Below are 57,671 nucleotides of genomic sequence, written 5' to 3' on the forward strand. Positions count from 1 at the left end.
GAATTTAGAGTGTACAGATTGCACTTAAAACCGAATCTTTATAATTGTGTGTGAAGATGTTGTCAAAAAGACGACTCAAGTTAGGGATTAACTTGGCTTGAGTTGCTTTTTATTTTAACCGCCACGCAGTTAGATGAACGAAGTTTTCATCAATGAATTTAGAGTGTAAAGATTGCACTTAAAACCGAATCTTTATAATTGTGTGTGAAGATGTTGTCAAAGGCGGCTCAAGTTTTTAAAACTTGGGCTGTTTTTATATCTGCTGTATATATTCCTCCCCTAAATATTACTTACTACTAAATGCAATAACCTAAATATTTTTCTTATTATTTTTTCCTTGTAGCGTATGTTTATTTTGTTATACTTCTGAACGAATTTTCAGTACTTACTGAAAGTTTATTGATTTAGATCATCCATACATAATTAAAAATATAGTATGCGAACAACATTTTTTAGTAAGGCTTTATTCGTTTGAGTTTAAATACATGTCCGCCATCATGCACATTAACGACGTTAGGTCGTTGGCAATTGGCTGCGCGTGCAACACTCGCTGGACGAGAGTTCTTATCAGTATTTGTAATCTTACTGCTTAATTTATCTATGATTGCCAGCGGTGCAATTGAAGATGCTATAGAGTTTAAAAGCTTATTAACCGAAGGGGCTGTTTATGAGTCATCTTTAGTTAATGTGTTTAGTTTTTTAGCTTACCCTGTAATATCGTCTCAGTTACTTATTGGGTTATGTTGGTTACTATTTCATTATATTCCATCACGTCGTGCAGGTATTATTTTACGTAAAACGACCTTTTCATTTGTCCAGACACTAAAGTCTCAAATTACAAGCCATGCTCATGGCTGTCGCGCTCCCCCTCGCTTTAACGGTTGAATGCTATCTAATTTAGCTGAGTCAATAACAAGTTTTATTCTCAAAATAGATAGCAGCAGTGTGTCTGTTATTCAACCATCCCTAATTAACTCATTCAAGCTTTTGGTTTTGCTGTAAAGCTGTTTGAGAAATATAAAGTGTTGTTTATGTAAAAACTAAGCAACTCACATCAAATTATATAACCATTTTACGTCAAACTTTATTGCTTGAACGCATCGCAACGTATTTTGGCTGTAAGTTGTAGGGTAGTCATTTGTTAAATCGAAACCTATGTAATATTGCTCTAGGCACACTTTTGCTGGCACTGACCGGCTGTAAAGGTGGAGTGCTTGATCCCAAAGGGCAAATCGGAATAGATGAAAAAAATCTAATTATCATTGCCACTGTATTAATGCTCATAGTGGTAATTCCAGTAATAGTTATGACGTTGTACTTTGCGTGGAAATATCGTGATGGGCAAGATCATGAAGTATATGCTCCTAAATGGGCGCATTCTACAAAAATTGAAGCGGCGGTATGGGCTATTCCTATTGTGATAGTCATTATATTAGGCGTTATTACTTGGCAGTCCACTCAGGAGCTTGACCCATATAAACCGTTAGAAGGTAAAGGTGAGCACTTAACGGTAGAAGTGGTTTCGCTCAATTGGAAATGGTTGTTTATTTACCCAGATCAAGGCATCGCCTCTGTTAATGAACTCGTGTTTCCTGCCAATGTTCCTGTGGAATATAAAATAACTTCGCAAAGCACCATGAATTCTTTTTTCATTCCGCAACTGGGTAGCCAAATTTACTCTATGGCTGGTATGGAAACCAAACTGCATTTAATCGCTAATGAACCAGGCACGTTTAAAGGTTTTTCTGCTAACTATAGTGGCGCGGGTTTTACTGGCATGAAATTCAATGCCATTGCGACACCAACGCAAGCTGACTTCGATACTTGGGTAAACAAAGTTAAAAGCCAAAAAAATACACTTTATAAAGCGGATTACGATGCATTGGCACAACCTAGCGAAAATGATCCTGTTAGCTATTTTAGTGATGTTGAAGAGGGCTTGTTTCATACCATCGTTATGAAATATATGCAGGCGCATGGTGATATGAACAAGAAGCATAAAGCAATGCCTGAGCATAGCGTCCATGCAAATCACACAATGCACAGTGAGGGTGAGGAATAATTATGTCGTTACTTGGAAAATTAACATTAGATGCTATTCCGTTTCATGAACCCATCTTGATGGTGACAATGGCGGTAGTCGTGATTGCAGCAGCATTAATTGCTGCATTGGTTACAAAATATAAAAAATGGAGTGTGCTTTGGCACGATTGGATCACCTCGATTGATCATAAACGCTTAGGTGTAATGTATATCATTCTTGCGCTTATTATGCTGTTTCGTGGTTTTTCTGATGCCATTATGATGCGAGCACAGTTGGCGCTCGCGACAAGTGGTGCACCGGGTTATTTACCACCAGAACATTACGATCAAATATTTACAGCTCACGGCGTGATCATGATCATTTTTATGGCGATGCCATTTATGATTGGTTTAATGAATATTATTTTGCCCTTGCAAATTGGTGCGCGTGATGTGGCCTTTCCATTTTTAAATAACTTAAGTTTTTGGTTAACCGCAGGTGGAGCAATATTAATTAATATTTCTCTATTTTGTGGAGAGTTTGCAAGAACTGGTTGGGTGGCTTATCCGCCATTATCGGAGATGTCCTTTAGCCCGGGGGTCGGTGTCGATTATTATATTTGGGCATTACAAATATCGGGTATTGGCACGCTGCTAACAGCAGTAAATTTCTTAGTCACAGTATTTAAAATGCGCGCGCCAGGTATGCGTTTAATGCAAATGCCAATTTTTACTTGGACATGTACTTGGGCAAATATCTTAATCGCTGCGTCATTCCCAATATTAACGGCGGTGTTGACTATGCTAACACTGGATCGCTATTTAGATTTTCATTTTTTTACTAATGAAGCGGGCGGTAACGCCATGATGTATATCAACCTGTTCTGGGCTTGGGGTCACCCTGAGGTATATATATTGATTTTACCTGCTTTTGGTATTTTTTCCGAAGTCATCTCTACCTTTACTGGTAAGCGTTTATTTGGGTATAAATCCATGGTTTATGCCAGTGGTGCTATCTCAATCTTGGGATTCATCGTGTGGCTACATCACTTTTTCACGATGGGATCGAGCGCTAATGTAAATGCCTTCTTTGGGGTAATGACTATGGTGATTGCGGTGCCCACTGGTGTGAAGTTATTTAATTGGCTATTTACTATTTACCGTGGCCGATTACGGTTTACCGTGCCAGTACTATGGACGCTAGGTTTTATGGTCACCTTTACAGTAGGTGGTATGACAGGTGTATTACTTGCCATTCCTGGCGCTGACTATGTCTTACACAATAGTTTGTTTCTAATTGCACATTTCCATAACACGATTATAGGTGGGGCGGTATTTGGTTACTTAGCAGGTTTTGCTTTTTGGTTTCCTAAAGCTATGGGCTTTAAACTTCATGAAGGATGGGGTAGAGCGTCATTCTGGTGCTGGTTAGTCGGTTTCTTTGTTGCATTTATGCCTTTATATGTACTTGGCTTTTTAGGAATGACACGACGTTTAAATCACTCTGACAACCCTGATTGGAATATCTGGTTATATATCGCCTTTGTTGGAGCGGTGATCATTATGTTCGGCATCGTATTTCAAGTGGTGCAGCTGTTTGTTAGTTTTAAAAACCGCGAAGCATTAGAAGATACAACAGGCGACCCGTGGAATGGTCATACGCTTGAGTGGTCTACTTCATCACCACCACAGTACTATAACTTTGCAACAATCCCACATGTTCACGACATAGATACGTGGACAGACATGAAAGAGAAAGGCCAAGCGTATCAGCAAAAGTCGAGCTACGCGCCAATCCACATGCCAAAAAATACCTCTGCAGGGGTCATGATGAGTGCCTGTTTTACAACGTTTTGTTTTGCCATGATTTGGCATATTTGGTGGTTGGCAATTGTCGGTGTTCTTGCCGGAGCTGCGGTATTTTTTAAACGCTGTTATACCAGTGATGTTGATTACTATGTGCAGCCAGACGAAATTCTAGACATTGAAAATGCGCACAATAAAAGTGCAACTACGTTTAACCAAAGTAAGGAGTTCAGTGCATGAGTGTTATTCCTACAGATATGAATATCATTAGCAATGCAGCTCATACACATGAGCACCATGATGCAGGTGGCGATACGGTATTTGGTTTTTGGCTCTATCTAATGACGGACTGCTTATTATTTGCCTCATTTTTTGCCACTTATGCTGTTCTTTATATGAATACCGCTGGTGGTGTGTCAGGCAAAGACATTTTTGAATTGGATTTTGTAGCACTTGAAACCGCAGCATTACTTTTAAGTAGTATCACCTTTGGCTTTGCTATGATCTCTGCACATGCACAGAAAAAGGCTATCACTTTAATGTGGTTAGCGGTCACATTTGTTCTCGGTGCTGTATTTATTGGTATGGAAATTTATGAGTTTAATCATTTAATTTCTCATGGTAATGGCCCACAACAGAGTGCTTTTTTATCTGCGTTCTTCTCATTAGTTGGCTTACACGGCTTGCATGTAACGGCAGGTTTAATTTGGATGGCAACGATGATGATTGAAATATCACGGCGGGGTCTAAAGTCTGCCACCGTTACCCGTTTAAGTTGCCTCAGCTTGTTTTGGCATTTTCTAGATGTGGTATGGATTTGTGTTTTCACCGTTGTATATCTAATGGGGGTAATGTAATGAGCCATAGTGAATCTCATGCTTTAAACGAGCTACAAACACAAAGCGACAATGCAGCTACACATGGCAGCGTTAAAGATTATTTAATTGGCTTTGTCTTATCAATAATACTCACGATTATTCCATTTTGGGCGGTGCTTAGCGGTAGTTTATCAAAGCCAACCACCTTTGCATGTATCGTGATGATGGCAATTGTGCAAATTTGGGTGCATTTAAAATATTTTTTACACCTTAATTTTAAAACGGAAGACGGCAAAGCGAGTTCATTGTCATTTATTTTTAGTGCTTTGATCATCGTTATGGTGGTGGGTTTGTCGGTGTGGATCATCTATGAATCAAACGCCATGATGATGTACTAAGTCAACACCCAAAGTAACTAAGAGGAATTTAGCTGATGTTTCGTCGTTATTTAAAGGTCACTAAGCCTGGGATTATTATGGGGAATGTGATCTCCGTTGCTGGTGGTTTTTTACTTGCTTCGCAAGGGAGTATTGATGGCTGGTTAATGCTTACTACATTAGTAGGCTTATCTTTAGTCGTAGCTTCAGGCTGTGCGATTAATAATGTGATTGATCGTGATATTGATAGTCGTATGGCGCGTACAAAAACAAGAGTGACTGTAACAGGCGAAATGTCAGTTAAAGCAGCTTTACTGCATGCTACTGTGCTTGGTGTATTTGGTTTTGCTCTACTCGTGATTTTTACTAACTGGATTGCCGTTTTTTTTGCTGTATTTGGTTATGTGATTTATGTGGGGGTCTATAGCTTATACATGAAGCGTCGCTCAGTGTATGGCACATTTGTAGGGAGTTTATCTGGCGCTGTCCCACCTGTTGTGGGCTATTGCGCCGTAACGGCACAATTTGATGTTGGCGCATTAATTTTACTGGTGATGTTTAGCTTATGGCAAATGCCTCATTCTTATGCGATTGCTATTTTTCGCTTTAAAGATTACCAAGCTGCTGGCATTCCAGTGTTACCTGTGGCGCAAGGGATTGATAAAGCTAAACATCATATTGTGTTGTATATAGCGATATATGCGTTAGTGGTGATGCTCTTAACCATTGGCGGTTATACCGGCATGGCTTTTTTAGCGGTTGCTTGCACAACTAGTTTTTGGTGGCTATTAATGGCACTTAGAGGTTATCGACGCAATATTGATATTAGCGGTTGGGCACGCCAAGTGTTTGCTTTTTCAGTCCTTAATATTACTGCACTGAGCATTGCTATGGCGGTTGACTACCAAAGTGCACCATCTCAATTATTTGTACTTAATTAAAACCAATTTTATTCCAAAGTTAACAAAGGCTCTGAGTGATCGAGGAGCCTTTTTTCTACTCTTTATGTGTTAGTTTTCTGTCTTTAAATCTTCATTATCAAAATACAATGGCTTTAAGGTGCCGCAATTGATAAATTTATAGGTTAACTCGCTCTCTTTTGGTACAGGCTTAGAAGTGCGAAACTTCTGCAAGCATGCGTTGGCAAGATCAACAAAAATAAGGTGATTATAGCTTGGAGCCTTACTTATTTTATGAATATAAATGCGCTCATTTTCTTTTAAAGTTATTAAATCATATTCTTGCCATTGTGATGACTCTGCTAAATCATTCAGTTTGCGGGCATAGAGTAGTTCACTCATTTCAATGGTGCGATTTTCATATACTAAAGTGCCATCGCGGCGGTAATCACCGTTATACACATCAGCGGTTATTGTAATTTCTTCACCGCGCATTAAACGTTGAATGTTAAATGGCTTAGGCTTGATTGTTATTAGCTCAGCGCCTCTTACAACATTTAAAAAAGCAACGTCAGGGTTATCAATTTTATAAACTACCTGTACGTCATGAGGCTGTTTGTATGTGGGGAGATTAACGGCAAAAATACGCGATCCTTGATTCACCAGTGCCATTGCATGCTCTGCATTATAAGCTGGGTTTATAGGCGGTAACTCTTTTGCCTCTTCCTCGCAATACGCTACAGCTGTTAGTCCTAGCAGCAATATAAAAAATAAAAATCGCATAATAACCTCAATTAATTTATAGATTTAAAGTGTAGCTTAAATTTGTACTAACATGATTAGAAACGTGCTGCTTGCTCTACAACAATGGCATGGCGCTGAGCGAGACGCAAATGATCTCGGTCATAGCCGCCACCAATCACGGTTGCGACAGGTGTATTATGCTCAATACAGCGTTTTAAAACCAAGTTATCTCGTTTTTCAATGCCTTGCCAGGTTATGTCGAGTTTACCTAAACCGTCTTCTTGCCAGATATCAACACCGGCATCATAAAGTACTAAATCGGGGTTGAGCTGCTTAAGCAAAAATTGCAATGTGTCATCTACTACACCAAGGTATTCGTCGTCTTGCATGTTATTTGCCAGACCAATATCTAAATCGCTGGGGGATTTTCTAAATGGGAAGTTCTTTTCGCAGTGAATTGAGCAAGTATAGGCATAAGGCTGGTGTGTAAGCATTGCCGCGGTGCCATCACCTTGGTGTACGTCGAGATCAAAAATAAGCACGTTGGTCACTTCACGGTTTTGTATAAGGGTTTGTGCTGTAAAAGCAAGGTCGTTCACCATACAAAACCCTGAACCAAAGTCTGTATGTGCATGATGAGTGCCGCCAGCTAAGTGGCAGGCGAGGCCATTTTTAAGCGCAAGGCGTGCTGTTTCTAAAGTACCAAGTGGTGCAGTGAAAGTACGGGCTATAAGTGGCTCTGACCAAGGTAGGCCAATGCGTCTAAGGGCTTTTTCTTCGAGGTTATTATGCCATAAGTCGTCTAAATAATTTGCGCAGTGGACGAGTTCAAGATCATCTGGGTTACCGAGCCTTGGTTGAGTTAAATTGTTATTAACGAGCCCTAGCTGTTTTACGTGCTGATATAAATTAGCAAATTTACTCATCACAAAGCGGTGTTTAGGATCAAAGTTAAATGAGTAATTTGGATGATAAACCAGAGGCAAGTGTGGGTTTAAAGTCATAACAGCGCATTTTTAATAATTTACGCCATGGTAATCAAGTTACAGCAGATAGTCTATTTTTGTGGAGTGTGGATAAGCATTGCGAGTTCACGGTGTAATAGCGCGTCATCACCTAAATTAAGCTCTACCAAACGTTTTAAGTGGGTAATGCTGTCAATATCTATATGGGTACAATGCAAACCAAAATGTAAGGGCTCAATATGGCTAATCTCAACCGCCATAGCAATGCTTACTTGGCTATCAGGCAAGGTAAAGGCAAGTTCAGCCGATTGATGTTTGTCAGCTTTTAAGCCATTGGGGTGGCTAATCAATACACCATTGAGTGATACATCGAGTAATTCACAGCTAAAGCTTTGCTCGTTTATTAAAAGTGTTGCGGGAGTAGAAAACAACACGCGAGTATATTGACGACGATTAACCATAATTAACCATAATTAACCATAATTAACCTCAGTGATTATATTTATGTAAATTATAGTCACGATTTTACAAGTTTGGCGGCATTCGCTTTAAGTTTTTCGTTGTTAGGGTTTGATGTTGTGGTTAGCCACACAACTTGACCATGCATATTAATAAATAGCGTTGTAGGGGTGCCGCGAATTCCTAACCGTTGAGCGATTAAGTCAGCTTTTATTGCGGTTTTAAAATGATGACCACGACTGATGAGAGATTGCTGAGGATCTGCTCCCTCATCTTCACGAAAACTCACGCCTATAACTTGTAAGCCGTACTGTTGATATTGTTGGTGGATTTGATCGAGCGCTGGTTGTAGCTTTTTGCAGTATGGGCACCAGGTTGCCCAAAAGTGTAAAATATATGGCTTTCCTAAAAGATCTTTTGTGTTAAGTGAACTCCCGTCTGCCATTTTTAAGGTGAGCGCGGGTAGTTTAGGAAGCTGTTTTTGCTCAAGCTCAGCTGCGTAGCCAAATAAGCTTATGCTTAATAAAAAAAGTGCGAATAAGTATTTCATAGCGGTTAATTTTTAGTATGAAGATACTTAACTAGAAAGGGGGGCGGGTATATTTCTTTCAAAAAATAAAAAGCCCCGCATAAATGCAGGGCTATAAATATGGTTACTATAGAACTTTAACCAATTTTCTTGTATTTAATACGCTTGGGCTGCGCTGCAGCTGCACCGAGGGTTTTCTTTAACCATTCTTCGTATTCGGTGTAGTTACCATCGAAGAAGTTAATTTGGCCTTCATCACGGTAATCAAGAATGTGTGTAGCAATACGGTCTAAGAACCAACGGTCATGCGAGATACACATTACATTACCCGGGAACTCTAAAATTGCATTCTCAAGGGCACGTAATGTTTCCACGTCCAAGTCATTGGTTGGCTCATCCAGTAAGATAACATTGCCGCCAGCTTTTAATAACTTAGCTAAATGTAAACGGTTACGCTCACCACCAGATAGGTCTTTAACAAACTTTTGCTGGTCATTACCTTTAAAGTTAAAGCGGCCTACGTAAGCACGGCTTGGGAATTCAAAGTTACCAATTTTAAGCACATCTTGGCCATCAGCAATTTCTTGGAAAACCGTATTGCTGTCGTCCATGTTGCCACGGAACTGATCAACCGTTGCAAGCTCAACAGTTTCACCAATGGTGATATCGCCGCTATCTGGTTTTTCTTCACCACTTAGCATTTTAAATAGAGTTGATTTACCCGCACCATTGGCACCGATAATACCCACAATAGCGCCCTTAGGCATTGTGAAGTTTAAGTCATCAATGAGTACGCGGTCGCCAAAGCTCTTCTTCAAGTTTTTAACTTCAATTACTTGGTCGCCTAAACGCGGGCCAGGTGGAATAAATAGCTCGTTGGTTTCGTTACGTTTTTGGTAATCAGAGTGCTGTAACTCACTAAACTGTGCCATACGTGCTTTAGACTTAGCTTGACGGCCCTTCGGGTTTGAACGTACCCATTCAAGTTCTTGCGCAATTGACTTTTGACGGGCTTTTTCAGATTTCTGCTCTTGTTGCAAACGCGCGTCTTTTTGTTCAAGCCAAGAAGAGTAGTTACCTTCCCATGGGATACCTTCACCACGGTCAAGCTCTAGAATCCAACCCGCTACGTTATCTAGGAAGTAACGGTCATGGGTTACTGCCACAACGGTGCCTTCGTAATCATGTAAGAAGCGCTCAAGCCATGCAACAGATTCAGCATCTAAGTGGTTAGTAGGCTCATCAAGAATAAGCATATCTGGTTTTTCTAATAATAAACGACAAATCGCGATACGACGACGTTCACCACCAGATAAAACCTCAACTTTAGCATCCCAAGGCGGCAGGCGAAGTGCATCAGCAGCACGTTCTAATACATTATCAATGTTGTGGCCGTCATGGGCTTGAATGATCGCTTCAAGTTGACCTTGCTCTTTAGCTAGTGCGTCAAAATCAGCGTCTTCCATAGCGTATTCGTTATAAACTTCATCAAGACGACTTAATGCGTTTTTAACTTCACTGACCGCTTCTTCAACGGTTTCGCGCACGGTTTTGCTTTCATCGAGTACCGGCTCTTGCGGTAAGTAACCAATTTTAATACCCGGTTGAGGATGTGCTTCACCTTCAAACTCTTGATCAACGCCAGCCATAATACGTAGTAAGCTTGATTTACCCGAGCCGTTTAAGCCAAGTACACCAATTTTTGCGCCAGGGAAAAAATGCAATGAGATATCTTTTAAAATAGTGCGCTTAGGTGGCACTACTTTCGATACTCGACTCATCGAGAAAATAAACTTATCTGGTAAAACCATGGAAAAAGCCTTCGAATTATAAATAAAATTATGATGCTTATTGTAGAGTCTCATAGCCCAAACAGTCAACGAATCAGCAAAGTGAGCCCTGTGTTTTTAAGTAAATAGGCGATATACCAAATTCATTTAGACATCTATACATCTAGAGGTTGAAATTTACTGCTAACCGTTCATAATTAGCTATTGGTTAAAATGATGCTTGGAGTGAATGAATGCCTATTACAGTGAAAGATGAATTGCCTGCAATTGCAAAGCTACGTCAAGAAAATGTCTTTGTAATGCCAAAAACCCGTGCGAAAACGCAAGAAATTCGCCCGATGCGGCTGGCCATCTTAAACTTAATGCCGAATAAAGTAGAAACCGAAGTACAGTTTATTCGCTTATTGGCAAACTCACCACTGCAAGTAAATGTGGAGCTTTTACGCTTAGATACTCACCGTAGCAGCAGTAATTCTGAAGAGCATCTAGACACCTTTTACCGTTATTTCTCAGAAGTAAAAGACAACAACTACGATGCTATGTTAGTTACCGGCGCACCGCTTGCGCATTTAGAATACGACGAGGTCGCTTATTGGGATGAGCTCAAAGTGATACTCGATTGGGCTGAGCAACATGTAACATCAACTTTGTTTTCGTGTTGGGCGGCTCATGCTGGTTTATTTCATCACTACGGGTTAAAGCGCGAATTAAAACCGAAGAAGCTCAGTGGTGTATTTACTCATCATTGTTACTTTGAACATGCCGCGCTTACACGTGGTTTTGATGACACCTTTGTAGTGCCGCATTCTCGTTTTGGTCATATTGATATTGAAAAAATTAACGCCTGTGAAGATATAGTTGTATTGGCAGGTTCTAAGCGAGTAGGTGCTTACTTGCTTAAAAATAAATCAGGCAGTCAGGTGTATATTACAGGTCATCCCGAGTACGATGCTGACACATTAAAAGGTGAATACCAACGCGACCTTGCAAAAAAGCCTGACGCCGCTATGCCTGAAAATTACTTTCCTGATAACAACCCAGATAACGAGCCGTCGAAAACCTGGCAAAGCCATGCCTTTTTGTTATTTTCGAATTGGTTAAATTACTATGTGTATCAAACCACACCTTATGATATTAATCTCGTTAGCCAAGCAGTAAGGACTAACAACTATGCCGAGTAATACAGTGAATAAACATGCAGAACTAACCGAGGCGCTAAAACAGCGAATTTTAATCCTCGACGGCGCTATGGGCACCATGATCCAAGAGCATAAATTAGAAGAAGAAGACTACCGTGGTGAGCGCTTTAAAGACTGGCATGTATTAATTAAAGGCAATAACGACTTGCTAAGCCTGACTCAGCCTAAAATAATTGCTGATATTCATCGAGGCTTTTTAAATGCAGGTGCCGATATTATTGAAACAAACACCTTTAACTCGACCACTGTCTCAATGGAAGATTACGACATGGCGAGTATCAGTCGTGAGGTAAACTTAGAGTCGGCCAAGTTAGCACGCAGTATCTGTGATGAATTTACCGCTAAAAACCCTGAAAAGCCACGTTATGTGGCAGGTGTACTTGGGCCAACGTCAAAAACGTGCTCAATCTCGCCTGATGTAAATGACCCAGGTTATCGTAATATCACCTTTGATAAATTAGTCACGGCCTATGTTGAATCTACCCTTGCTTTAATGGAAGGCGGCGCTGATTTAATTTTGATTGAAACGATTTTTGATACCTTAAACGCCAAAGCGGCCTCGTTCGCTGTTGAAGAAGCATTTGAACAAGCAGGGCGTACATTACCAGTGATGATCTCAGGCACTATTACTGATGCATCAGGGCGTACGCTTTCAGGCCAAACTACCGAAGCGTTTTATAATTCAATTCGCCATATTAAGCCTATTTCTATCGGCTTAAACTGCGCACTTGGCCCTGATTTATTACGCCAATACGTTGAAGAGTTGTCTCGAGTTTGCGAAACTTTTGTATCTGTTCATCCTAACGCGGGTTTACCGAATGAGTTTGGTGAATACGACTTAGAAGCGCCTGAAATGGCTGTTGAGATCATTGATTGGGGCAAATCGGGTTTTATTAATATTGTTGGCGGTTGCTGTGGTACAACGCCTGCTCATATTAAAGCGTTTGCTAAAGGCCTTGAAGAGGTTAAACCTCGTGTATTACCTGAGCTTGAAGTGCGGATGCGCTTATCTGGCCTTGAAGCGTGTAACTTAAATTAGGAAACCGACATGACACAACAAATTGCAGTATTTACTAACGTCGGTGAGCGTACCAATGTAACCGGCTCAGCCATGTTCAAACGATTGATCATGGAAGAAGACTATGAAACCGCCCTTAATGTTGCCCGCGAACAAGTTGAAAATGGCGCACAGGTAATTGATATCAACATGGACGAAGCCATGCTGGACTCAAAAGCCGCGATGGTGAAGTTTTTAAACTTAATTGCCTCAGAGCCTGATATTTCTAAAGTACCTATCATGGTTGATTCCTCTAAATGGGAAGTGATCGAAGCGGGCTTAAAATGTATTCAAGGCAAGGCGATTGTTAACTCAATCTCATTAAAAGAAGGCGAAGAGCCGTTTAAACGCCAAGCTAAAATTATTAAACGCTTTGGCGCTGCAGCTGTTGTTATGGCATTTGATACCGATGGTCAAGCCGACACCGCAGATCGTAAGTTTGAAATATGTGAGCGCAGCTACCGTATTTTAGTTGATGAAATAGGCTTCCCACCGGAAGATATTATTTTCGACCCAAATATATTTGCTGTTGCGACAGGTATTGAAGAGCACGATAACTACGCTGTTGAATTTATTGAAGGCACTCGGCGTATCAAACAAAACCTACCGTACTGTAAGGTATCGGGTGGGGTGTCTAATGTATCATTTTCGTTCCGAGGTAATAACCCTGTTCGTGAAGCGATTCACTCGGTGTTTTTATACCATGCTATAAAAGCGGGCATGGATATGGGTATAGTCAACGCAGGGCAACTTGCCGTTTATGATGATATACCAGATGAGCTACGTAAAGCCGTTGAAGATGTTATTTTAAATACTGACTCTGGTGCCGGTGAGCGTTTAGTAGAACTTGCGCCTAAGTTCTCAGGTATGGCACAAGCTGAACGTGTTGAAGATTTAGAATGGCGTACTTGGCCTGTTGAAAAACGCCTTGAGCATGCGCTTGTAAAAGGTATTACAGAATACATCGACGAAGACACCGAAGAGTGCCGCGCGGCTGCCGATAAACCCATTCACGTTATTGAAGGGCCATTAATGGATGGCATGAACGTGGTAGGTGATTTATTTGGCGCAGGTAAAATGTTTTTACCGCAAGTAGTAAAATCAGCGCGAGTAATGAAGCGTGCTGTGGCGTACCTTGACCCATTCATTGAAGCTGAAAAAGAAGAAGGCGCTACCAATGGTAAAATAGTCATGGCAACGGTAAAAGGTGACGTACACGACATTGGTAAAAACATTGTGGGCGTTGTTCTGCAGTGTAATAACTACGAAGTAATTGATTTAGGTGTAATGGTACCGGCAGAAAAAATACTGCAAACAGCCATTGATGAAAAAGCCGATGTGATTGGGCTTTCTGGCCTTATTACGCCGTCACTTGATGAAATGGTACACGTTGCTAAAGAGATGACACGCCGTGGTTTTGAACTGCCGTTATTAATTGGTGGTGCGACAACATCCAAAGCGCATACAGCTGTAAAAATTGAGCCACAATATGACAAAGGTGTGGTATACGTAAATAACGCTAGCCGTGCCGTAGGCGTGGTTTCAAACTTGTTATCAAAAGAGCTAAAACCCGCCTTTTTAGAAAAAACCAAAGCTGAATATGTAAAAGTACGAGAGCAGCAAGCACGTAAAAAGCCGCGCTCAAAACCGGTGACTATTCAACGTGCTCGTGATAACGCAGCCCAACTTGATTGGGATAACTACACACCGCCGGTGCCAAAAAAGCTGGGTGTGACTGAGTTTAAAAATGTATCGATTGCGACATTACGTAAATACATCGACTGGACGCCTTATTTCATGACCTGGTCAATCGCGGGGAAATACCCGCGTATAATGACTGATGAAGTCGTTGGCGAGCAGGCTCAAAGCTTATTTAAAGACGCAAACGACATGCTCGACGAGCTTGAACAATCAGGCAGCTTGCAACCGCTTGGAGTCATTGGTTTATTCCCTGCTAACCGCGTAGGCGATGACATTGAAATCTACACCGACGAAAGCCGCTCTGAGGTTTTAACCACGTCGTGCCATTTACGTCAGCAAACCGAAAAAACCGACTTTGCAAACTACTGTTTAGCCGATTACATCGCGCCAAAAGGCACACCTGATTACTTCGGTGCGTTTGCGGTTACTGGTGGCCTTGAAGAAGACGACCTAGCGGATGCCTTTGACGCTAAACAAGATGACTATAATAAAATTATGGTCAAAGCGGTGGCCGATAGACTCGCTGAAGCATTTGCTGAGTACTTACATGAACAAGTTCGTAAAGAATATTGGGGCTTTGCACCCGATGAAAACTTATCAAACGATGAGCTTATTCGTGAAAACTACCAAGGCATTCGTCCAGCCCCAGGTTACCCAGCTTGCCCTGAGCACACCGAGAAAAAGAAAATCTGGCAGCTACTTGATACCGAAAAACGCATTGGTATGCAGCTCACTAGCTCTTATGCCATGTGGCCAGGCGCGGCGGTATCAGGTTGGTACTTCTCTCACCCAGAAGCGAAGTACTACGCAGTAGCGGCAGTGCAAAAGGATCAGGTGGAAGATTACGCCAAGCGTACCAATATGACTTTAGAAGAAGCCGAGCGTTGGTTATCGCCCAACTTGGGGTATGAGCCACAATAGAGCTAATTAACAGTTTTTAATCTATAATAAAAAGCTACTAGTACGATTCGTTTTGGTGGCTTTTTTGTTTTTAAGGTATCGTTTATGAGGTGTTTTCTATGTTTGTTACTCTTGTGTTCTAATGGGGTAAAAGCTGAATCAGCATTCGTAATTGATGTTGTAGATAGTGAAAATTTTGATGAGCGTTATCTCTCTTTTTTAAATGGGCGTGGGGTAATGGAAGTCGATAGTTTTTATCCTACAACTAACGGAACTCACCTAGAAATTATTGAAAGAATATTATTACAGCAAGCACTTTACTTAGGCGGAGAAACTCGACCTATAACATTTCGCTCTAAGCCCCAAGCGAGTGCGTCTGAATTTGATGCAATAATTGATGGTAAAAGTGTAATACTAGCAAGAACTGTTTGGCATGATGAATTACTTGATTTTAAAGGCTCACTTTATATTAGCGAACCAATAATCAATCTTGGAGAATATCAAGCGGGTTTATTTGTTTCAGTTAATAATAAAAAAGAAACAGAGACCGATAATTTAAAATTGAGTGACTTAACGGTTGTTGTGAATCCGCGGTGGCGAGTGGACTGGTTAGCATTAAGTAATTCACCGATCACAATGATAAGCCATATTGGTAAGTGGGAAGATATGCTTGCTATGGTTGATGCGCATATAGTAGACGCAATGATGATTAATTTTAGCGTGGGTGAAGGGCTTGAATTAAATTATAAAGGTGAACATTTTACTCCTATTAAAAATGTTAAAGTTGTCTTGCCAGATACACGCCATTTTATAGTCAGTAAAACTCACCCAGAAGGTAAAAAAGTAATTGCTGCATTGGAGAAAGGGTTGAAAATATTAAGACACCGAGGAGTAATTACTAAAGCTTTGAAGCAATCAGGCTTTATTAATGAAGCGACAAGTGATTGGCAAATAATTAACCAGCAAATGATAGCTCCTAAAATTAATGATTAACGTTTATTTATTCCTCATCATCGCAATGTCTTTCTTTAGTGGCTCTGTTTATTCACAAACTGAGCAAGAGTTAGAGGATGGCTCACAAGAAAAGCTGGAGTTTTATTATAAGAAACTCAAACAGGATATTGCAGCTGATGATAACTTCTCTATCATGCAATATTTACTGCAGTTAAGAGCTTTAGCTGTTTCACAGAAATCCAATGATATAGAAATTGAAACTTACTTATTAGAAGCTAAAATAAAACGTCGCTATGGATCTTACGAACAAGGTTTGAAGTTAAATTACCAAGCTTTATCTTTAGCGAAATCATATAATAATGAAATTTATATAGCTTGGGCTTATCTCCATCTGGCGAATTTAGAGCTAGAATTAGATAAATTTAGTTCCGCTTTAGAATACCTTCAAAACGCTATTGATTTCTATGAGAAAGAACAAAGTGACTACACTGCGCTTATGTATCTTTGGCAAAGTAAAATATATTTAGCTATGGGAAGCTATTATCAAGCATTAGAGTCGAGTGAAAATGCATTAAAGCTCGTTAATAGTAATGCTAAAATACATTTTGATGTTTCAGTTAATCATGCAACTATTTTATTAAAGTTAGGAAAAGACGTTGCAGCAGATACAGCATTGAAAAATGTAGATTCGTCTTATATTGATAGCGCTCCTGGGCAGATGAAACTTCAATATTACCTAGCGCTTGCAAATTTAAATCTGCAAAAAGGTAATTTTTTGCAGGCTACCAAAATAGCGGTAAAACAATTAAATCAACACCCTAATACCCGTTTTTTAGAAGAGCGGGCACAATTACAATATTTGGTTGCAATGGCCTATAGGCAACTAAAACAGTATAAACTTGCTTATGAATATCTAGCTCTTCATACCTTTAGCAAAAAAACATTTAATCTTCAGCGCCGAAATAATAAGTTATTGCAACTTGAAGCCCATTATAAATTTGATATTCAAAACCAAAAATTAAAAGTGCTGAGTAAAGATAATGCGTTAAAAGAGCAGCGTTTGTTACAGCAACAGCAGTTGTTTGAAAACCATAAACTAGAGCAACAAAAGTGGATTTTAGCTGCTGTTTTATTTTTTGGAGCAATGGGCTTTATCTATTGGCGTTGGCAGAATCAACGATACTTGGTGAAATTACAGAAACGAGTTGATGAACGAACGGCTGAGCTTGCTAAAAGTAATGAACGTCTAAAAGCATTAAGTTTCACAGATAGCCTTACCGGATTAAATAACAGGCATTACCTATACAATGCTATAAATAACGTGCTAGAAAAGCAATCTAATCTAGTTTTTGCTCTTATTGATATCGATCACTTTAAAAAAATTAATGATACCTATGGGCATAATGTGGGAGATCAGGTATTAGAACAGTTTTCGTCGATCTTAAAAAAGTATCGTACTAGCGAAGACTTGTTAATACGTTGGGGTGGTGAAGAGTTTTTATTTATTAGCTCAAATAAATACCATGATTCGGCGAAAATGTTTGAACAAATTAGACAAGAAGTGTCTGCACATCCATTTGTTTCATTATCCGGCGAAAAACTTACCATAACCTGCTCGATAGGGTTTGCAAATTATCCGTTTGTTAAAAATTCACCGCAAGGGTTTTCGTGGGAGCAAGTTGTTGAGCTAGCGGATGGTGGGTTGTATTTAGCTAAAGAAAATCAACGCAACGCTTGGGTTGGATTATCAGCCAATGAACACGTTTTAACGTGGGACAAAAACGTGATTAATAACTATCGAGAGTATATACAAAAGGGACATTTGATAGTGAAAACAAATATTAAAACTAATATTTCGATATTGTAATTTTTTATTTAATTTTTATATAAGTTTTCAGAACCGCGGTGGTAAGCACTGTTATACATTTAAAAATGGCTGTTACAGTTACGTATTGAAAGTAACTGTGATTGGCTGTGCATCTCATCCCTAGACTAGCTTGAGGTATATGATGATTAGTGGTTATTATTTGAAGACGTTGTGAGCACTAAATAAAAGTTATATGTAACAATAAAAAAACCGCCAAACGGCGGTTTTTTGCTAAGCGGTTATATATTAATGACTTTTTTCAAAGTCGTTAACTTCGCGCTCGGCTTCTTCTTTAGATTTACCGTATTTCTGTTGGATTTTACCAACCAGTTCAGTACGGCTACCTTCGATTTTGTCTAAGTCGTCATTGGTTAAGTCGCCCCATTTTTGTTGCGCTTTACCTTTAAGTTCTTTCCAATTACCTTCGATACGATCACTGTTCATAATTAGCTCCTTATAGTGGTTAATGAATTTACTTTCACTTTTAAAGGAGCAAGGCTTATACCAACCCTAAATAAAAATATTTAATCCATAATTATCAGTTTATTATGAATTCTTGTTACGGCTGAGTAGGTTTGGGAGTTATAAATATTTTAAAAAATATACCTCATTTTTGTAATTTTTTCTGACTTGTAATTCACAGTAGAAACCGTTTGCTGTAGTTTTTGCTACAATGGCGCAAAGTCATTTAGAGAAAATTGTCGTGCTGCCGGTTCAAGATATATATCAACAACTCACTGCAACATTAAAAGCTAATCCAATTACCTTACTGCAAGCACCTCCTGGTGCGGGTAAGTCAACGTGGTTGCCACTAAATTTAATGCGTGACGGTCACTTTAAACGCATTGTTATGCTTGAACCACGGCGTTTAGCTGCGCGCAATATTGCTCGTTACCTTGCAAGTTGCCAAAGCGAGTCGGTAGGGCAGAGTGTTGGTTTACGAGTGCGCGGCGAAAGTAAAGTGAGTGCTAATACCCGCCTTGAGATCGTGACCGAGGGCATGCTTACGCGCATGCTACAAAATGACCCAGAGCTAAGTGATGTTGATTTACTGATATTTGATGAGTTTCATGAGCGTTCAATAGCCGCCGATACTTCCTTGGCGTTCGCACTTGAAACACAAGCAACACTGCGTGACGATTTAACAATTTTACTTATGTCGGCAACACTTGATACGCAGCGGTATGTGGATTTTTTTGATTGCCCTGTTGTGCAATCGCAAGGACGAAGCTTCCCAATTGATGAAGTGTACACTCCAATAAAAGATGAAAGCCGCTGGCTTGAAGAAATTCCCAGCATAATTAAACAAGCACTCAATGAGCAAACCGGCAGCGCACTGGTGTTTTTACCAGGGCAACGTGAAATAGTGCGTGTGCAACAAGCGCTTAATGATTTACCGGCAGATTGTGAGGTGTTTACACTGTTTGGTGAGCAAGATAAAAATCAGCAACAAGCAGCCATAGCACCTGCAGATAAAGGGAAGCGTAAAGTCGTGCTAACCACTAATGTTGCTGAAACCAGCTTGACCATTGAAGGCATTCGCATTGTTGTTGATAGTGGCAAACGCCGTGCTGCCAGCTTTAATTTAAAAACTGGGGTAACAGAGCTCACCACACAAAGTATCTCTCGCTCATCTGCGGTGCAACGGGCAGGGCGTGCTGGGCGTATTGAGCCCGGCGTGGTTTACAGGTTGGGTTCAAAACAAACCTTTGAGCGACGTAATAGCCACGATAACCCAGAGATTCTAACCTCAGATATCAGTCAGCTCATGCTCGAGGCCAAACTGTGGGGCGCTGATATAAACGAGTTAACCTTGCTTGATAAGCCAACTGAGCAGCAATGCAGCCAAGCGCTAAGTTTACTGCAAATGTTAGAAGCGGTTGATAATAAGGGAAAGCTGAGTGCTTTAGGCAGTAAAATGCTGACGTTTGGTGCTGATATTCGCTTGGCACACATGTTATTAAAAGCGCAGCAGCTTGAAACACAAAATGCGGGGATTTATCGTTTAGCCATTTATTTGGTCGCCTTATTAGAAAGCCGCGTTAATTGCGCTGCTGAGCTTAATGTTGCTTTGCACAGTATGCAACAACGACCCCATCCCGTATTTAAACAGCAGCTTAAATATTGGCAAAACCGTTTAAAGGTGAGCGATGATAAAAGCGAACTAAAGAGTGAGTACCTCAGCGTGCTGGTGGCGCTGGCTTATCCTGATCGCATTGCAAAAAAAAGAGGAAATGGTTACTTACTCGCTAATGGCGCTGGCGCTGAACTAAATAGCGATTATTGGCACAACGATGAATATCTAGCAATAGCAACGATGGGCGGCCATAAAGGTGGGCGGATATTTGCAGCAACAGCGTTGAGCCCATTTGCGCTTGAGGAATATTTACCGCATTTATTTACTGAGCTAACTCGCTGTGAGTTTGACGAAAAAGCAGCACGTTTTATTCATCAAGATGAAGTTAAGCTCGGTGCTATAACCCTTAGCTGTCAACCAAGTAAGCAAAAGCTTGATAAAAATGAGCGTGCCAAAGCATGGCTAAGCTTATTTAAAAAGCAAGGTTTTGCATTGTTTAATGAGCAACCCGATGCCCAGCAGTTACTTATTCGCATGAGTTTGGCTTATAGACTGTTACCTGAGCAATTCCCACTTATAACAGAGCAGTCACTTATTGACCAAGCCGATACTTGGCTTGGCGTATACCTTCAAGATATTAAAACGCTTGAGCAGCTTAAAAAGTTTAACTACTTTGAAGCCCTGCAAAATTGCTTTGATTGGCAACAAAAAACGGCTTTGAAGTCACTATTACCACTGCGCTTAACTGTTCCAAGCGGTTCAAATATTCGTATTGCATATCAACTCGATGGCCCTGCAAAACTCAGTGTGCGGATGCAAGAAGTATATGGTATGACAAGCTCTCCGGTACTTGCTCAAGGTAAGCTCCCGTTACTGATGGAATTATTATCGCCGGGTAAACGTTCGTTGCAGTTGACCCAAGATTTAGCTCACTTTTGGGCAACCAGTTACCGCGAAGTGCAAAAAGAAATGAAAGGCCGATATCCCAAGCACTTCTGGCCAGAGAACCCTGCAACCAGTGTTGCCACCAATAAAGTAAAAAGTAGGATGTGAGTAGAGTTAGCAAGAGCAAAGTTCATAAATTATGCTTTTATAATTAACAGCTCTTTAGTAGGCTGGAGCTGCTAATTTTTAACAAGGAGTTATGATGAAAAAGCACTGTATTTTATTTTGTTTTATGGTTTTTGCTACATTTAACCTACAAGCCAGTGAAGAACAACCGGTCGCTAAACAGTGGTTAGCTGTTGTAGATAGTGGCGATTACTCATTGAGTTGGCAGCAAAGTGATGCATTCTTTAAAGAAAATGTAAGCCAAGATCTTTGGGTATCAAAATTAGCTGAAGTTCGAACACCGCTAGGTGATGTAAAGTCCCGTGAGCAAGTAAATCGCAAAACGTTTGACTCGTTGCCTCAGTTACCAAAAGGTGAGTATGTGTTACTGCAATTTAATACTGATTTTGTAAACAGGCCTGAGTCGACTGAAACAATTACTTTAAAAAAGTCAGCCGAGCAATGGCAAGTGATTGGCTATTTTATTCAATAGCTGACGTGCTACCTAATCAACCCAGGAGTCTATATGTCTAATCATATTACGCTAACTCAATATGTAAAAAAGCGTACTGGCGTACCTTTAGGTGCTAATGGCTCAATGAGTAACATGCTTAAACGTTCTTTTGGTGCGCCATCTTTTTATTTATTTTGGCGCTATTGGAACCCCATTTGGAGCTACTATTTGTCACGCTATGTGATGAAGCCTACATCATCATTTTTGCCTCATTGGTGTGCTGTGATCGTCACGTTTGCAATCAGTGGGGCATTACATGACTTAGCCGTAATGCTAATAAAGTGGAAACTATTGTTCTTCTTCACGCCTTGGTTTGGCTTGATGGGAGTGTTTGTGGTGTTAAGCCTCAAGCTAAGGTTATCGTTTTCGCACTTTCCAATGCTTGTTAGAGCCTTCATTAATTTTCTTTATATTGGCGGTAGTTTTTACCTCACTGAATTGATTTTATAAATACAGCATTAAAATATAAAGCTATACATTTCATTTGTTTGTTGTTTATATAGCGTAGGTAGTTTAAACAATGGAATACCTAATGAAAAAAATAACGGCTATATTTTCAGTGGTTTTAATGTGTATGTCACTCAGTGTTACGGCTGCCAATAAAGAACTCGAAACGCTCGCACAACAATATTTCTCAACGATGGTCGCTACGCAATCGCCAAACGCAACGCATAAAGAATTAGAAGCTTTTTTGGCGTTATTAAGTGATGATGTAGGTAACCAACATATTCCCTTCCAACCTGATGATACCCGCGCACCTGACGGTAAAGAAAATATGCGCAAAGGCATGACGTTTTATTTAGCTGCCCACACTGAGTATGAAGCCAAATTGCTCGACACATTTATTTTTAATAATTCAGGTTTTGCAATTCGTTATAGTCATCATGCTAAAGGCATTCATCCGCAAAACCAGCAGCCTATAGAATATAGCCAGACTATTATGGATGTTATTGAAGTCGAAGATGGAAAAATAGTGATGATACGTAAGTACCACCAGTAGCTTTATTTTAAACAACCAAAAAGGAGCTTTTAATGCCACACTTTGTTATTGATTGCGCTAGTTCTATTTTAGATGTTCATGATGAAATGACTATTAATAAAGCAATACACAAAGTTGCTCATAGTACAGGTTTATTTGTTGAAGGTGACATAAAAGTAAGAGTTAACCCCTTTGATAGTTACCTAGTCGGAAATAAGCAAGAGCCATTTATTCATGTCTTCACCCATATTATGCAAGGGCGAACTACAGAGCAAAAAGCGGCATTGTCCAAAGCCGTGGTTACCATGCTTAATGATAAGTTCCCAGAGGTTGCAAATATTGCCATGAACATAAATGACTTTGAAAAAGCAACCTATTGTAATAAAGCCCAGCTTTAAGTTTTTCACCCAATATAAAGAATACAATGTTACGTTTAAGAAATTTCAAACAAGAAGATAAAACTTTACTCGTCAACTACTTAAATAACCCCGATGTAAAACGGTTTTTATCCCCTAAAATACCATCCCCTTACACTATTAATGATGCCCGCTGGTGGGTTGAAGAGGGTAGTAAAGTAGGTATAACCCGTGCTATTGAGGTGGATGGCCAATTAGCTGGCTCTATTGGCGCTCTACCTGGACAGTTTGAATACGCTAAATCAGCAGAAATTGGTTATTGGCTAGCAAAAGAATTTTGGGGGAAAGGGATAGCCGTTAAGGCACTAAGCGCACTGTTTAATGAGGTGCAGCTAAATACTGATATAGTTAGGTTACATGCTGTTGTGTTTGCTGGGAATACGCAATCAATCAAGGTACTTGAAAAATCAGGCTTTGAGCATGAAGGTCTGCTTAAAAAAGCTATTTATAAACAAGGTACATTTTGTGATGCAGGTGTATACGGAAAAATTATAAATTAATGTAATGATTTTATAATTAAATAAAAAGCGTTAAAAATCCCGAATGTGATTATAACTAGCTAGAGTAAAGAAAGTGTTCCCCAAGTATGCGGTACTCGGTATTAGTCCTGAAACCATAAGGTCTCAGGGCGGGGATCTGCGGTTTACCGTAGGCTTCTCGGTACATGCCGAGCTTGCACAATAGTAGACGAACAGAAACCCTAACATAAAATTTATCGGCTCAGGGACTTAACCAAGCTCCAACAACCTAGGGAACGCCTTTAGTATATAAGACATAAACCAAACCTTACACCCCAAATTGAAAAAACTTCTATCGCTTGCTTGGTTTTTCGACGCTGGTAACTGGCTATTTACTTTTCGGATTGCTTTTTGACCTCAATCATACAATTAATTGGAGTTGCTATTTATCGAGTGGTAGCATTGAGTTAAATCCCACAGTGAAGATATTATCATGAGCGAATTACCAGATTACCAACAAGCCCAACTCCTATTGGAAAAAAACCAAATTTTTGTTTCCCCAGCAGAAGCCCACGGCGTGATCAGTGGTTTACTCGCATGTGGTTTGAACATTGAAGCCAAAGATTACTTAGCGTTATTAAGCGATGTGTTTAATGATGGCCAAGCATTCAGTAATGATCTAAAAACCTTTTTTGCCACTATTTATAAGCAGGTTGTTGAAAGCTTTAGTGGTGAAGAGTTTCAGTTTGACTTATTTTTACCAAGCGATGATGAAACTTTAATAGATCAAGCGAATGGTTTGGTGTCTTGGGTTGCCGGTTTTATGCTTGGTTTTGGTTTAAAACAAAAAGATTACGGTAAACTGTCGGCTGATGTGAAAGAAGTGATCAGTGATTTTAGTGAAATTACGCGTCTAGACACCATGTTTGATGAAACTGAAGAGGACGCTCAAGCGCTTCATGAAGTAATTGAGTACGTGCGAGTTTCTGCATTGTTATGTTTTGCTGAGCTTGGCAAAGAGCAAACCACTGACACGAAAAAAACACTTCACTAAAAACAGCAAAGCAGGGTTAACTATGCCAACAGTGTGTATTGAAAAAGCTGAATTTAAAGCTCGTCGTGAGCGTTTGCTCGCGATGATGGAGCCAAACAGTGTAGCGATTATTCCAGCAGCGAGTGAGGTTACACGAAGCCGAGATACTGACTATGCTTTTCGCCAAGATAGCGACTTTTTCTATTTAACAGGGTTTAACGAACCTGATGCTGTATTAGTTCTCAGCCCTAGCAGTGAAACGCCCTGTACACTGTTTTGTTTAAACAAAGACAAGCTTGCTGAGATATGGCATGGTCGCCGTATAGGTTTTGAAAAAGCGAAAACAGAATATTTATTCGACCAAACATGTGCACTCAGTGAACTAACTGAACAATTATTGAATTTGGTGAACGGCCAGCAGATTTTATTTTATGCACAAGGTAGTTATCCAAAGTTTGATGACAAAGTGTGGTCATTACTGGGCACTTTACGTAGTAACCGCGCTTATAAAGCCCCTAATACTATTAAAGACATTCGTGGTTTAATCCACGAAATGCGCTTGTTTAAATCTCCCGCTGAAATCAATATTATGCGCAGTGCATGTGAAATTAGTGCTGCCGGTCATATTCGCGCTATGCAGTTTGCTAAACCGGGCGCGACGGAGTATCAATTAGAGGCTGAGCTACATCATCACTATGCGATGAACGGTGCACGCCACCCAGCCTATGGCACCATCGTTGGTAGCGGCGATAACGCCAATATTTTACATTACACAGATAATAGCGATGTAATAAATGATGGTGACTTAGTGCTTATCGATTCGGGTTGTGAGCTACAAGGCTACGCCGCTGATATAACGCGTACGTTTCCTGTAAATGGTCAATTTAGTGAGCCTCAGGCTCAGCTATATAATATTGTATTAGCTGCCCAAGAAGCTGCATTCACTGAAGTTAAGCCTGGTAGCTGCCTTTCAAAAGCAAATAAACGCGCAATGACCGTACTTACTCAAGGCTTAATTGATTTAGGTATTCTGCAAGGTGAATTACACGAGCTTTTGGCTAGCCAAGCGTGCAAGGCATTTTATATGCACGGCCTTGGTCATTGGCTTGGTTTAGATGTTCACGATGTTGGTGACTACAAACAAGATGAAAAAGAACGCTCATTTGAAGTTGGTATGGTGCTTACCATTGAACCAGGGCTTTATATTAGCCTTGACGCTAAAGCACCAGAGCAATTCAAAGGCATTGGTATTCGTATAGAAGATAACCTGTTAGTTACAGCGCAAGGCTATGAAAACTTAACCGCCAGTGTGCCTAAGACTATCAGTGAAATTGAAACGCTTATGAACCCAAAGGCTAACTAAACGCTAGGAGTAGAGCGTGGCAGAACAGTTTGATGTTGTAATTATCGGTGGCGGTTTAGCAGGGGCAAGTTGTGCGTTAAGTCTTGCCAGTAGCGCACCTGATTTATCTATCGCGGTTATTGAAGCCAATCAACCCAGTAGTGATTATCACCCGAGTTTTGATGATCGCAGTATTGCACTAGCCCAGCAGTCGGTGCAATTTTTACAAACGGCCAATATATTTGACCCACAAGCTTCGTTTGCAGCTGTTATTAAACAAGTTAGCGTGTCAGATCGCGGTCATTTTGGTAAAACACATATTGATTGCAATGAATTTGCGCAAAGCGCTTTGGGTTATGTAGTTGAGGTTAATCCATTTGGGCGTTCTTTACATAACCAACTAATGAATACTGTGGTTAAAGTGTTTTGCCCTGATACTGTAGCGAGTTTGAATTACCAAGCAGACTCAGCACAGCTAACGCTTAAGTCGTCGGGGGCTGAGCTAAACGCAAAACTTGTGGTTATTGCTGATGGTGCACAATCACCAACACGTCAGTTAGCGAATATCAACTTTAACACTGAAGCCTATTCACAAGGTGCAATCATTGCGAACATTGAAGTGGCTGGTGGTCACCATAATCATGCGTTTGAACGTTTTACTGAGCACGGGCCTATGGCATTACTGCCAATGAGTAACAACCGTTATTCGTTAGTTTGGTGTATGGAACCTGAGCAAATCAAGCAGCATATGGCACTTGATGATGATGCATTTATTATGGCGTTGCAATGTGCCTTTGGCTATCGCGCAGGGCAATTTACTAAAGTTGGTGTGCGTGCAAGTTACCCGCTAGTTTATGGCCGTGCAGATTCTCTTTTTAGCCATCGCACAGTATTAATTGGCAATGCAGGGCATGCTATTCACCCCATTGCTGGGCAAGGCTTTAATTTAGGTTTGCGTGATGTGCAAGTGCTATGTGACTTAGTTAAAGGTGAGTATGACGTTGGTAGTTATGCATTTGTACGCCAATATGCTCAGCTACGTAGCCAAGATATAAATACTGTTATGACGCTGACCGATAGTCTGGTTCGATTGTTTTCAAACACTTCTCGTGTTTTAGCATTTGGCCGCAGCTGCGGTTTATTTACAATGGATTTATGTTCTTCATTTAAAGCCCCTTTGGCAAAGCAATTAATGGGGCAAGTAAAACAAGGTAAACGACTATGAAGCAAGCACAAGTATGCGTTGTTGGTGGCGGGTGTGTGGGGCTAACACTTGCACTGGGTTTAGCAAAAGCTAACGTTAGTGTCGTTGTCATTGATGCCGCTGCGAAACAGCAATTACCAGGTGATGATTATGGCTTGCGCGTTAGTGCCTTAAGCCTTGCTAGCCAAGCGTTATTTGAATCACTTAACGTGTGGCCACAAATTACTGCTCTGCGAGCGCGAGCGTATACACATATGGATGTTCGCGACCAAGATAGCTTTGGTAAAATAGCATTTAATAGCGATGAGCTTGATTTACCTCAGCTAGGTCACATTGTAGAAAATGACATTATTCGCTATGCATTGATAAATGAGCTTGAAAAGCACAGTCAAGCGACCCTGATGTTTGAAACGCGGTATCAACAAATCCACCAAAGTGAAAATGATGTATTTGTTACTCTTGAATCAGGTGAACCAATTATTGCTAAGCTTTTGGTGGCTGCGGACGGTGCTAACTCTTCAATTCGAAAACAGTTTAACTTACCTATCACGTTTAAAGATTATGATCATAATGCCGTTGTCGCAACGGTAAAAACCGCCGAGCCACATAATAATACTGCACGCCAGGTATTCTTACCTACAGGGCCATTAGCATTTTTACCGCTGACAGATAAACACGCGCATTCAATTGTTTGGTCAACGAGCCCTGAGCATTGTCAGTCGCTATTAGCGATGGATGATGCTGATTTTAATAAAGCGGTTATGGCTGCACTGGATGGTCAATGTGGTTTATGCGAGATACAAAGTCAACGAGCCGCATTCCCACTTAAAATGCGCTATGCCCAGCAATGGGTTGCAGGTAAAGTTGTGCTCATCGGCGATGCTGCACATACAATTCACCCACTCGCAGGGCTTGGGATGAATTTAGGTCTTAAAGATGCCAGCTATTTGATTGAATTACTCAGTGAGCAACAAGACGATTTTGCCAGTGCTCGCACTTTGCGTGATTACGAACGCACTCGCAAGCTTGATGCACAAAAACACATTGCAATGATGCAAGGGTTAAAAGAGTTATTTGCAGGCACTCATCCAGTTAAAAAGTTAATACGCGGTGTTGGTTTGAGCATGGTTGATAACCTAGGACCGATAAAGCAGCTTTTTGCAAAACAAGCCTTGGGTAAATAAAAGCAGTGGCGTGTATAAAAAAAGAGCGCCAATGGCGCTCAACAAGGGGAGTGTAATGCTTTAAAATCGGTATTTATTCTTCTAGCTCAACGAGCATTTTATTTTCTATGATCTCTATACCTTGAGTGTTTTCTATAAATTTTTGCGCAAGGGCACGTTCAAAACCGTTTCTCGCGATACCATTTAATTCAATTTTGTTACCTATCACGGTTAAGTTTAGCTGTGAGAGGTTTAGATTCGGATTTGTGAGCAGCTTATTAACTGTAAGCTGTTGTAAAGTAGGTTGAGTTGAAGCGCTACTGACCATAATACTACTCGGCGCTGCACTCACTTGCGTTGCACAGGCAAGTAAAAAAACACAACAAAGCGATATAAGTGATACGGTTAATTTGAAGCGGTTCATGATTTCCCTCAAGCTTGCTTAGTTAATGATGTATTCTTAGTTACAAATACCATTCCAATATTCAACATGTTGAAAATTAAAAGGAATAAGTTAGGTGTTTGTTGTTTTACTCGTTAGCTAGGTATTTTTTACATCTAAATAAGTAAAAAATTCTTTATTAATGAGAACTTTTTATAGTGCTGCTTACTGATAAAAAGTGAAAAGTAATACAGATCTAACTTTGAGCTAGGTTTTTTCGAGATGATTAGGGTAGAGTTCGGGGCACGCTGGGAGTGATAAAAAAGCCGAGGCTCATTGAGGCTCGGCTTATCGTTTTATAAAAAGCTACTTCTTTTTCTTCACTTTTGCTTTAGCCTTTTTACGGGCTTTAATTTTAGCTGGATCTTTTAGTTTCTTGACCGGCATTTTGGCTTCTTTATGTTGTGGCTCAATGCCTTTTATTACACGACGTTTAAGCTTTTGCTCAGTGTAACGCTCAACTTTAGCTAAAACGGCCACATCGTGCGCTTCAACTAATGAAATTGCGATGCCTTTTTTACCTGCGCGACCAGTACGACCAATACGGTGCACATATACGTCAGCGGTACGTGGCATGTCAAAGTTAATAACATGGCTAATATCAGCAACATCAATACCGCGAGCAGCCACATCTGTAGCAACCAAAATCTTGGTACGGCCACTGTGGAAGTTTTCCATTGCTTTCATGCGTTTGTCTTGTGGCATTTCGCCACGTAACCAGGCCGCTTTTACGCCATTGTTAGTCAACTCGCCAATGAGGGTTTCAAGGCGCTCGCGAGTTTTAACAAACACAATTGCTTTACTGACATCAGGGCCATTTAAGGTATTAACTAATAGCTCAAGCTTGTGATGATAGTCATCGGCTAAATGTACCCACTGATGAATTTTGGCTTTTTCTTTACGTGATGACTCAGCTTCAAGCAGGGCCGGATCATTTAAAATTCGCTCTGCAAATTGTTCTACGCTGTCGCCTTCAAGTGTTGCTGAGAATAGAAAACACTGACGACGGTTTTTAGCTTCATCACAAATGCGCAGCATTTCTTTACGAAAACCCATATCAAGCATGCGGTCTGCTTCATCTAAAATAAGCATCTCGACATTTTCAGCATGAAAGTTTTCAGTTTCTAAGTATTCCATTAATCGCCCAGGAGTGGCGATTAAGATATCGTTATTTTTTTCAAAAATTTCTTTATGCGTGCCGTAATTAATGCCGCCTGTAACCACGCCTATTTTTAAATGTGTTTGCTTGGCAAGTAACTCACATTGCTCATGAATTTGATATGCAAGTTCACGGGTTGGCGTCATAATTAATACTCGCGCAAAGCCAGGTTCGCGGCGTGGAAAATCCAGTAAATATTGAATTGCTGGAATTAAAAATGCGGCTGTTTTACCTGTGCCTGTAGGCGCTGATGCTAAAATATCACGTCCTTGCAGTGCTTCAGGAATAGCTTGTTGCTGAATGCTGGTTGGGGTCTCATAACCCATTTTAGCGACGGCGTTTAGTAACTTGTTATCGATATCAAAATCAGAAAATTGCATAGAGTGTCAAAAATAGAGGACAATTGACGTTAATTATACGCGCTATACTGCGGTTGGTGAACGAAAAGGTGAAAAAATGTCAGGTTTTGTATTTAAACAATTTAAAGTCGAGCATGACCAATGCGCTATGAAGGTGTCGACTGATGGCATTTTACTGGGAGCGTGGGCAAAGATAACAAGTGGTCAAAGAGCGCTAGATATAGGCACGGGCACAGGGTTATTGGCATTGATGTGTAAACAACGAACTGCTGATTTAACTATGACCGCTGTCGAAATTGATGAGGCCGCTTTTCAGCAAGCAAAGCATAATATTAAACAAAGCCCGTGGCACGATATTGCACTTTATCACCAAAGTATCCAAGAATTTGAAGCCGATGCGCCATTTGATGTGGTGATCAGTAATCCACCTTATTTTAATAATAGCTTAAAAGGGGATGATGCAGGGCGAAACACGGCACGCCATACTGATGCCCTGAGTTTTAGCCAGTTAATTGCTGCATTTAAGCGTTTAACGCATGATGCAGCATTGTTTAACTTAATTTTACCGAGCGCAGAGGCGCAGTTATTTATAGCAGAAGCGTCTGAACAAGGGCTTTATTTACAACAACATTGTTCAGTACAAACTAAAAAAACCAAGCCTGCAACGCGCAGCTTAATGTGTTTTGGCTACCAAAAAGTGAACTATCAGCAGCAAAGCTTGATCATTCATAATGATGAGGGGGGGTATAGCAAAGACTATATTGCCCTCTGTAAGGACTTTTACTTAAAAATGTGATGACTGATGCAGTTGCAATACTTCATCGAGCTTGATGTGTTCAACATAAGGTTGAGCCATTAAATGCATTAACACATTGTGGGCTCTCGTTTTGTCTATCTCTGCGCTGCTGTAATTAATTATGTTGAACTGGCGTTTTATGGTGAGTCCAGCTATTTGGCAAAGATTGCCGTGATGCTTAATCAATATTGGTAAGGTTTGCCGAGTCTGATCATCATACTTGGCGATATTTAGTTTGGTGAAATTAAATAGATCTTTCGCTAATTTTCCCTCTGCAATAAAAGGCTTCATTGAGGTTGGAATGTAAAATATGTGGCCGTTTCGGTCGCTCGTTTGTTCGCCAGCTACAGCAAAGGGTTCTACTTTGTTGTCTGTAAAATCGACCCTATCAGCATTAATGAAAGTGAATGTTGGCATTGAATGTCAGTGAATTAAGTGTGTGGTTTATATATAGCTTAAAATAGAGTGTTTTGCCCTCGTCACTAAGACACGAGTATGAAATGTCGAGTCTTAGTGCGTCGTAATGTAATTACAAAGTATCGCTGTATTCATTCATGATCTGCTCAACCCAATTGGCAATTCGCTCATCACTGTGCTCGTATTGACTGTCTTCATCAAGAGCTAGGCCAACAAAATGTGTGTTATCTGTGGTGAGTGCTTTTGATGCTTCGAACTCATAGCTGGCGTCATTGGGCCATAAACCGAGTAACGTAAATTCTTGATTGCTAATTTCATCGTGTAGCATGCCTAGCGCATCTTGAAACCATTGGCCGTAGCCTTGCTGGTCACCCATGCCAAATAAGGCGATGGTTTTTCCTGTTAGGTTGACGTCTTTGATGTCATCCCAGATTGATTCCCAATCTTCTTGTAATTCACCAAAGTCCCACGTTGAAATACCAAAGATGATAAAGTCGTAATTCTCTGCATTTTTTAGTGGCTCATCTTTGATGTTATGTAAACTGACAATGTCTTGCCCAATAATATCGCGGATTTTTTCTGCTGCTATTTCCGTATAACAAGTTGTAGAGCCATAAAATAAACCAATTTGCATCGTATTTATCACTGTGTGTTTGCCTGATATGATAGGCTCAAGTTTACCGTAAGGTATTACTAATTGATACCTCGATTAAAATGGAATAACTGTGACTAAGTTTGCAAAAAATGAATCATTAAGCCCACTTACAGAACACCAAGACGAGCTTATCAACAATAGCGACTATCTTGAGTCGTTTTTAGATAACCTATATCTAGAGCAGCATGTTAGTGATAACACATTATCTGCATATCGAAGTGATCTAGATAAGTTCGGTTTATTTTTAGAAGGGCAAGATTTACTCACGGTATCCGCTTTAGACATTGAAAGTTATTTAGCGCACCGGGTTGATTTAGGTTTAAAGCCGCGCAGCACAGCGCGTAGCATTAGTGCGTTAAAACGCTTTTATCAATATTTAGTTCGCGAAAAGTACCTGAGTGAATCACCTATGGTGAATATTGCTCAGCCAAAAGCAGGGCAGACGTTACCTAAAACGCTTTCTGAAAACGAAGTTGAAGCATTACTTGCAGCGCCTAATGTTGAAGAGCCCATGGGACTGCGCGATAAAGCCATGTTAGAGCTTTTATATGCAACGGGCCTGCGGGTTAGTGAGCTTGTTGGTTTACGCATGGAGCAAATAAATCTGCGCCAATCTGTTGTGTTTGTTAAAGGCAAGGGCAATAAAGAGCGTTTGGTGCCACTTGGCGAAGAAGCCATGCATTGGCTTGAGCAGTTTTTAAAACTAGGGCGCGGGCAAATGATCAAGCATGCCACCGATTTTGTGTTTCCCTCTAAGCGTGGCGTGGGCATGACACGACAAACTTTTTGGCATCGGATCAAACACTATGCTATTTTGGCATCGGTTGAGTCGCCTTTATCGCCCCATACGCTGCGTCATGCTTTTGCAACGCATTTACTTAATCATGGTGCAGACCTTAGAGTTGTGCAAATGATGTTAGGGCATAGCGATTTATCGACGACACAAATTTATACCCATGTTGCGAATGAACGATTAAAATCGGTACATCAGCAACATCACCCGCGTGCTTAGTGAAATTTTTTTAGTGCATTAGCGGTCATAGTAAAGATGAATTATCAGGATATAAGAGAACAATATGAAAAAGTTAGTATTAGCCGGTGCAATGTTAGGCACCAGTTTAAGTGCGTTTGCAAATGGTGTATTAGCCGTACCTGATGCCAATGACCCAATTGTGACTAAGTTTGCTGAGCTAGGCGTTACTGTAAAGCATATTAATCCAAGCCCAGTGGCTGGATTGAAAGAGTTAATTACCGATAAAGGTGTATTGTACGCAAGTGCAGATGGCCAATATTTAATGCAGGGCACCTTAATTGACTTAAACAATCGTAGTAACTTAACCGAACAGGCTCTTAACGGTGTTCGTAAAGAGGGGTTATCTGAATACGAAAACTCAATGATTGTTTACAAAGCGCCAAATGAAAAACACAGTATTACTGTTTTTACAGATATCAGCTGTGGTTATTGCCGTAAATTACACCGTGAGCTTGATGATTTACTCGAAGCGGGTATTACTGTTAAATATTTAGCATTCCCACGCGGTGGCTTACAAGGTTCTGGTTACGCTGATTTAATGAATGTATGGTGTGCCAAAGATCAACAAGAAGCACTCACTGAAGCCAAAGCAGGCGCTGACACTAAAGTAATACAAGGTTGTGCAGCACCTGTTGCGGAGCACTATCAGTTAGGTCAGAGTTTTGGTATTAGTGGCACACCAGCCATTATTTTAGAAGATGGTACCATGATCCCAGGTTACCAACCTGCGGCAGCGCTTAGTGCTGCACTTGAAGCGAACAAGTCTTCATAATTGAATAAAACGTTTAAAAAAGGCCGTTTTAGGCCTTTTTTTGTTAGCACTCCTAGCTTAAAAGTATCGCCTGCTGCATGAAAAAAATAATTCAAGCTCGACCATGTGTTGATGACTCACACCTACCTAGTAATTTACACCCAGTTATTAAACAAATTTACGCCACTCGCCAAGTAAGCCATGCCGACGAATTAAATAATAGCGCAGCCACACTGCATGATTTTAGGCTGTTTAAAGATATTGATAAAGCCACTGAGCTATTGATTTGGGCGCTGCAAACTCAAAGTAAAATTCTTATTGTGGGTGATTTTGATGCTGATGGTGCTACCAGTACTGCAACATTAATGCACGGCCTGACTATGTTTGGTTTTGCGCATTTAGATTACCTTATTCCTGACCGATTTAGCCTTGGGTATGGCTTAAGCCCTGCGCTTGCTGAGCAAATAGTCACGATAGCACCCGATTTAGTGATCACCGTTGATAATGGTATTTCATGTATTGCAGGTATTGAGATTGTTAAAGCCGCAGGAATTAAAGTACTTGTAACTGACCACCACTTACAAGGTGAGCAATTACCCGATGCCGATGCCATCGTTAACCCAAATCGCCACGACTGCGATTTTCCATCTAAATCAATAGCAGGTGTTGGGGTCGCATTTTATCTACTGATCGCACTGAGAAGTGCTTTACGTGATTTAGGCCACTTTGAGCAGCAACAACCCCCCAATTTAGCTGAATTACTTGATATTGTTGCGCTTGGTACTGTGGCCGATGTGGTCGCGCTGGATGCGAATAACCGTACTTTAGTACATCAAGGGTTAGCACGAATTCGCAGTGGCAATACCCGCCCAGGGATTATCGCATTAATTGAAGTTGCAAATCGCAATGCTGCACGCTTAAGTGCCAGTGACTTTGGCTTTTCATTAGCACCACGCTTAAACGCAGCAGGGCGCTTAGATGATATGAGCTTAGGGATAGCGTGTTTGTTATCAGCTGATTTAAATCAAGCAAGGCGTATCGCTGGCGAGCTCGACAGCTTAAATCATGAGCGCCGCGAAATAGAGCAAGGTATGCAAGCTGAGGCACAAGCGGTGCTCGACCGCCTAGCATTTAGTAGTGATACCGTACCAGATGCCATTTGTTTATATCAGCAAGATTGGCATCAAGGTGTAATTGGTATTTTAGCGGGTCGCTTAAAAGAAAAGTATCACAGACCCACCGTTATATTCGCTGGTGGTGATAATGGCGAAATTAAAGGCTCTTGCCGCTCGATTGAAGGGCTGCACATGCGTGACCTACTCGAGCGTTTGAATACCTTACACCCACATTTAATTAGTAAGTTTGGTGGTCATGCCATGGCTGCGGGGCTGAGTATTAATGAACAACACTTTAGTGAGTTTAAACAGGCTTTTGAGCAAGCAGTTACTGCGCAATTAAGCGAAGAGCACAAGCAATGTATTATTCTTACTGACGGTGAGTTACCCGCTGATTGCTTTAATATGGATTTTGCGCAGCTAATTAAACAAGCAGGGCCGTGGGGGCAGCAGTTTCCAGAGCCAGTTTTTGAGCACACCTTTGAAGTTGTGCAGCAGCGTATTGTTGGTGAAAAGCATTTAAAACTAGTGCTTAAACATCAATCTGGTCGTTTGGTAGATGCGATTGCATTTGGTGTTGACGTTAAAGCGTGGCCTGACACTGAAGTGCGATTTGTTGATGTTGCTTATCAGCTGGATATAAATGAGTTTAGAGGTAAATTTACGCTGCAATTAATTGTTCGTGAGCTGCAAAAGAGCCCTTAAAAAATATCGCGCTAGGGTGTATAAAATACTAATAAAACGCGCGGTTTTTTGTTAAAATCGGGCGTTTTTATTATTTAAAGAAATTTATAGGGCAAATTGCCGTGTAAATCAGCCATTTTGGAGTAACGTAGATGTTTGAAGTGAATCCTGTGATTAATCAAATCAAGGAAATTCGCGAACGTACCGAGCTGCTTCGGGGGTACCTTTGACTACGCTCACAAACAAGAGCGCCTAGAAGAAGTTAACGCCGAACTGGAAGATTCAGCGGTATGGAATGAGCCTGAACGTGCGCAAGCACTCGGCCGTGAAAAATCAGCACTAGAGGCCGTTGTTGAAACGATTGACAACCTTGTTGCAGGTGCTGACGATGTTGAAGGTTTACTTGAACTGGCCATTGAAGCAGAAGACGAAGAGACTTTTAACGAGGCGCAAAGCGAGCTGGATGACTTAAACGAGCAGCTCGAAGGTTTAGAGTTCCGTCGTATGTTTTCAGGCCCTCACGATTCAAACGATGCTTACTTAGATTTACAATCAGGCTCAGGCGGCACCGAAGCACAAGATTGGTGTAACATGCTGCTGCGTATGTATTTACGCTGGGGCGAAGCAAAAGGCTTTAAAGTTGAATTAGTTGAAGCCACTGACGGTGATGTTGCAGGTATTAAAGGCGCCACTGTTCGCTTTGTCGGTGAATACGCTTATGGTTGGTTGCGCACTGAAACAGGTGTTCACCGCTTGGTTCGTAAGAGTCCATTTGATTCAAGTGGCCGACGTCACACATCTTTTGCTTCAGCATTCGTATACCCAGAGATAGACGATAATATTGAAATTGATATTAACCCGTCTGATTTACGAATTGACGTATACCGTGCATCTGGTGCGGGTGGTCAGCACGTAAATACCACAGAATCTGCGGTACGTATTACCCACGTGCCAACAAATACGGTCGTGCAGTGTCAAAACGAGCGTTCTCAACATAAAAATAAAGCGCAAGCGATGAAGCAGCTAAAAGCAAAATTATTTGAGCTTGAGTTGCAACAACAAAATGCTGAAAAACAAAGCCAAGAAGACGCCAAATCAGATATCGGTTGGGGAAGTCAAATTCGTTCATACGTACTTGATGATGCGCGTATTAAAGATTTGCGCACCGGCGTTGAAAACCGTAATACCCAATCGGTACTAGATGGTAACTTAGACAAATTTATTGAAGCCAGCCTAAAATCTGGTTTATAACCACCAAGCTAAAAAAGAGCTAAAAAATGACTGATCAAATCCAAGACGAAAATAAGTTAATCGCTGAGCGTCGTGGCAAATTAGACGCTATTCGCGAAAATTGCCCAGCCAACGGTCATCCAAACCAATTCCGTCGTGAGCATTACACGGCAGATTTGCAGGCTGAGTTTGGTGATAAATCGAAAGAAGAGTTAGTAGAGCTTCAGCATGTTGTATCCATTGCTGGACGTATCCTTGCTAAGCGTGGTCCTTTCCTTGCTATTCAAGATATGAAGGGGCGCGTACAAGCTTATGCATCTAAAGATGTACAAAAAGAACTGAAAGAAAAATACGGTCAACTTGATATCGGTGACATCATTGGTGTTAAAGGTGCACTTAATAAATCAGGTAAAGGCGACTTATACGTAGAAATGACTGAGTATCAATTGCTTACTAAGTCATTACGCCCACTTCCTGAAAAATTCCATGGTCTATCGGATCAAGAAACTAAGTATCGCCAACGTTATGTTGATTTGATCACCAACGAAGCAACTCGTGAGACGTTCCGTATTCGCTCACAAGTAGTTGAAGGTATTCGTCGTTTCTTAGCTGACCGTGACTTCATGGAAGTAGAAACACCGATGCTACAGGTTATTCCTGGTGGCGCAACGGCGCGTCCATTTGTGACTCACCACAATGCCCTTGATATCGACATGTACTTACGTATTGCACCAGAACTTTACTTAAAGCGCTTGGTGGTAGGTGGTTTTGACCGCGTATTTGAAATTAACCGTAACTTCCGTAACGAAGGGTTATCAACGCGTCATAACCCAGAATTCACTATGATTGAGTTCTACCAAGCATACGCTGATTACATCGATTTAATGAACATCACCGAAGATATGCTTCGTACAGTGGCAACAAACGTATTGGGTAGCCCAATTGTGGTTAATACTACTAAAGACGAAAACGGTGAAGTAATTGACTCTGTTGAATACGATTTTGGCCAACCGTTTACGCGTTTAAGCATGGCAGATGCAATCTTAAAGTATAACCCTGAGTTTGATGCAGCGGTATTTAACGACCCAGAAAACCATTTTGAAGAACTAAAAGCGTATGCTAAACAGGTTCACGTTAAAATTCCTGAAAAGTGTGTTTGGGGTCCAGGTAAGTTCCTGTGTGAAATATTTGAAGAAACGGCTGAGCACATGCTTATCCAACCTACATTTATCACAGGCTATCCGTGGGAAGTATCGCCACTTGCACGTCGTAACGATGAAAACCCATTTGTTACTGACCGTTTTGAGTTCTTTGTTGGCGGCCGCGAGCTTGCTAATGGTTTCTCTGAGCTTAACGATGCACAAGATCAAGCAGAGCGTTTCACGCGTCAAGTTGAAGAAAAAGACGCGGGCGATGATGAAGCAATGCATTACGACGAAGATTACATTCGCGCACTAGAGTATGGCTTACCACCAACAGCAGGTGAGGGAATTGGTATTGACCGTTTAGTTATGTTGTTTACTGATTCATCAACAATCAAAGATGTTATCTTGTTCCCGCACATGCGCCCGCAAGCTGACTAAGACTATTTTTATTAAATAGTAAAAAACGCCGCTTAAATGCGGCGTTTTTGTGTACGATATATCTGTAAGATGCGTGCGTTATTTCGTAGTATTGAATTTAATATAGCCAATAATCTTTCTCACAGTAATGTAATTAACTGATATTTAATATATTAGAGAATTAATTAGATCCAAACTAATTAAAAAGCGATAAATTATAATTTTAGACTAGGCTATTTATTGTAAATGCAGCGTAAAGTATGTATTTCAAATTAAATTGTAACCCTAAAGTGTTTTGTAGATAAATGGATTTAGATATGAAAGATAAGAAACAGCCAAAGCTATGCCCTTTGGATAGCTTCACCGATGAACAGCAAAGGCAAAACTACTACCGTGCATGTATTGCCGAGTTTCAACAATTAGGTTATCAAGATCAGTATTTAGAACAGTTAGGTGATGAGCTAGTTCCCTTATTGGGTGTTGAAACCGACCTTAAAAAATCCTAAAGTGATTAATCATCAAGCTTAAAACGCTCTTTTTTTACACTAATGTGTATTCTCTAACCGAACAGCTACTTTTAACAAGAAAAGTGTTTGACATATTTTCTGAAATCTTTATTATACGCCCCACAAGACGGAGAGGTGGCCGAGTGGCCGAAGGCGCTCCCCTGCTAAGGGAGTATAGGGTTTGTAGCTCTATCGAGGGTTCGAATCCCTCCTTCTCCGCCATTTATTTTATAAATGGTCTCTTGTAATGTAAAGAATGGGCGCATAGCTCAGCTGGATAGAGTACCTGGCTACGAACCAGGCGGTCGGAGGTTCGAATCCTCCTGCGCCCACCATCCTTTACACACTCTACTTAGAGGATAAATAAGAAATAAAAAGTGGGCGCATAGCTCAGCTGGATAGAGTACCTGGCTACGAACCAGGCGGTCGGAGGTTCGAATCCTCCTGCGCCCACCACTTTTAACTCATGCTTCAGAGTATAAAAAAGTAAAGTGTTGGTTTAACAACCAAACGGTCGAAGGTTCACTTTTTGAAGATACGTCCTGCGCCCACTACTTTTAACTCATGATTCAGAGTATAAAAAAGTAAAGTGTTGGTTTAATAACCAAACGGTCGGAGGTTCACTTTTTGAAGATACGTCCTACGCTCACCACTTTGAATAGAATTAGTTTAGCACCTAATTAAAGTCAGATAAGACTTTAAAATCGAAATAGAATGTGGGCGCATAGCTCAGCTGGATAGAGTACCTGGCTACGAACCAGGCGGTCGGAGGTTCGAATCCTCCTGCGCCCACCACTTTCTATTACTATTTAAGTTAATAGAAGATAGCCGACAACAGTCGGTTTTTTTTATGTCTTTAAATAGAGTGTATGAGTCAGATAAGACCTTAAAATCAAAAATAGAATGTGGGCGCATAGCTCAGCTGGATAGAGTACCTGGCTACGAACCAGGCGGTCGGAGGTTCGAATCCTCCTGCGCCCACCACTTTCTATTACTATTAAAGTTAATAGAAAAGCAACCGACGAAAGTCGGTTTTTTTATGCTTGAAATAAAGTGAAAGTGAAATTGAAAAGAGTAGTAGGCTAAAAACCAGACTATCTGAGGTTCACTCTTACAAGATACGTCCTGCGCCCACCACTTTCTATTACTATTTAAGTTAATAGAAGATAACCGACGAGAGTCGGTTTTTTATGCCTGAAATAAAGTGAAATTGAAAAGAGTAGTAGGCTAAAAACCAGACTATCTGAGGTTCACTCTTACAAGATACGTCCTGCGCCCACCACTTTCTATAATTTCTTATAGAAAAAGTAACCGACGAAAGTCGGTTTTTTTATGCTTGAAATAAAGTGAAATTTAAAAGAGTAGTAGGCTAAAAACCAGACTATCTGAGGTTCACTCTTACAAGATACGTCCTGCGCCCACCACTTTCTATTACTATTTAAGTTAATAGAAGATAACCGACGAGAGTCGGTTTTTTTATGTCTGAAATTTGTAATAAGCTCGAGTTTATTCCGCGCTTTATAAAGATTAAACCATCAACCAAGCGGCCCCAGGTTCACTCTTACAAGGTACGTCCTGCGCCCATCATTTTCTATTAATATTAAAGTTAATAGAAGATAACCGACGAGAGTCGGTTTTTTTATGTCTGAAATTTGTAACAAGCTCGGGTTTATTCCGCGCTTTATAAAGATTAAACCATCAACCAAGCGGCCCCAGGTTCACTCTTACAAGATACGTTCTGCGCCCACCACTTTCTATTACTATTTAAGTTAATAGAAAACAGCCGACATAAGTCGGTTTTTTATGTCTGAAATTCAAATAAAGCGGGGGATCTGACTTTAGCTGTGAAAAGTTTGGATTGAAGCATTTCGTTATTTCACCTTCTTTTTTCTTTGTATAATAGGTTTTAAGTCAATTATTACCAATGAGCTTAAGAGACATTTCGCTTTAAGAACTAGGAGGAAAGTTTTTAATTGATATCAGAATCAAGTCTGGCGTGGGCTTGCATTGCTTTAAATGTAGCTGAGATTAATATATTTTTTTTGACAATCAAATATAAACCTACTTCATAAACGATTACATGAGTAATTTGGGGGGCGCTAAATCCTAAATAGTTAAAATCAGCCAAATAGATAAATTTGCTTAGCCGTAAATTTGTGTTAGATTTAATAAAATATTCCTTTAATGCTGCTTTATTTAGAATTTAATTTTCATTATTTTTTCGAGCTATCTGCATTGTTTAAACCTCAACTTGTTGCCATGTAGATAGGAGATAAATAGACTAGCGAATAAAAAATAACAACAATGGTAAAAACGAAACTAACAGATCAGCTCATTTGTTAGTGATTCAACAAATTCTAGGGGGACATATGCGTCGTTCAATTATCGCCATTTCTATAGCTCTAAGTTGTGCTCTTTGTAGTCCTGTACAGGCTCAAGGTTGGCAATCTGATGTAATTGGCGTTACTCAGTCACAGCTGAGTGCGCAGCATTGGCTTAAACAAAATGTATCAGCCAAAGTGTTAATGCAGCCAGAACAGATCCAAGCATTTAACCAAAAGCTAATTAACGATAACGATTACATTGTAGACCCGCTTGATTATCAAAAAACACTCAGTAAAGACGATTTAGAGGCGGCTATTTTAAAAGCGAGTTCAGTGCCTAAAAGTCCGCGTTTTTATACCGATGGTCGTCAGCTGAGTGCCAAGCACTTTGCTAAATATAGCGATAATTTAAATCTAAATGCAGTAAAAAATACTAATAAAGTACGTTTTGGTATGGTGGTAAAGCGCACCGCATTACGTACTTTTCCAACATGGGATCGTGTTTTAAATAGTGGTTTAGATAAAGATCTCGATCGTTTTCAAGAAAGTGGCATGTTCCCAGGTGAAAGTGTGGCTGTGCTGCATCAAAGTACAGATAAAAAGTGGCTTTTAGTTCGCGCTTATAATTACTTAGCTTGGACGCCAGCTGAAGATATTGCTTTTGGTGATGCGAATACGATTCGAGAGTACAAAAACCAAGATGACTTTTTATTAGTGACCGGTGCCAAAGTGAGAACGGCGTATGTACCAGACGATAACTCTCGCTCAGAAGTGCAGCTCGATATGGGAGTGCGCTTACCTTTAGTGGCAGCAAAAGATGTTCCGCCTTTACTAAATGGTCAAAATACCTATGCAAGTCATGTTGTGCAGTTACCGACACGAAACGAGCAGGGGCTATTAGAAATAAAACCTGCAATGATCAGTAAATCTGCGGATGTAAATATGGGGTATTTACCCTACACTGAAGCTAATTTGATCAAACAAGGTTTTAAATTTTTAGGTGAACGTTATGGCTGGGGTCATGACTATAATGGCCGTGATTGCACCGGTTTTGTTGGTGAAATTTATAAAAGTTTTGGTTTATTAATGCCTCGTAATTCAGGGCAACAAGGTAGTAGTGAGTACGGCACTAATAACCGTTTTGATAAACAAAGCACTGAGCAACAAAAGCTTGGTGTAACGCAACAAATGAAAATAGGCGATCTTATTTATATCCCGGGTCACGTAATGATGTACTTGGGTGAGCAAGAAGGTCAGCCATACGTGATCCACGACGTAAAAGGGTTAGGCTACAACAATGCTGATGGCAGTTTTTACTCAGGCTCGCTTAACGGTGTATCGGTTACCCCATTGCTGCCTTTACGGCTATCTCAAAAGGTGAGCTATTTAGACCGAGTTTATAATATTAAGCGTATTCGTTAGGAGCCACTATGAAAATAAAAACAATACGTTTTGCCAAACTTAAAGTGCCGCTAGTTACCCCTTTTAAAACAGCGTTACGAGAAGTCAGTTTTATTGAAGACTTAGTGATTATTATTGAGACCCACTGCGGTCAACTAGGTTACGGTAGTGCAGCATCAACACCTGTTATTACGGGTGATACCCACCAAGGTATGATGAGTGTAATTAGTCAATTTATTGCCCCAAAATTGATTGATAAAGAGATAGAAAACATTAATCAGATTTGCCATATTATTCAATCAACAGTGGTAGGCAATTACAGCGCAAAAGCAGCTTTAGAACTGGCTGTTTATGACTTGTGGGGTAAGTTGTATCAAGCACCGTTGTATAAGTTACTTGGTGGTGGCAGTAAAAACCTTAGAACCGACATAACCATTAGTGTTGATGCGATTGATAAAATGCTTGCTGATTGCCAACTTGCAGTGCAACAAGGCTTTGATATTTTAAAAGTAAAAATAGGCAACGACCTACAGCAAGACATTGCTCGCATTAATGCTATCTACCAAGATTATGGCCAACAAGCGCAAATACGCTTAGATGTAAATCAAGGCTGGTCAGCGAAGCAAACGGTGTTTGCGTTACAACAGCTTGAAAATAACAATGTACAATTAGAGCTTGTCGAACAACCCGTTAAAAGTGATGATTTTAAAGGGTTAAAATACATAACAGAGCGTGTTAATACACCCATAATGGCTGATGAAAGTGCGTTCTCGCCGCAGCAGGTTATTCAGTTGCTAGAACAAAACGCAGTCGATATTATCAATATTAAATTGATGAAAACTGGTGGCCTTAGTCGCGCGATAGAAATCGCCAATATTACCGCACAATATCAAGCACAATGCATGATTGGTTGTATGCTTGAAGGAAGTATCGCAGTAGCAGGCGCAGCTCATTTGGCATCAGCAAAAGCGCAGCAAATCACTAAAATTGATTTAGACGGCCCTGCACTTGGCCAGTACGATCCAGCACAAGGCGGGGTTGAGTTTAAAGGGCCTGCAATCACGTTAGGTGATGCGCCAGGTTTAGGAATAACTAAAATAGATGGGTTACAAGATATAACCGATGGAGTCTGGCCAATATGAAAAAATATATAAAAATAGCCACTACGGCACTTATATTAAGCAGCTCTGTGGGGTGTGCGCAGCAACATGTTAGTGCTCAAAACACAGTTATACCAGAGCAAACAAAACAATTGGTAGTCGTAATTGCTGATGATTGGCAAACCACACAAGCGCAATTGTATCGTTTTGAACAAAGTGAGAGTGGGTGGCAACAAGTCGGTGATAATTATTCTGTGGTATTAGGGCGCACAGGTTTAGCATGGGGAATAGGCTTACATCCAGAGCAAGGGGGCCTGCAAAAGCAAGAAGGTGATGGTAAAGCGCCGGCAGGTATTTTTGAACTAGGTACCGCATTTGGTTATTTAGACTCATTACAAACTAACCTGACCTATCAAGGTATGACAGCTAACGACTACTGCATAGATGTAAAAGGCTCGCCATTTTATAATCAATTAGTTGATAAGTCAGTCGTGGGTGATACGGCGGTTAAAGGGTCGTCAGAATGGATGCGCCGTGATATCTATAGTCAAGACAATCTGTATAAAAAAGGTATTGTTGTAAAGCATAATAGTGAAAATATCGATGGTGCTGGTAGTTGTATTTTTATGCATTTATGGCGAGCCCAAAATAAGCCCACCGCTGGCTGTACAGCTATGACTGAGCAAAATATGGATAGTTTATTAGCATGGTTAGATAAAAAAAATGCCCCATTAATGGTGAGCCTACCAAAGCAGCAATATGCACAAAAGCAAGTAGTGTGGAACCTGCCTAGTATTAAATAGCAGATTTTAATGCAGCGTTGAGCAAATGAAATGATAAAATCATTTGCTTTTAATTTATTTGATGGAATAATATATTCCTTAAGTGGTTTTTTGTTGGGATAATAAATGAGTGCACAATACACCTTGTTAGATTGGCTCGTGTTTGCAAGCTACGGTGCAATTTTATTGCTTAGTGGCTGGTGGTTTAATCGTAAGCGTGCCAATTCAAGCCAAGATTTCTTTTTAGGCGGTAATAGTATGCCAACATGGATGGTGGCAATTTCGGTATTAGCAACATCGCAATCAGCCGCTACGTTTATTGGTGGGCCTGATCAAGGCTATCAAGGGGATTTGTCTTATTTAGCAACTAATATTGGTGCTTTCATAGCTGCCTTTATAGTATCTGTATTTTTGATCCCTAAGTTTTACCAGCAAAAAGTTTATACCGTATATGAGCTGCTTGAAAAACGCATTGGCCCAAAAGCTAAGCGTCGTAGTGGATTAATGTATTTATTTGGTCGCGTGTTTGCCAGTGGTGCACGTTTATATATGGCGGCTATAGCGGTAGCTATGATTTTGTATGGCAATATAGAAGCGCAAAGTGTGATCATAGCCACTTTATTGTTGGCTTTAGCTGGTTTGTTATACACCGTGTTTGGTGGCATTCGAAGTGTAATTTATTCAGATGTACTGCAAAGCGTTGTTTATGTAAGTGCCGCTATTGCCGTTATTTGGTGTTTATTATTGTTAATCCCTGCGGATTTTTCGACCATTATGGCCACTTTAAATGAACCTGCTCCAGGTGCTGACTCTAAATTAGCCATTTTTAAGTTTGATCTCGATTTTGGCCCCAGTGGTGTGTTCAATATGGCCTCGGTATTAACTGGGTTTGTATTGTTAAATATTGCAGCGTTTGGCTTAGATCAAGACATGACACAACGCTTGTTAACCTGCAAAAGCGAGAAAGAAGGCAGTAAAGCCTTAGTGCTTTCTATTGTGATGGTTATTCCAGTCATGTTGGTTTTTATCTTTATTGGCCTATTACTTTACGTGGTTTATCAACAACCTTTATTGATGAACAGTGATGGTGGCCAAGTAGTGCAAGAATTTAATGGTGAGAAAATCACTATTTTTATGTACTACGTACTCAATGAAGCCCCTGCCGGGGTAAAAGGACTTGTCAGCGTAGGTATTATAGCGGCGGCAATTTCTACACTAAATTCCGGTTTAAGTTCAATGTCTTCGGTTATCGTACAAGATTTGTATCGCCCATATTTAGAAGCTAAAAACAAGCAGGTCGCTGACAGCCATTTTGTTAAGGCAGGACGCGTGGGAATGGCAGTTGTAAGCCTGTCTTTAGCCGTTATGGCCATCCTTTGTTATTTTTGGCAGCAGTACTCCGATATGCCGCTCCTAAAGTTTGCACTCAGTGTTATGGTCTTTTCATACAGTGGATTATTAGGTGTTTATTTTACTACTTTGTTTACCAAACGTGGTAGTGAAGGCTCTGTTCTGGCTGCTTTAATTATAGGCTTTTTAGTCACTTTATTAATGCAGCCATACATGATTGACTGGTTATTACCGCAGGAGCAACGTTTTTACTTAGGCTTCACTTGGCAGCTTTGTATCGGCACTGCATTAGCCACAATAGTGTGTTGTTTAGGGAAGCCTGTATTAAGGAAGTCGGCGGATGAGTAAAATAAATTATTTACTCGCACTTGATGGCGGTGGGACTAAAATTACTGCACATATTATTCACTTAAACAGTGATACCACCTATGTGGCGCATGGCGGCGAAGCATCATTAAGTAATAACTTTCAAACGGCATTAAACAACATTGAAGCCATGATCTACAACTTACTTGAGCAAAGTAACGCAAAATTAGATGAAGTTATTGCGGTCATGGGCGTGGCCGGAGGTGGCTCAAAAGAGCTGTCGGAACGGTTAACAGCAGCCCTTGAGCTTGGTTGTGACATTAAGTTTGCTCAATTACATATATACAGTGATGCCATAAGCTCTTTGTATGGTGCAAATGAAGGCAAGCCCGTTGCCATGGTAGCCCTAGGTACAGGCGCGGTTGGAGCAAGACTAACCGAAGATGGTAACACTCACCTTATTGGTGGCTGGGGCTTTATGGCTGATGATTTTGGTGGCGGCGCACATTTAGGTTTGAGCGCAGTTCAAGCGCTTCTTAACGATATAGATTGTTTTGGTGCGCCAAACAGTAAGGTAACTAAACAAATAGCTAATCTCATTGGTTGCCAACGGGCTCAGCTTAGTACCTGGTTACATACAGCAAAAGCCATTGACTATGCTCGTTTTACATACCTTATTTTTGAACTGCAAGACGACTGCGAAGTCGCACACACATTACTAAAAAATCATGCTCGACAAGTTGAGTATTTAATTAAAAAAACACGCGCAAACAGCGAATTACCTGTTATGTTAACAGGTGGCTTAGCTGATGTTACGATAGCGCTATTAAATCAGCAAATGCAGCAATTGATTACCCCTAGGTTGGGAGACTCATTGCGTGGTGCCACCTTATTGGCACACCAGCATTTGCAAAATGACTATATAGGATAAACCGATGAGTTCTGAATACGCATTTGAACAACAACGTACACTTTTAGAGGAACTAAATGGTATCGTCTCAGAAGGGCAGAACCCAGATACTCTAGATATAGACTTGCTTGATAGCATGCAAATCTTGACCAAAATAAATCAAGAAGATCAGAAGGTGGCCCAAGCTGTTAAATTGGTTATTCCACAAATTAGTGAAGCGGTTGACTATATTGAAACAGCGTTTAAACAAGGTGGCCGACTGATCTATATAGGTGCAGGCACAAGCGGACGCTTAGGGATTTTAGATGCCGTAGAGTGCGCACCAACATATAGCGTTAATGATCAACAAGTGATGGGGATTATTGCCGGCGGCGAAACGGCGTTTAAAAAAGCCGTTGAAGGAGCTGAAGATAGCCTTACTTTAGGTGTTGAGGATTTAAAAGCGATTAATTTACAAGCCAAAGATGTTGTAGTGGGGATTGCCGCCAGTGGCCGTACTCCTTATGTACGTGCTGCAATTGAATACGCTAAATCTGTGGGTTGTAAAACGGTTGGTGTTACCTGTAATCCTAATTCGTTAGTGATGAAGTTGCCTGATATTGGTATTTGCCCAGTTGTTGGTGCAGAGGCGGTAACGGGGTCAACACGAATGAAGTCTGGCACAGCGCAAAAGCTCGTTTTAAATATGCTTAGTACTGCCAGTATGATCCGCACAGGTAAGGTATATAAAAACCTCATGGTGGATGTAAATGCTAGCAATGAAAAGCTTCATGCCCGTGCTATTCGTATTGTTATGCAAGCAACCGACTGCTCACATCAGCAAGCTGTTGATGCACTCGCACAGGCAAAACAAAGCGCGAAGTTAGCTATCTTAATTGTGCTAACAGGTAAAGATGCAGCGCAAGCAGAGCAAATGCTCACTCAAGCTGATGGCTTTTTACGTAAAGCGGTGGAGTTATAGATGTTTTTAAGAGCGCTTATGTTATTAGCTTGCTTAGTGTTAGTGGCTTGTAACAATTCACCGCACGCTGAAGTCACTCAACCTGTGAGTCAAAAACTACAGGTAGCTGCAGCCCAATTTGAGCAATATTTACCTGAGCTACAAGGTAAGCGAGTTGGCTTAGTTGTTAATCAAACATCGCAAGTCGATGGTGTGCACCTTGTTGATGTGTTACGCGCTGAAGGTGTAAACATCGTTAAAATTTTTGCACCTGAGCATGGTTTTCGTGGCGATCATGATGCAGGTGCTCATGTAAAAAGTGCAGTAGATGCTAAAACAGGCATTGATGTCGTATCGATTTACGGCAGTAATAAAAAGCCCGATGCCGAAGTACTGAGTGAACTTGATGTGATCATTTTTGATATTCAAGATGTGGGTGTGCGCTTTTACACTTATATCAGCTCGATGCATTATATGATGGAAGCTGCGGCGCAAAACAACGTAAAGTTTATGGTACTTGATAGACCAAACCCAAACATTGCTTATGTTGACGGGCCAATTTTAGAGTCTGAGTTTCGCTCTTTTGTTGGGATGCACCCCATTCCAGTGTTACATGGTATGACTGTGGGTGAACTAGCCAAAATGATCAAAGGTGAGAATTGGATAGATAGCGCTAACGAACTTGATTTGAGCGTATTCCCTGTAGCCAATTATACTCGCAATACCTCATACCAAGTGCCCGTAAAGCCAAGCCCTAATTTACCTAATGCGCAATCAATTACCTTGTATCCGTCATTATGTTTTTTTGAAGCAACACCCATCACAATAGGGCGTGGTACTGACTTTCCCTTTCAAGTTGTTGGGTATTCGCCTGTAGCTCTAGGAGAGTTTAGCTTTACACCTCGTGCGATTAAAGGCGCGTCTATGAACCCTAAATTTAAAGATGTGACGGTGCAAGGCGTAGATTTACGTGACAGTACAATAAAGGGGCTCGATTTAAGCTTATTTATTAGTGCTTATAAAAAACTCACCGTTAATGAACAGGTGTTTTTCGAACGTGCAAGTTTTATGGATAAGCTCGCAGGCACCGATAAACTGCGCTTAGCAATTGAAGCAGGGCAAACCGAACACCAAATTAAACAGAGTTGGCAGCAAGGTTTAGAGCGCTTTAAACAACAGCGGAAACCGTATTTGTTGTATCAATAAAAGTATAAAAGCAGTACCTTATTAACTTGATAAACGCAGCCCAAACTGCGTTTTTATTGGGCTTAAAAAAGCGTGTAGCCAAACTTAATGGCATAAAAACAATGAAAAAAAGTGCATGGTATAAAAAGCCAGAAATGATTGTAGCCCTATCAGCTTTACTTATCAGTGTAGTGACAACAATCATAGAGATTTAATCAACCATGATCGCTCGCTCGTACGCAAGGGCATCAGTCTGGCCTAGGGTTGAACTATATCGAAGCTTTTCGATGAAGTCAGAGCAAGAAAGCTTTAGCTATGGCTTAATGAATAATGGTACTGGTCCTGCAATAATAAAAGATGCCAAAGTTACCTATAATAATGAACCTGTTAAAAAGTAGTCTGATTTTTTAGTTAATTCGAGCCTTGTTCAATCTCACATGAGTACCCGTATTTTACCAAGCCAAGCAAATGTGCATGCAGTTACATTAAAAGATAAAGATTAGAGCTTGAAATGGATGAACAAGCCTTAATTTAGCTCTGTTTTTTGTTTTATCTATGAACAATGCTGGGAAGTGACAGAAACAACCAACCGAAAGAAGTTGCTCAATGTGAGATTGCCAATGGTCAGCGCTTTGTGCAATAAGCTCCGTATTTAAGATATAAAAAAGGCCACAAATGTGGCCTTACCCTGGATGGGGGAAATTAGTGCTTGGTTGTCTAACCCTTAAAATTCAAAGTTGAATGAAAGTTGTAACGTACGGGGGTTGTAGTAGTTACGGTATTCACCAAATGTTTCTGAACTCATATATGGGTTATTGTTGTAACCTGTTTGGCGATTAAATACGTTAAACAAGTCAGCTCTAAATTGCATCTCGAAATCACCTGCAATTTTAAAGTCTTGCGTGTAATTTAAATCAAGTTGCCAGTGGCTCGCACTGCGACGGCTACCTGCAGGCTCTCCATAGCGGCTTGTGTCGCTTGAATAACCATAGATTGAACCATCCCATGCTTCCCATGGTTTGCCTGATTGAAATACAAAGTAGGCGCCCAGATTCGCTTCCCAAGGAACCGTGTAGTAACCATAAACTTTTAACAAGTGTGGTTTATCACCTGATAATGTGCCGTAGCGATTATCCCATGGATAGCGACCACGACCATCACCATAGTAAGACGACCCAATAAAGTTATTCGCATCATTAGTCGCGGTGGTATTATCTTGGTCAAAGTTACCGTAGTAATGACTCCATACGTATGATGCATTTACATAGCTGTTTTCACCCATGTACTCAGCTTCAATGCTGGCTTCCCAGTATTTGGTTTCGCCGCCATCAACTTCAGCAATAACATAAGAAGAACCGCCAATCTCATCACGAATCGCATCTAGATTATCGACATATAACCCTTGTGCAGCAATATCAGCTGGTACACCTGATGCTTCAACTTCTGAATAATCAGTTAAGCGTCCAGTATTTGGCATATCTTCCCAAAAGTGGTTTCCTTTACGATGACGTACGTGAGCACGAAGCACTAAATCAGAACCGACGTACTTAGTCGTACCAATTGTAAATTCGGTTACACGTCGTGGTTTCATATCATCAGCAAACACTTTACCTGAAGAACCTTGGCGTGGTTCTGCATAGATAACATTACCAGCACTATCAAACTCTACTTCCACTTCTGCGCGAGTATTACGATCCCATGAGGCTGCGCGTGCGAGCGAGCTTGCTTCAGGGTTATACATTGAGAAGTTAGCAAATACTGAATCTTCCTCAGAGTAGGTCCAAGTTGCTCCTAATCTAGGTTGCAGCATGTCTGTCCAATCAGTTTTGTACATTTCATACTTGTTGCCTGGGGCAAGCTCGTAGCCTGAAAGCGTTCCAGAGGCTTCTTTTAAACCTTGGCCATACCACGTATCTTGGCTTACAAGTAAACCAACATTATAAGTCCAATCACCGACTTCTATCGTGTCATTAATTTCAAAGTTAAGACTACGTGTTTCAGATTTTATTCCTGAAACGGGTGTGCTGCCATCAGTTGCAAGGCTCATTTGTTGAACATATGCACGATAAACAACTGGCGCAGTACTGCCTTCTTCTAAGCTTTCGTCCAAACCACCAACGTACGAAACTCGGCCCCATCCATTTGATAAACGAGTAAGCTCTTCAACGCCTTTTTCCCACTTAGCACCAAAATGTAATGTGTGGTATGTATCACCCCAATCAAATTCGTGTTCAAGGTTCACCTCGAAACTGTCACGAGAAAAATCTTGATTATCATATTGATAGTAAGCGCCTACGCCACCGCCGCCCAGCATTTGACCATCTTCAGTATAACCATATTGGTTAATAAGTGGCGTTGCACCGTTATTAAAGGCATCAATCTGTGCTTGGGTATAACTCCCTTCTGGGTCGTAATCACGAATACTAGGGACTGAGAAGTAACCCATTTGTTCTAGGTTACTGATATCGAGTTGGCTAGATAGCGACGGAGTTACAGATAACACGTTATCTGGCTGTGAGCCTGTATCTAGGTCAAATTTACTATATTGAAATGAGAGCGTAGTTGCTGAACCTAAAATCCAAGAACCATCTAAGGTGAAGATGTCTTGCGATGCTTTATCACCTACAGATACCGAGTCAGTTTCATAAGCACCAACTGAGCGACCATTGATCTCTTTATCTGAAGTACGTTGTGAAATATTTAAAAGGATATCATCAGTAGGGGCCCACGTTAATTTACCAAAGTACTCATCACGTACGCTTTCGTAGTCTTTTACCTCACCGTAGGCGGTATCTTTATTCGAACGTGTTTCTTCTGGGCGGTAGTAAGAGGTATAAAAATACAATTCATCTTCAATCAGCGGGCCGCCTAAACTAGCTGTTAACCAGCTTTTATCAAGTTCATAGCTTTCTGAACCAACAGGTGTCGCTACAAAGCTTTTAGGTTGCACTTTATATTCAACGTTGCCGTGAAATTCATCAGTACCAGACTTTGATACTGTATTGATTGAAAAACCACCCGAGCGATTAAATCCAACGGCTTTTGCACCACCTCTGTCCATAGTAACAAACTCAACATCGTGAGTAGACGGTTCAGACGCTAAGTTACCATACATAGGCAATGATACATTTACACCATCAAAACCATAAGAGTTATCAACACCGGAGCCACCAGCTGAAGGGCCTAGAGTAGAGTTTTGTGAAAGCTCAACACCTGGCACAAGCTTTAGTAAATCACGATAATCTTGACCAACAGGCACACTTTCGATGGCTTTTTTACCTAACGAATTACTAAGTGATGAATTACCTTGGCGGAATAATTTACTGCCTGTTACCGTAATTACTTCAACGCTTTCTTTATTTGCACTTAGTACTACATTTGCACTCGAAGTTTGCTCAAGCAGTACATCAACGGTCATCGTTTGGGTAATACCGTTGCTGTCTTCAAACGTTAGCTCGTAAGTACCTGGTTTTAGTTGCGGTAAGTCATAACTACCATCTTCACGCGTTACAACAGTACGTGCTTTTGGCATGACGTTACTGCGAGCTGTGATCGTTATTCCTGCGAGTGATTGGTTTGCTTGTTCTGTTACTACTTTACCTTTAATGGCACCGTTTAAGTTGGCGAGTGCTGGAGCACTGGTCAGAGCTGCGGCTATTAGCGCAGTGGTTATTGCAGTTTTTGGTACTCGCAGAGCGCGGTGTGTTGCTTGCGCTAAAGAGCTTATATTGAAGGTTGGTGCATGTTTTTTCATCGTTTCCCCGTCCTTATTATAAGTTTGTTTATTGCTCTGAACTATGTTGATTCCCCGAATAGAGTCATAAACTTTTATTATTTGTTGCCATTCTATTAAACATGTGTTGCCAGTACTGGTCAAGAATAATTTCTTCTCAAACTGCTGTTTGATAGAAATAATATATATTAAAAGTGTGGTGGTTATAATTTTTTACAATATGACTAAAAGAAATTTGAAATAAAGTTGATTTAAAACAATTGTTTATGTGTAATTTTCTTTGAGGGAAAGGTTTTTTAAGTAAGTAGAAAACGGGGGGATTTGTAATTTGATAGTATCTTTTTAAAATTAAATAATTTTTTATGGAGGTAGCGTTGAAATATTTTATAGAGAAAAAGGGTATTGTTGGATTCAATTGAAAATAAAAAGGCCGCGAATGCGGCCTGTTCTATAGTGATATGTATTTAGTGGTTTCTAAACTCACCAACTACATCATTTGAGTGCTCTAACAACTTGCGGCCTTGGCGACTAGACTGGGTTAATGCAATAAATAGGATGTCGATTACAAAATCTTGTGCTGTACGAGCAAGAATAGACGATAAGCGCACGGACTCTTCTTCGGCAACAGAGTATAGCTTTACATTTGCTGCATCCGCCACGGGGCTATTGCCAAATTTAGTAACAGAAATGACATGGCTATTATTATGCTTTGCTTGTTTTACCACTTCAGCAATTTCACGGGTTACCCCTGATTCACTAATCGCAATAACTAAGTCACCTTTGCCAAACGTTGATACGTAAGAAAGTTGTGCATGACCATCGGGTTCTGCAATAGCAGGCATACCAAGCTTTTGTAGTTTATAAGAGAAATCTTTAGCAACAAGCGCAGAGCCGCCTAAGCCACAAATTAAAATGCGTTTAGCGGATTTAAGCAAACTAACGGCTTGTTCAAAAGAGGGGGCGTCATTAAGGTTTTTAGTTTCATTTAGTACGGCTAGCTTGCTACTTAATAATTTTTCGGCAATTTGTTCTAATGAATCATTTAATGTGATTTTGCCGTGTAATTTTGGCTCGCTGGTTTCATCATTTAATGCATCGATAACCGCTAATTTAAAGGCAGGGAACCCTTTATAGCCCAGTTTTTGTGAAAATTTTACGACACTTGATTGGCTAACACCAACAACCTTGGCTAGCTCAACAGAAGAAAGATTACGTATTGCATTAGCTGAGTTTAATGTGAAGTCTGCTAGTTTTGCTTCACTGCTTGATAAGGACTGACGCAATGCTTTGATTTTAACAAATGTAGACATAGTGCTCGCTTATTAAAGTATTTAGTGTATTTATAGCATTAAATGAAATTAGCTTGTACTTATTTTGGGTTCGCTTGTTGCTATAATTTATATATTAAATTTATAAGTAAATATAATATTCCAATTAGTTGTAAGTTTTTATTTGGAATAATACTTAAGAATAATAGGAATAATATAGTTTGACAACCTAATTAAGAAAAACTCTAATTAAAGCAATCGTAGAATCATTTTAGATATAAAATATCCTCCTTTCTTTATTTTTTGTAAATAAATTATTTACAACTTATTCATCTGTGGTAGTGTTTAGCATAGGGAAAAGGTGGGATTGGTACTTGATAGTTTAAGCCTCACTATTTATGTTTATTATGATTTTTCAGTAATGAGAGAACTATGACGTTTGTATCTTGGTTTAAAAAGCTTGGCTTATTGACGACGGCAACCTTACTTGTAAGTTGTGCTTCTACGCCTTATGAATTTACTCAGTCAGCTAATTATAGCCACCGGGTTAAATTTTTAGTGATGCATTACACAGCCATTGATTATGAAAAATCGATGCGCGTATTGGTCGAAGAAGGTGGTCTAAGTGCTCATTACTTATTACCTGAATCAAACGATGCGAGCTACCCAGAAGACGAACTTAAAATTATTCAGTTAGTTGATGAGCACGATAGAGCATGGCATGCCGGACGTAGCTTTTGGCAAGGCCGAGACGATTTGAACGACCAGTCCATTGGCATTGAAATAGTCAATGTACCCACCTGCCATTACCCTGAAGTTGCTGCTGATGTACAAATGGAGAATGATGCATCAAAACTGTGTATCTTTCCCGATTACGATGCCAAGCAAATGGAGTTATTGATTGAATTAAGCAAAGGTATTTTAGCGCGCAACCCAGATATTGGGCCTACTCAAGTGGTCGGTCATTCAGATATTGCACCGAGCCGTAAAAACGATCCGGGCCCGCGGTTTCCTTGGTATCAACTTTATAAGGCAGGCATTGGCGCGTGGTACGAAAGTGAAACCGTTGATAAGTACTGGCAGCAATTTAGTTTAGTTAAGCCATCCGTTGAGTTAATGCAAAAAGCATTACGTGGCTATGGTTATGATGTAAAAGCAACAAACCAGCTTGACCCACAGACACTTGATACCTTAAGCGCATTTCAAATGCATTTTTTACCTTGGCATGTAAGTGGTAATGCCGATGCCCGCAGTGCATCTGTGCTGTTTGCTTTGATGGAAAAGTACTTTCCTAAAAAGTTAACTAAGTTAATGGCGCAATATGAAAAAGAACAAGCTATCGAGATTGCCAAACCAATCACCTTAAGTAATGCACAAGTAGTTGCTCGGATCCCAGATAACAACCCAAGTAGCCGATTATTAGTTAATGACAGAGGGACTTTTAAAGCATATAAAGGCCGTGGCGAACTTATTATTGAAAACACCAATGCAACCAGTGCGGATATTTTTATCAATGGTGAAAAAATCAATATTGCTAACCCGTTAACCCCTCAACAACATTATAAATATAGCCTGGCTAAGCGCACTCATAATGGCACTAATACCTTCAAAGTAGATAACGTTATGCCTGAAGGCGCCAGTTTAACTTTACGATTTGCCTATCCAACGCTTGCCAATAAAACGTCACAAAAAGTGAGCTTTAAAGAAGTTGATGCACTGATCAACGAAGAAGTAAGCCAAGGTTTCCCCGGTGCCGTTTTAGCCGTGGTAAAAGATGGCCAGCTGATTAAGTTAAGCCACTATGGGGATGCAAAAAAATATTCTGCAGAAGGAAAGTTATTAGTCAATCCGCAAAAAATGCAAGCTGATACCCTATTTGATATCGCTTCAAACACAAAAATGTTTGCCACTAACTTTGCGTTAATGAAGCTTGCTAGTGAAGGTCAACTTGATGTTGAAAAACCACTATTTTATTACCTACCAGAATTTAGAGGTGCAGGGCGCGAGCAGCGCTTGGTGAAAGATTTATTGACTCATAGCGCAGGTTACCCCGCAGTGGTGGACTTTCACCGTAAAGACAATAAATTTGGCGAGCGATTTTTCTCGCAAAATAGTCTGCGCACGAAAAACTTGTTACTGACTGGCATCCCCTTTGTAGCGGGTCGTAATGTAAAGCACCTCTATTCAGATATCGATTACATGTTACTAGGTGTACTGGTTGAGCGTATTACGGGGCAATCACTCGATAGCTACGTAGAAGGACAAATTTACCAACCCTTAGGCTTAACTCAAACTGTTTATAATCCACTGCAAAAAGGCTTCAGCAAAAATCAAATTGCCGCTACTGAGCTACAAGGTAATACCCGAGGTGGACGTTTAGAGTTTGAAAATGTACGTACAACAGTATTGCAAGGCCAAGTGCACGATGAAAAGGCTTTTTATGCACTAGGTGGTGTTGCTGGCCATGCCGGTTTGTTTAGCACCGGGCATGATATGAGCATAATGATGCAGCTGTTATTAAATGGTGGCGGCTATGGCAATAAACAATTTTTTACTCCGCAAGTAATTGAACAATTTACTAACGCACAAGCGAGCAACGAAACTTATGGCTTAGGCTGGCGTAGAGCAGGTCATGGAGCACAAAAATGGCATTTTGGCCCTTATGCCAGCGCGCAAGCATATGGTCATACAGGGTGGACTGGCACAGTGACGGTTATCGACCCTGTGTATGATTTAGCAATCGTATTATTAACAAATGCTCGTCATACACCCATTGAAGGCAGTGATACTCATTATGAGTTTATCGGTAAAAAGTTTGAAACAGGTAAGTATGGCTCAGTGATTTCGCTTGTTTATGAAGCACTTTTAAATCATTAGTCGAATTATGTTGAGTTTATTACGCAACATATTAAGCTAGTGGGCTTATTTTGGCCTCAGGCTGATAATAATTATAACAGCGGCGTAGTCGCAACTTAAAAGGTTTTTGTATGTCTTGGTATTCCATTTTACCGCCGTTAATCGCGATACTGATCGTATTTTGGCGCAAAGAAGTGATTATGGCACTGCTTGTTGCCGTTGCTTCATCAGAGTTTTTATTAGCCTTACAAGGCGACGGTAACACGCTGTTTAATACTTTTATCAACACCATTGAACGTGTCGTAAGCGTGGCAAGCTCACCGGGTAATAGCCGCATACTCATATTTAGTATTTTAATAGGTGCATTGCTTGCTTATATTCGTGAGTCTGGTGGTGTGGCTGCCACTGTTAATATGTTAATGAACAAAGGCGTGGCTAAAAGCAAACGCCAAGTTGGTTTTTTAACTATGTTTTCAGGGATTGC

The 57,671-nt window shown here is 40.6% G+C and carries 50 protein-coding genes, 5 tRNA genes and 1 other RNA gene (1 of these 56 cut by a window edge); 43 read left to right on the forward strand and 13 right to left on the reverse strand.

Features of this window, described 5'->3' with window-relative positions; all coding sequences use genetic code 11:
• Positions 1-471 precede the first annotated feature (471 nt).
• The 6 genes from AAEU30_RS07820 (at position 472) to cyoE (ending at position 5,964) form a co-directional block, all read left to right on the forward strand.
• The gene (locus tag AAEU30_RS07820) at positions 472-885 is read left to right on the forward strand and encodes a hypothetical protein (RefSeq protein WP_421960036.1); all 414 of its coding nucleotides are present in this window, start codon (positions 472-474) and stop codon (positions 883-885) included.
• 253 nt (positions 886-1,138) lie between these two features.
• Positions 1,139-2,062 (forward strand): ubiquinol oxidase subunit II, encoded by a 924-nt coding sequence (gene cyoA, locus AAEU30_RS07825; RefSeq protein WP_421960037.1) that lies wholly within the window; start codon positions 1,139-1,141, stop codon positions 2,060-2,062.
• 2 nt (positions 2,063-2,064) lie between these two features.
• Positions 2,065-4,068, forward strand: a complete 2,004-nt coding sequence (cyoB, locus tag AAEU30_RS07830) for a cytochrome o ubiquinol oxidase subunit I (RefSeq protein WP_421960038.1) — start codon at positions 2,065-2,067, stop codon at positions 4,066-4,068.
• The gene (gene cyoC / locus AAEU30_RS07835; RefSeq protein WP_421960039.1) at positions 4,065-4,685 is read left to right on the forward strand and encodes a cytochrome o ubiquinol oxidase subunit III; all 621 of its coding nucleotides are present in this window, start codon (positions 4,065-4,067) and stop codon (positions 4,683-4,685) included. The genes cyoB and cyoC overlap by 4 nt, the downstream gene beginning before the upstream one ends.
• A complete protein-coding gene (gene cyoD / locus AAEU30_RS07840) occupies positions 4,685-5,044 on the forward strand; it encodes a cytochrome o ubiquinol oxidase subunit IV (protein ID WP_421960040.1) in 360 nt (119 codons plus the stop codon). Before cyoC ends, cyoD begins: the two co-directional genes overlap by 1 nt.
• A 35-nt stretch (positions 5,045-5,079) precedes the next feature.
• Positions 5,080-5,964 carry a heme o synthase gene (cyoE, locus tag AAEU30_RS07845; protein WP_421960041.1) on the forward strand — a complete coding sequence of 295 codons (885 nt, stop codon included), beginning with the start codon at positions 5,080-5,082 and terminating at the stop codon, positions 5,962-5,964.
• Between the two features lie 69 nt (positions 5,965-6,033).
• Here cyoE and AAEU30_RS07850 read toward each other — a convergent pair whose 3' ends face one another.
• The 5 genes from AAEU30_RS07850 to ettA form a co-directional block, all read right to left on the reverse strand.
• Positions 6,034-6,705: a hypothetical protein gene (locus AAEU30_RS07850; RefSeq protein ID WP_421960042.1), complete on the reverse strand. Its 672-nt coding sequence runs from the start codon at positions 6,703-6,705 to the stop codon at positions 6,034-6,036.
• Between the two features lie 56 nt (positions 6,706-6,761).
• Positions 6,762-7,670, reverse strand: coding sequence for a histone deacetylase family protein (locus AAEU30_RS07855; RefSeq protein ID WP_421960043.1), 909 nt, complete (start codon positions 7,668-7,670; stop codon positions 6,762-6,764).
• Positions 7,671-7,723: 53 nt separating this feature from the next.
• On the reverse strand, positions 7,724-8,092 hold the full coding sequence (locus AAEU30_RS07860; protein ID WP_421960044.1) for a PilZ domain-containing protein: 369 nt from the start codon (positions 8,090-8,092) through the stop codon (positions 7,724-7,726).
• Positions 8,093-8,148: 56 nt separating this feature from the next.
• Complete coding sequence (locus AAEU30_RS07865) at positions 8,149-8,640, reverse strand: TlpA disulfide reductase family protein (protein WP_421960045.1); 492 nt, start codon at positions 8,638-8,640, stop codon at positions 8,149-8,151.
• 116 nt (positions 8,641-8,756) lie between these two features.
• On the reverse strand, positions 8,757-10,430 hold the full coding sequence (gene ettA, locus AAEU30_RS07870) for an energy-dependent translational throttle protein EttA (protein WP_087532894.1): 1,674 nt from the start codon (positions 10,428-10,430) through the stop codon (positions 8,757-8,759).
• 212 nt (positions 10,431-10,642) lie between these two features.
• Between ettA and AAEU30_RS07875 the strand changes: the two genes are divergently transcribed.
• The 5 genes from AAEU30_RS07875 (at position 10,643) to AAEU30_RS07895 (ending at position 18,087) form a co-directional block, all read left to right on the forward strand.
• Entirely contained in the window at positions 10,643-11,590 is a 948-nt protein-coding gene (locus AAEU30_RS07875) for a homoserine O-succinyltransferase (RefSeq protein WP_421960046.1), read from the forward strand.
• Positions 11,580-12,647, forward strand: a complete 1,068-nt coding sequence (locus tag AAEU30_RS07880) for a homocysteine S-methyltransferase family protein (RefSeq protein WP_421960047.1) — start codon at positions 11,580-11,582, stop codon at positions 12,645-12,647. Before AAEU30_RS07875 ends, AAEU30_RS07880 begins: the two co-directional genes overlap by 11 nt.
• A 9-nt stretch (positions 12,648-12,656) precedes the next feature.
• Entirely contained in the window at positions 12,657-15,287 is a 2,631-nt protein-coding gene (gene metH / locus AAEU30_RS07885) for a methionine synthase (RefSeq protein ID WP_421960048.1), read from the forward strand.
• Positions 15,288-15,389: 102 nt separating this feature from the next.
• Complete coding sequence (locus AAEU30_RS07890; protein ID WP_421960050.1) at positions 15,390-16,259, forward strand: transporter substrate-binding domain-containing protein; 870 nt, start codon at positions 15,390-15,392, stop codon at positions 16,257-16,259.
• The gene (locus AAEU30_RS07895; protein WP_421960051.1) at positions 16,252-18,087 is read left to right on the forward strand and encodes a tetratricopeptide repeat-containing diguanylate cyclase; all 1,836 of its coding nucleotides are present in this window, start codon (positions 16,252-16,254) and stop codon (positions 18,085-18,087) included. Before AAEU30_RS07890 ends, AAEU30_RS07895 begins: the two co-directional genes overlap by 8 nt.
• A 246-nt stretch (positions 18,088-18,333) precedes the next feature.
• On the opposite strand, the gene AAEU30_RS07900 is transcribed toward AAEU30_RS07895, so the two are convergent.
• Complete coding sequence (locus AAEU30_RS07900) at positions 18,334-18,531, reverse strand: CsbD family protein (RefSeq protein WP_099296450.1); 198 nt, start codon at positions 18,529-18,531, stop codon at positions 18,334-18,336.
• 259 nt (positions 18,532-18,790) lie between these two features.
• On the opposite strand from AAEU30_RS07900, the gene hrpB reads away from it, so the two are divergent.
• From hrpB to AAEU30_RS07930, 6 genes are all read left to right on the forward strand, one after another.
• Positions 18,791-21,217, forward strand: coding sequence for an ATP-dependent helicase HrpB (hrpB, locus tag AAEU30_RS07905; protein ID WP_421960085.1), 2,427 nt, complete (start codon positions 18,791-18,793; stop codon positions 21,215-21,217).
• Positions 21,218-21,308: 91 nt separating this feature from the next.
• Positions 21,309-21,707, forward strand: coding sequence for a DUF4019 domain-containing protein (locus AAEU30_RS07910; protein ID WP_421960052.1), 399 nt, complete (start codon positions 21,309-21,311; stop codon positions 21,705-21,707).
• Positions 21,708-21,740: 33 nt separating this feature from the next.
• Entirely contained in the window at positions 21,741-22,178 is a 438-nt protein-coding gene (locus AAEU30_RS07915) for an acyltransferase (protein WP_421960053.1), read from the forward strand.
• Between the two features lie 124 nt (positions 22,179-22,302).
• Positions 22,303-22,728 carry a nuclear transport factor 2 family protein gene (locus tag AAEU30_RS07920; protein ID WP_421960086.1) on the forward strand — a complete coding sequence of 142 codons (426 nt, stop codon included), beginning with the start codon at positions 22,303-22,305 and terminating at the stop codon, positions 22,726-22,728.
• Positions 22,729-22,760: 32 nt separating this feature from the next.
• A complete protein-coding gene (locus tag AAEU30_RS07925) occupies positions 22,761-23,105 on the forward strand; it encodes a 5-carboxymethyl-2-hydroxymuconate Delta-isomerase (protein ID WP_421960054.1) in 345 nt (114 codons plus the stop codon).
• Positions 23,106-23,131: 26 nt separating this feature from the next.
• Entirely contained in the window at positions 23,132-23,623 is a 492-nt protein-coding gene (locus AAEU30_RS07930; protein WP_421960055.1) for a GNAT family N-acetyltransferase, read from the forward strand.
• Between the two features lie 73 nt (positions 23,624-23,696).
• Here the strand turns inward: AAEU30_RS07930 and ssrS are convergent.
• Positions 23,697-23,880: non-coding RNA, 6S RNA (ssrS, locus tag AAEU30_RS07935), on the reverse strand.
• Between the two features lie 194 nt (positions 23,881-24,074).
• On the opposite strand from ssrS, the gene AAEU30_RS07940 reads away from it, so the two are divergent.
• From AAEU30_RS07940 to AAEU30_RS07955, 4 genes are read left to right on the forward strand one after another with little or no spacing between them, the layout of a single operon-like run.
• A complete protein-coding gene (locus AAEU30_RS07940) occupies positions 24,075-24,635 on the forward strand; it encodes a UPF0149 family protein (RefSeq protein WP_087532908.1) in 561 nt (186 codons plus the stop codon).
• Positions 24,636-24,657: 22 nt separating this feature from the next.
• Positions 24,658-25,977, forward strand: coding sequence for a Xaa-Pro aminopeptidase (pepP, locus tag AAEU30_RS07945; RefSeq protein ID WP_421960056.1), 1,320 nt, complete (start codon positions 24,658-24,660; stop codon positions 25,975-25,977).
• A gap of 16 nt (positions 25,978-25,993) precedes the next feature.
• Positions 25,994-27,181, forward strand: a complete 1,188-nt coding sequence (gene ubiH / locus AAEU30_RS07950; protein ID WP_421960057.1) for a 2-octaprenyl-6-methoxyphenyl hydroxylase — start codon at positions 25,994-25,996, stop codon at positions 27,179-27,181.
• Positions 27,178-28,344: an FAD-dependent monooxygenase gene (locus AAEU30_RS07955; protein ID WP_421960058.1), complete on the forward strand. Its 1,167-nt coding sequence runs from the start codon at positions 27,178-27,180 to the stop codon at positions 28,342-28,344. Before ubiH ends, AAEU30_RS07955 begins: the two co-directional genes overlap by 4 nt.
• 73 nt (positions 28,345-28,417) lie before the next feature.
• Here the strand turns inward: AAEU30_RS07955 and AAEU30_RS07960 are convergent, their stop codons facing one another.
• Positions 28,418-28,747 carry a BON domain-containing protein gene (locus AAEU30_RS07960; protein WP_421960059.1) on the reverse strand — a complete coding sequence of 110 codons (330 nt, stop codon included), beginning with the start codon at positions 28,745-28,747 and terminating at the stop codon, positions 28,418-28,420.
• 324 nt (positions 28,748-29,071) lie between these two features.
• Complete coding sequence (gene srmB, locus AAEU30_RS07965; RefSeq protein WP_087532914.1) at positions 29,072-30,304, reverse strand: ATP-dependent RNA helicase SrmB; 1,233 nt, start codon at positions 30,302-30,304, stop codon at positions 29,072-29,074.
• A gap of 76 nt (positions 30,305-30,380) precedes the next feature.
• Between srmB and AAEU30_RS07970 the strand changes: the two genes are divergently transcribed.
• The gene (locus tag AAEU30_RS07970) at positions 30,381-31,079 is read left to right on the forward strand and encodes a tRNA1(Val) (adenine(37)-N6)-methyltransferase (RefSeq protein WP_421960061.1); all 699 of its coding nucleotides are present in this window, start codon (positions 30,381-30,383) and stop codon (positions 31,077-31,079) included.
• On the opposite strand, the gene AAEU30_RS07975 is transcribed toward AAEU30_RS07970, so the two are convergent.
• Positions 31,068-31,496 (reverse strand): hypothetical protein, encoded by a 429-nt coding sequence (locus tag AAEU30_RS07975; RefSeq protein ID WP_421960062.1) that lies wholly within the window; start codon positions 31,494-31,496, stop codon positions 31,068-31,070. The genes AAEU30_RS07970 and AAEU30_RS07975 overlap by 12 nt on opposite strands.
• A gap of 112 nt (positions 31,497-31,608) precedes the next feature.
• Positions 31,609-32,130 (reverse strand): flavodoxin FldB, encoded by a 522-nt coding sequence (gene fldB, locus AAEU30_RS07980; RefSeq protein WP_421960087.1) that lies wholly within the window; start codon positions 32,128-32,130, stop codon positions 31,609-31,611.
• 151 nt (positions 32,131-32,281) lie between these two features.
• Between fldB and xerD the strand changes: the two genes are divergently transcribed.
• From xerD to AAEU30_RS08075, 19 genes are all read left to right on the forward strand, one after another.
• Positions 32,282-33,163 carry a site-specific tyrosine recombinase XerD gene (gene xerD / locus AAEU30_RS07985; protein ID WP_421960088.1) on the forward strand — a complete coding sequence of 294 codons (882 nt, stop codon included), beginning with the start codon at positions 32,282-32,284 and terminating at the stop codon, positions 33,161-33,163.
• Between the two features lie 64 nt (positions 33,164-33,227).
• Entirely contained in the window at positions 33,228-33,956 is a 729-nt protein-coding gene (gene dsbC / locus AAEU30_RS07990; protein WP_087532919.1) for a bifunctional protein-disulfide isomerase/oxidoreductase DsbC, read from the forward strand.
• A gap of 77 nt (positions 33,957-34,033) precedes the next feature.
• Complete coding sequence (gene recJ / locus AAEU30_RS07995; RefSeq protein WP_421960063.1) at positions 34,034-35,755, forward strand: single-stranded-DNA-specific exonuclease RecJ; 1,722 nt, start codon at positions 34,034-34,036, stop codon at positions 35,753-35,755.
• 131 nt (positions 35,756-35,886) lie between these two features.
• Positions 35,887-36,985 (forward strand): peptide chain release factor 2 gene (gene prfB, locus AAEU30_RS08000; RefSeq protein ID WP_135473160.1). Its coding sequence is split into 2 segments (ribosomal slippage): positions 35,887-35,961 and positions 35,963-36,985, totalling 1,098 coding nucleotides; the frame shifts between segments, so codons are not numbered across the junction.
• A 26-nt stretch (positions 36,986-37,011) separates the two neighbouring features.
• Positions 37,012-38,547: a lysine--tRNA ligase gene (gene lysS, locus AAEU30_RS08005; RefSeq protein WP_421960064.1), complete on the forward strand. Its 1,536-nt coding sequence runs from the start codon at positions 37,012-37,014 to the stop codon at positions 38,545-38,547.
• Between the two features lie 296 nt (positions 38,548-38,843).
• On the forward strand, positions 38,844-39,032 hold the full coding sequence (locus tag AAEU30_RS08010) for a hypothetical protein (RefSeq protein WP_421960065.1): 189 nt from the start codon (positions 38,844-38,846) through the stop codon (positions 39,030-39,032).
• A 129-nt stretch (positions 39,033-39,161) separates the two neighbouring features.
• Positions 39,162-39,254 (forward strand) — tRNA-Ser (locus tag AAEU30_RS08015).
• Between the two features lie 36 nt (positions 39,255-39,290).
• Positions 39,291-39,367: transfer RNA gene (locus AAEU30_RS08020), tRNA-Arg, on the forward strand.
• A gap of 44 nt (positions 39,368-39,411) precedes the next feature.
• Positions 39,412-39,488: transfer RNA gene (locus AAEU30_RS08025), tRNA-Arg, on the forward strand.
• Positions 39,489-39,750: 262 nt separating this feature from the next.
• Positions 39,751-39,827: transfer RNA gene (locus tag AAEU30_RS08030), tRNA-Arg, on the forward strand.
• Between the two features lie 112 nt (positions 39,828-39,939).
• Positions 39,940-40,016 (forward strand) — tRNA-Arg (locus AAEU30_RS08035).
• A gap of 1,385 nt (positions 40,017-41,401) precedes the next feature.
• The gene (locus AAEU30_RS08040; protein ID WP_421960066.1) at positions 41,402-42,778 is read left to right on the forward strand and encodes an NlpC/P60 family protein; all 1,377 of its coding nucleotides are present in this window, start codon (positions 41,402-41,404) and stop codon (positions 42,776-42,778) included.
• Between the two features lie 8 nt (positions 42,779-42,786).
• Positions 42,787-43,899: a dipeptide epimerase gene (locus AAEU30_RS08045; RefSeq protein WP_421960067.1), complete on the forward strand. Its 1,113-nt coding sequence runs from the start codon at positions 42,787-42,789 to the stop codon at positions 43,897-43,899.
• A complete protein-coding gene (locus tag AAEU30_RS08050; RefSeq protein ID WP_421960068.1) occupies positions 43,896-44,660 on the forward strand; it encodes a L,D-transpeptidase family protein in 765 nt (254 codons plus the stop codon). Before AAEU30_RS08045 ends, AAEU30_RS08050 begins: the two co-directional genes overlap by 4 nt.
• A 105-nt stretch (positions 44,661-44,765) precedes the next feature.
• Positions 44,766-46,337 carry a sodium:solute symporter gene (locus AAEU30_RS08055; RefSeq protein WP_421960069.1) on the forward strand — a complete coding sequence of 524 codons (1,572 nt, stop codon included), beginning with the start codon at positions 44,766-44,768 and terminating at the stop codon, positions 46,335-46,337.
• The gene (locus AAEU30_RS08060; RefSeq protein ID WP_421960070.1) at positions 46,330-47,226 is read left to right on the forward strand and encodes a glucosamine kinase nucleotide-binding domain-containing protein; all 897 of its coding nucleotides are present in this window, start codon (positions 46,330-46,332) and stop codon (positions 47,224-47,226) included. The genes AAEU30_RS08055 and AAEU30_RS08060 overlap by 8 nt, the downstream gene beginning before the upstream one ends.
• A 4-nt stretch (positions 47,227-47,230) precedes the next feature.
• Entirely contained in the window at positions 47,231-48,166 is a 936-nt protein-coding gene (murQ, locus tag AAEU30_RS08065) for an N-acetylmuramic acid 6-phosphate etherase (RefSeq protein WP_421960071.1), read from the forward strand.
• Positions 48,167-49,351 (forward strand): exo-beta-N-acetylmuramidase NamZ family protein, encoded by a 1,185-nt coding sequence (locus AAEU30_RS08070; RefSeq protein ID WP_421960072.1) that lies wholly within the window; start codon positions 48,167-48,169, stop codon positions 49,349-49,351.
• Positions 49,352-49,551: 200 nt separating this feature from the next.
• The gene (locus tag AAEU30_RS08075) at positions 49,552-49,728 is read left to right on the forward strand and encodes a hypothetical protein (protein ID WP_421960073.1); all 177 of its coding nucleotides are present in this window, start codon (positions 49,552-49,554) and stop codon (positions 49,726-49,728) included.
• Between the two features lie 326 nt (positions 49,729-50,054).
• Here the strand turns inward: AAEU30_RS08075 and AAEU30_RS08080 are convergent, their stop codons facing one another.
• Together AAEU30_RS08080 and AAEU30_RS08085 are read right to left on the reverse strand one after the other, a co-directional pair.
• Positions 50,055-53,084 carry a carboxypeptidase regulatory-like domain-containing protein gene (locus AAEU30_RS08080; RefSeq protein WP_421960074.1) on the reverse strand — a complete coding sequence of 1,010 codons (3,030 nt, stop codon included), beginning with the start codon at positions 53,082-53,084 and terminating at the stop codon, positions 50,055-50,057.
• A gap of 443 nt (positions 53,085-53,527) precedes the next feature.
• Positions 53,528-54,373 (reverse strand): MurR/RpiR family transcriptional regulator, encoded by an 846-nt coding sequence (locus AAEU30_RS08085; RefSeq protein ID WP_421960075.1) that lies wholly within the window; start codon positions 54,371-54,373, stop codon positions 53,528-53,530.
• 390 nt (positions 54,374-54,763) lie between these two features.
• Between AAEU30_RS08085 and pbp4b the strand changes: the two genes are divergently transcribed.
• Together pbp4b and AAEU30_RS08095 are read left to right on the forward strand one after the other, a co-directional pair.
• Entirely contained in the window at positions 54,764-57,208 is a 2,445-nt protein-coding gene (pbp4b, locus tag AAEU30_RS08090; protein ID WP_421960076.1) for a penicillin binding protein PBP4B, read from the forward strand.
• Between the two features lie 110 nt (positions 57,209-57,318).
• Positions 57,319-57,671 carry the 5' end (the start) of a Na+/H+ antiporter NhaC family protein gene (locus AAEU30_RS08095; protein ID WP_421960077.1) on the forward strand. Its footprint extends 1,024 nt past the window's final position, so 353 of the gene's 1,377 nt are visible here — the first part of the coding sequence; it begins with the start codon at positions 57,319-57,321; its stop codon lies off the right edge, out of view.

The sequence above is a fragment of the Pseudoalteromonas mucoides genome (assembly GCF_049257175.1).
Lineage (GTDB): Bacteria > Pseudomonadota > Gammaproteobacteria > Enterobacterales > Alteromonadaceae > Pseudoalteromonas.

Excerpts from the sequence above, each read along its gene's own strand:
- AAEU30_RS08060 (WP_421960070.1), top strand. The coding sequence starts at position 46,330 with ATGAGTAAAATAAATTATTTACTCGCACTTGATGGCGGTGGGACTAAA.
- AAEU30_RS08040 (WP_421960066.1), top strand. The coding sequence starts at position 41,402 with ATGCGTCGTTCAATTATCGCCATTTCTATAGCTCTAAGTTGTGCTCTT.
- cyoB (WP_421960038.1), top strand. The coding sequence starts at position 2,065 with ATGTCGTTACTTGGAAAATTAACATTAGATGCTATTCCGTTTCATGAA.
- AAEU30_RS08010 (WP_421960065.1), top strand. The coding sequence starts at position 38,844 with ATGAAAGATAAGAAACAGCCAAAGCTATGCCCTTTGGATAGCTTCACC.
- AAEU30_RS07930 (WP_421960055.1), top strand. The coding sequence starts at position 23,132 with ATGTTACGTTTAAGAAATTTCAAACAAGAAGATAAAACTTTACTCGTC.
- AAEU30_RS07915 (WP_421960053.1), top strand. The coding sequence starts at position 21,741 with ATGTCTAATCATATTACGCTAACTCAATATGTAAAAAAGCGTACTGGC.
- AAEU30_RS07920 (WP_421960086.1), top strand. The coding sequence starts at position 22,303 with ATGTCACTCAGTGTTACGGCTGCCAATAAAGAACTCGAAACGCTCGCA.
- AAEU30_RS08050 (WP_421960068.1), top strand. The coding sequence starts at position 43,896 with ATGAAAAAATATATAAAAATAGCCACTACGGCACTTATATTAAGCAGC.
- AAEU30_RS08055 (WP_421960069.1), top strand. The coding sequence starts at position 44,766 with ATGAGTGCACAATACACCTTGTTAGATTGGCTCGTGTTTGCAAGCTAC.
- cyoD (WP_421960040.1), top strand. The coding sequence starts at position 4,685 with ATGAGCCATAGTGAATCTCATGCTTTAAACGAGCTACAAACACAAAGC.
- AAEU30_RS07910 (WP_421960052.1), top strand. The coding sequence starts at position 21,309 with ATGATGAAAAAGCACTGTATTTTATTTTGTTTTATGGTTTTTGCTACA.
- pepP (WP_421960056.1), top strand. The coding sequence starts at position 24,658 with ATGCCAACAGTGTGTATTGAAAAAGCTGAATTTAAAGCTCGTCGTGAG.
- AAEU30_RS07895 (WP_421960051.1), top strand. The coding sequence starts at position 16,252 with ATGATTAACGTTTATTTATTCCTCATCATCGCAATGTCTTTCTTTAGT.
- cyoC (WP_421960039.1), top strand. The coding sequence starts at position 4,065 with ATGAGTGTTATTCCTACAGATATGAATATCATTAGCAATGCAGCTCAT.
- AAEU30_RS07960 (WP_421960059.1), bottom strand. The coding sequence starts at position 28,747 with ATGAACCGCTTCAAATTAACCGTATCACTTATATCGCTTTGTTGTGTT.
- recJ (WP_421960063.1), top strand. The coding sequence starts at position 34,034 with ATGAAAAAAATAATTCAAGCTCGACCATGTGTTGATGACTCACACCTA.
- AAEU30_RS07940 (WP_087532908.1), top strand. The coding sequence starts at position 24,075 with ATGAGCGAATTACCAGATTACCAACAAGCCCAACTCCTATTGGAAAAA.
- AAEU30_RS08070 (WP_421960072.1), top strand. The coding sequence starts at position 48,167 with ATGTTTTTAAGAGCGCTTATGTTATTAGCTTGCTTAGTGTTAGTGGCT.
- srmB (WP_087532914.1), bottom strand. The coding sequence starts at position 30,304 with ATGCAATTTTCTGATTTTGATATCGATAACAAGTTACTAAACGCCGTC.
- AAEU30_RS07970 (WP_421960061.1), top strand. The coding sequence starts at position 30,381 with ATGTCAGGTTTTGTATTTAAACAATTTAAAGTCGAGCATGACCAATGC.
- AAEU30_RS08045 (WP_421960067.1), top strand. The coding sequence starts at position 42,787 with ATGAAAATAAAAACAATACGTTTTGCCAAACTTAAAGTGCCGCTAGTT.
- AAEU30_RS07855 (WP_421960043.1), bottom strand. The coding sequence starts at position 7,670 with ATGACTTTAAACCCACACTTGCCTCTGGTTTATCATCCAAATTACTCA.
- metH (WP_421960048.1), top strand. The coding sequence starts at position 12,657 with ATGACACAACAAATTGCAGTATTTACTAACGTCGGTGAGCGTACCAAT.
- ettA (WP_087532894.1), bottom strand. The coding sequence starts at position 10,430 with ATGGTTTTACCAGATAAGTTTATTTTCTCGATGAGTCGAGTATCGAAA.
- AAEU30_RS07865 (WP_421960045.1), bottom strand. The coding sequence starts at position 8,640 with ATGAAATACTTATTCGCACTTTTTTTATTAAGCATAAGCTTATTTGGC.
- cyoE (WP_421960041.1), top strand. The coding sequence starts at position 5,080 with ATGTTTCGTCGTTATTTAAAGGTCACTAAGCCTGGGATTATTATGGGG.
- AAEU30_RS07900 (WP_099296450.1), bottom strand. The coding sequence starts at position 18,531 with ATGAACAGTGATCGTATCGAAGGTAATTGGAAAGAACTTAAAGGTAAA.
- AAEU30_RS07850 (WP_421960042.1), bottom strand. The coding sequence starts at position 6,705 with ATGCGATTTTTATTTTTTATATTGCTGCTAGGACTAACAGCTGTAGCG.
- AAEU30_RS07860 (WP_421960044.1), bottom strand. The coding sequence starts at position 8,092 with ATGGTTAATCGTCGTCAATATACTCGCGTGTTGTTTTCTACTCCCGCA.
- AAEU30_RS07955 (WP_421960058.1), top strand. The coding sequence starts at position 27,178 with ATGAAGCAAGCACAAGTATGCGTTGTTGGTGGCGGGTGTGTGGGGCTA.
- AAEU30_RS07880 (WP_421960047.1), top strand. The coding sequence starts at position 11,580 with ATGCCGAGTAATACAGTGAATAAACATGCAGAACTAACCGAGGCGCTA.
- AAEU30_RS07925 (WP_421960054.1), top strand. The coding sequence starts at position 22,761 with ATGCCACACTTTGTTATTGATTGCGCTAGTTCTATTTTAGATGTTCAT.
- AAEU30_RS07975 (WP_421960062.1), bottom strand. The coding sequence starts at position 31,496 with ATGCCAACATTCACTTTCATTAATGCTGATAGGGTCGATTTTACAGAC.
- AAEU30_RS08080 (WP_421960074.1), bottom strand. The coding sequence starts at position 53,084 with ATGAAAAAACATGCACCAACCTTCAATATAAGCTCTTTAGCGCAAGCA.
- AAEU30_RS08085 (WP_421960075.1), bottom strand. The coding sequence starts at position 54,373 with ATGTCTACATTTGTTAAAATCAAAGCATTGCGTCAGTCCTTATCAAGC.
- AAEU30_RS08075 (WP_421960073.1), top strand. The coding sequence starts at position 49,552 with ATGATCGCTCGCTCGTACGCAAGGGCATCAGTCTGGCCTAGGGTTGAA.
- murQ (WP_421960071.1), top strand. The coding sequence starts at position 47,231 with ATGAGTTCTGAATACGCATTTGAACAACAACGTACACTTTTAGAGGAA.
- fldB (WP_421960087.1), bottom strand. The coding sequence starts at position 32,130 with ATGCAAATTGGTTTATTTTATGGCTCTACAACTTGTTATACGGAAATA.
- lysS (WP_421960064.1), top strand. The coding sequence starts at position 37,012 with ATGACTGATCAAATCCAAGACGAAAATAAGTTAATCGCTGAGCGTCGT.
- pbp4b (WP_421960076.1), top strand. The coding sequence starts at position 54,764 with ATGACGTTTGTATCTTGGTTTAAAAAGCTTGGCTTATTGACGACGGCA.
- AAEU30_RS07875 (WP_421960046.1), top strand. The coding sequence starts at position 10,643 with ATGCCTATTACAGTGAAAGATGAATTGCCTGCAATTGCAAAGCTACGT.
- dsbC (WP_087532919.1), top strand. The coding sequence starts at position 33,228 with ATGAAAAAGTTAGTATTAGCCGGTGCAATGTTAGGCACCAGTTTAAGT.